Annotated in this window: 47 protein-coding genes and 14 tRNA genes (1 of these 61 running past the window's edge); 21 read left to right on the forward strand and 40 right to left on the reverse strand. The window is 38.2% G+C overall.

What is annotated here, in order from left to right; translation table 11 throughout:
• Positions 1-384, forward strand: a 384-nt coding sequence (locus EWM59_RS04195; protein ID WP_130019702.1) for a transposase, incomplete at its 5' end; no start/stop codon positions are given.
• A 159-nt stretch (positions 385-543) separates the two neighbouring features.
• On the opposite strand, the gene EWM59_RS04200 is transcribed toward EWM59_RS04195, so the two are convergent.
• A complete protein-coding gene (locus EWM59_RS04200) occupies positions 544-1509 on the reverse strand; it encodes a DUF8428 domain-containing protein (RefSeq protein WP_130019703.1) in 966 nt (321 codons plus the stop codon).
• Positions 1510-1804: 295 nt separating this feature from the next.
• On the opposite strand from EWM59_RS04200, the gene EWM59_RS04205 reads away from it, so the two are divergent.
• The gene (locus tag EWM59_RS04205; protein WP_130019704.1) at positions 1805-3238 is read left to right on the forward strand and encodes a sensor histidine kinase; all 1434 of its coding nucleotides are present in this window, start codon (positions 1805-1807) and stop codon (positions 3236-3238) included.
• 52 nt (positions 3239-3290) lie between these two features.
• Here EWM59_RS04205 and EWM59_RS04210 read toward each other — a convergent pair whose 3' ends face one another.
• Complete coding sequence (locus tag EWM59_RS04210; RefSeq protein ID WP_130019705.1) at positions 3291-4550, reverse strand: IS1096 element passenger TnpR family protein; 1260 nt, start codon at positions 4548-4550, stop codon at positions 3291-3293.
• 282 nt (positions 4551-4832) lie between these two features.
• Positions 4833-5810, reverse strand: a complete 978-nt coding sequence (locus EWM59_RS04215) for a DUF4382 domain-containing protein (protein WP_130019706.1) — start codon at positions 5808-5810, stop codon at positions 4833-4835.
• 302 nt (positions 5811-6112) lie between these two features.
• Here EWM59_RS04215 and EWM59_RS04220 point away from each other — a divergent pair, with 302 nt between their 5' ends.
• The gene (locus EWM59_RS04220) at positions 6113-6598 is read left to right on the forward strand and encodes a hypothetical protein (RefSeq protein ID WP_130019707.1); all 486 of its coding nucleotides are present in this window, start codon (positions 6113-6115) and stop codon (positions 6596-6598) included.
• A gap of 37 nt (positions 6599-6635) precedes the next feature.
• On the opposite strand, the gene chrA is transcribed toward EWM59_RS04220, so the two are convergent.
• Both chrA and EWM59_RS04230 read right to left on the reverse strand, forming a co-directional pair.
• Positions 6636-7817 carry a chromate efflux transporter gene (gene chrA, locus EWM59_RS04225; protein WP_130019708.1) on the reverse strand — a complete coding sequence of 394 codons (1182 nt, stop codon included), beginning with the start codon at positions 7815-7817 and terminating at the stop codon, positions 6636-6638.
• Between the two features lie 98 nt (positions 7818-7915).
• Positions 7916-8872, reverse strand: coding sequence for an isopenicillin N synthase family dioxygenase (locus EWM59_RS04230; RefSeq protein ID WP_130019709.1), 957 nt, complete (start codon positions 8870-8872; stop codon positions 7916-7918).
• A 170-nt stretch (positions 8873-9042) separates the two neighbouring features.
• On the opposite strand from EWM59_RS04230, the gene rpe reads away from it, so the two are divergent.
• Both rpe and EWM59_RS04240 read left to right on the forward strand, forming a co-directional pair.
• A complete protein-coding gene (gene rpe / locus EWM59_RS04235; RefSeq protein ID WP_130019710.1) occupies positions 9043-9711 on the forward strand; it encodes a ribulose-phosphate 3-epimerase in 669 nt (222 codons plus the stop codon).
• 15 nt (positions 9712-9726) lie between these two features.
• The gene (locus tag EWM59_RS04240) at positions 9727-11469 is read left to right on the forward strand and encodes a glycosyltransferase family 39 protein (RefSeq protein WP_130019711.1); all 1743 of its coding nucleotides are present in this window, start codon (positions 9727-9729) and stop codon (positions 11467-11469) included.
• 214 nt (positions 11470-11683) lie between these two features.
• On the opposite strand, the gene EWM59_RS04245 is transcribed toward EWM59_RS04240, so the two are convergent.
• Positions 11684-13870, reverse strand: a complete 2187-nt coding sequence (locus tag EWM59_RS04245) for a S9 family peptidase (protein ID WP_130019712.1) — start codon at positions 13868-13870, stop codon at positions 11684-11686.
• Between the two features lie 230 nt (positions 13871-14100).
• Complete coding sequence (locus tag EWM59_RS04250; RefSeq protein ID WP_130019713.1) at positions 14101-14976, reverse strand: DMT family transporter; 876 nt, start codon at positions 14974-14976, stop codon at positions 14101-14103.
• Between the two features lie 209 nt (positions 14977-15185).
• Here EWM59_RS04250 and EWM59_RS04255 point away from each other — a divergent pair, with 209 nt between their 5' ends.
• Positions 15186-15560, forward strand: coding sequence for a hypothetical protein (locus EWM59_RS04255; protein ID WP_130019714.1), 375 nt, complete (start codon positions 15186-15188; stop codon positions 15558-15560).
• A gap of 33 nt (positions 15561-15593) precedes the next feature.
• Here the strand turns inward: EWM59_RS04255 and EWM59_RS04260 are convergent, their stop codons facing one another.
• From EWM59_RS04260 to EWM59_RS04270, 3 genes are all read right to left on the reverse strand, one after another.
• Positions 15594-16724, reverse strand: coding sequence for an FG-GAP repeat domain-containing protein (locus tag EWM59_RS04260; protein ID WP_130019715.1), 1131 nt, complete (start codon positions 16722-16724; stop codon positions 15594-15596).
• A 106-nt stretch (positions 16725-16830) separates the two neighbouring features.
• Positions 16831-17277, reverse strand: a complete 447-nt coding sequence (locus tag EWM59_RS04265) for an SRPBCC family protein (RefSeq protein ID WP_130019716.1) — start codon at positions 17275-17277, stop codon at positions 16831-16833.
• 224 nt (positions 17278-17501) lie between these two features.
• Positions 17502-19259, reverse strand: a complete 1758-nt coding sequence (locus tag EWM59_RS04270) for a putative phage tail protein (RefSeq protein ID WP_130019717.1) — start codon at positions 19257-19259, stop codon at positions 17502-17504.
• 588 nt (positions 19260-19847) lie between these two features.
• Here EWM59_RS04270 and EWM59_RS04275 point away from each other — a divergent pair.
• The 3 genes from EWM59_RS04275 (at position 19848) to EWM59_RS04285 (ending at position 25379) form a co-directional block, all read left to right on the forward strand.
• Positions 19848-21932: an immunoglobulin domain-containing protein gene (locus tag EWM59_RS04275; RefSeq protein WP_130019718.1), complete on the forward strand. Its 2085-nt coding sequence runs from the start codon at positions 19848-19850 to the stop codon at positions 21930-21932.
• A 78-nt stretch (positions 21933-22010) separates the two neighbouring features.
• Positions 22011-22577 (forward strand): hypothetical protein, encoded by a 567-nt coding sequence (locus EWM59_RS04280; protein ID WP_165372094.1) that lies wholly within the window; start codon positions 22011-22013, stop codon positions 22575-22577.
• 339 nt (positions 22578-22916) lie between these two features.
• Positions 22917-25379 carry an ABC transporter permease gene (locus EWM59_RS04285; RefSeq protein ID WP_130019720.1) on the forward strand — a complete coding sequence of 821 codons (2463 nt, stop codon included), beginning with the start codon at positions 22917-22919 and terminating at the stop codon, positions 25377-25379.
• Between the two features lie 132 nt (positions 25380-25511).
• Here EWM59_RS04285 and EWM59_RS04290 read toward each other — a convergent pair.
• The 4 genes from EWM59_RS04290 to EWM59_RS04305 all read right to left on the reverse strand — a co-directional run bounded on the left by EWM59_RS04290 (position 25512) and on the right by EWM59_RS04305 (position 27856).
• Positions 25512-25585, reverse strand: a tRNA-Arg gene (locus EWM59_RS04290).
• 59 nt (positions 25586-25644) lie between these two features.
• Positions 25645-25950: an NADH-quinone oxidoreductase subunit NuoK gene (nuoK, locus tag EWM59_RS04295; RefSeq protein WP_130019721.1), complete on the reverse strand. Its 306-nt coding sequence runs from the start codon at positions 25948-25950 to the stop codon at positions 25645-25647.
• A gap of 104 nt (positions 25951-26054) precedes the next feature.
• Entirely contained in the window at positions 26055-26612 is a 558-nt protein-coding gene (locus EWM59_RS04300; RefSeq protein WP_229239274.1) for an NADH-quinone oxidoreductase subunit J family protein, read from the reverse strand.
• The gene (locus EWM59_RS04305) at positions 26612-27856 is read right to left on the reverse strand and encodes a 4Fe-4S dicluster domain-containing protein (RefSeq protein WP_229239275.1); all 1245 of its coding nucleotides are present in this window, start codon (positions 27854-27856) and stop codon (positions 26612-26614) included. The genes EWM59_RS04300 and EWM59_RS04305 overlap by 1 nt, the downstream gene beginning before the upstream one ends.
• 204 nt (positions 27857-28060) lie before the next feature.
• Here EWM59_RS04305 and EWM59_RS04310 point away from each other — a divergent pair, with 204 nt between their 5' ends.
• Together EWM59_RS04310 and EWM59_RS04315 are read left to right on the forward strand one after the other, a co-directional pair.
• Positions 28061-29692, forward strand: a complete 1632-nt coding sequence (locus EWM59_RS04310; protein ID WP_130019724.1) for an NAD(P)/FAD-dependent oxidoreductase — start codon at positions 28061-28063, stop codon at positions 29690-29692.
• Between the two features lie 59 nt (positions 29693-29751).
• On the forward strand, positions 29752-30381 hold the full coding sequence (locus tag EWM59_RS04315) for an NUDIX hydrolase (protein ID WP_130019725.1): 630 nt from the start codon (positions 29752-29754) through the stop codon (positions 30379-30381).
• A gap of 15 nt (positions 30382-30396) precedes the next feature.
• On the opposite strand, the gene EWM59_RS04320 is transcribed toward EWM59_RS04315, so the two are convergent.
• From EWM59_RS04320 to EWM59_RS04415, 23 genes are all read right to left on the reverse strand, one after another.
• Positions 30397-31923, reverse strand: coding sequence for an RtcB family protein (locus tag EWM59_RS04320; RefSeq protein ID WP_130019726.1), 1527 nt, complete (start codon positions 31921-31923; stop codon positions 30397-30399).
• Between the two features lie 50 nt (positions 31924-31973).
• Positions 31974-33068, reverse strand: coding sequence for a slipin family protein (locus EWM59_RS04325; protein WP_130019727.1), 1095 nt, complete (start codon positions 33066-33068; stop codon positions 31974-31976).
• 687 nt (positions 33069-33755) lie between these two features.
• Positions 33756-33827, reverse strand: a tRNA-Asp gene (locus EWM59_RS04330).
• A gap of 151 nt (positions 33828-33978) precedes the next feature.
• Positions 33979-35499 carry a TROVE domain-containing protein gene (locus tag EWM59_RS04335; RefSeq protein WP_130019728.1) on the reverse strand — a complete coding sequence of 507 codons (1521 nt, stop codon included), beginning with the start codon at positions 35497-35499 and terminating at the stop codon, positions 33979-33981.
• A 156-nt stretch (positions 35500-35655) separates the two neighbouring features.
• Positions 35656-35727, reverse strand: a tRNA-Met gene (locus EWM59_RS04345).
• A gap of 87 nt (positions 35728-35814) precedes the next feature.
• Positions 35815-35888: transfer RNA gene (locus tag EWM59_RS04350), tRNA-Lys, on the reverse strand.
• A 20-nt stretch (positions 35889-35908) separates the two neighbouring features.
• Positions 35909-35996: transfer RNA gene (locus EWM59_RS04355), tRNA-Ile, on the reverse strand.
• 135 nt (positions 35997-36131) lie between these two features.
• Positions 36132-36221, reverse strand: a tRNA-Lys gene (locus EWM59_RS27545).
• 118 nt (positions 36222-36339) lie between these two features.
• Positions 36340-36412: transfer RNA gene (locus tag EWM59_RS04360), tRNA-Asn, on the reverse strand.
• Positions 36413-36617: 205 nt separating this feature from the next.
• Positions 36618-36690 (reverse strand) — tRNA-His (locus tag EWM59_RS27550).
• Positions 36691-36877: 187 nt separating this feature from the next.
• Positions 36878-37192 (reverse strand): hypothetical protein, encoded by a 315-nt coding sequence (locus tag EWM59_RS04365; RefSeq protein ID WP_130019729.1) that lies wholly within the window; start codon positions 37190-37192, stop codon positions 36878-36880.
• A 403-nt stretch (positions 37193-37595) separates the two neighbouring features.
• A tRNA-Thr gene (locus EWM59_RS04370) sits at positions 37596-37654 on the reverse strand.
• A 439-nt stretch (positions 37655-38093) separates the two neighbouring features.
• Positions 38094-38612 carry an endonuclease V gene (locus tag EWM59_RS04375; RefSeq protein WP_130019730.1) on the reverse strand — a complete coding sequence of 173 codons (519 nt, stop codon included), beginning with the start codon at positions 38610-38612 and terminating at the stop codon, positions 38094-38096.
• A 44-nt stretch (positions 38613-38656) separates the two neighbouring features.
• Positions 38657-38728: transfer RNA gene (locus EWM59_RS04380), tRNA-Arg, on the reverse strand.
• A 95-nt stretch (positions 38729-38823) separates the two neighbouring features.
• Positions 38824-39612 carry an ATP-grasp domain-containing protein gene (locus tag EWM59_RS04385; RefSeq protein ID WP_130019731.1) on the reverse strand — a complete coding sequence of 263 codons (789 nt, stop codon included), beginning with the start codon at positions 39610-39612 and terminating at the stop codon, positions 38824-38826.
• Between the two features lie 56 nt (positions 39613-39668).
• Positions 39669-39741 (reverse strand) — tRNA-Phe (locus EWM59_RS04390).
• 112 nt (positions 39742-39853) lie between these two features.
• Positions 39854-39935, reverse strand: a tRNA-Tyr gene (locus tag EWM59_RS27555).
• A gap of 8 nt (positions 39936-39943) precedes the next feature.
• Positions 39944-40020 (reverse strand) — tRNA-Leu (locus tag EWM59_RS04395).
• A gap of 12 nt (positions 40021-40032) precedes the next feature.
• Positions 40033-40130: transfer RNA gene (locus tag EWM59_RS27560), tRNA-Ser, on the reverse strand.
• An 80-nt stretch (positions 40131-40210) separates the two neighbouring features.
• The gene (locus EWM59_RS04400; RefSeq protein WP_130019732.1) at positions 40211-40879 is read right to left on the reverse strand and encodes a hypothetical protein; all 669 of its coding nucleotides are present in this window, start codon (positions 40877-40879) and stop codon (positions 40211-40213) included.
• Between the two features lie 34 nt (positions 40880-40913).
• Positions 40914-41915 carry an RNA ligase (ATP) gene (locus EWM59_RS04405; RefSeq protein ID WP_130019733.1) on the reverse strand — a complete coding sequence of 334 codons (1002 nt, stop codon included), beginning with the start codon at positions 41913-41915 and terminating at the stop codon, positions 40914-40916.
• A 20-nt stretch (positions 41916-41935) separates the two neighbouring features.
• Entirely contained in the window at positions 41936-43228 is a 1293-nt protein-coding gene (locus EWM59_RS04410) for a PcfJ domain-containing protein (RefSeq protein ID WP_130019734.1), read from the reverse strand.
• 915 nt (positions 43229-44143) lie between these two features.
• Positions 44144-44818, reverse strand: coding sequence for a ClpP family protease (locus EWM59_RS04415; protein ID WP_130019735.1), 675 nt, complete (start codon positions 44816-44818; stop codon positions 44144-44146).
• Positions 44819-45161: 343 nt separating this feature from the next.
• On the opposite strand from EWM59_RS04415, the gene EWM59_RS04420 reads away from it, so the two are divergent.
• From EWM59_RS04420 to EWM59_RS04440, 5 genes are all read left to right on the forward strand, one after another.
• On the forward strand, positions 45162-45551 hold the full coding sequence (locus EWM59_RS04420; RefSeq protein WP_229239276.1) for a helix-turn-helix domain-containing protein: 390 nt from the start codon (positions 45162-45164) through the stop codon (positions 45549-45551).
• A 91-nt stretch (positions 45552-45642) separates the two neighbouring features.
• Positions 45643-47247, forward strand: coding sequence for a sensor histidine kinase (locus tag EWM59_RS04425; RefSeq protein ID WP_130019737.1), 1605 nt, complete (start codon positions 45643-45645; stop codon positions 47245-47247).
• A gap of 21 nt (positions 47248-47268) precedes the next feature.
• Complete coding sequence (locus EWM59_RS04430; protein WP_130019738.1) at positions 47269-48813, forward strand: serine hydrolase domain-containing protein; 1545 nt, start codon at positions 47269-47271, stop codon at positions 48811-48813.
• 51 nt (positions 48814-48864) lie between these two features.
• Positions 48865-49554, forward strand: a complete 690-nt coding sequence (locus EWM59_RS04435) for a LytR/AlgR family response regulator transcription factor (RefSeq protein ID WP_130019739.1) — start codon at positions 48865-48867, stop codon at positions 49552-49554.
• An 87-nt stretch (positions 49555-49641) separates the two neighbouring features.
• On the forward strand, positions 49642-50025 hold the full coding sequence (locus EWM59_RS04440) for a DoxX family protein (protein ID WP_130019740.1): 384 nt from the start codon (positions 49642-49644) through the stop codon (positions 50023-50025).
• A 6-nt stretch (positions 50026-50031) separates the two neighbouring features.
• Here EWM59_RS04440 and EWM59_RS04445 read toward each other — a convergent pair whose 3' ends face one another.
• Positions 50032-50379, reverse strand: a complete 348-nt coding sequence (locus tag EWM59_RS04445) for a ribonuclease P protein component (protein ID WP_130019741.1) — start codon at positions 50377-50379, stop codon at positions 50032-50034.
• A gap of 167 nt (positions 50380-50546) precedes the next feature.
• The gene (gene rpmH / locus EWM59_RS04450; RefSeq protein WP_116985206.1) at positions 50547-50702 is read right to left on the reverse strand and encodes a 50S ribosomal protein L34; all 156 of its coding nucleotides are present in this window, start codon (positions 50700-50702) and stop codon (positions 50547-50549) included.
• A 113-nt stretch (positions 50703-50815) separates the two neighbouring features.
• Between rpmH and EWM59_RS04455 the strand changes: the two genes are divergently transcribed.
• From EWM59_RS04455 to gpmI, 5 genes are all read left to right on the forward strand, one after another.
• Positions 50816-52237 (forward strand): M61 family metallopeptidase, encoded by a 1422-nt coding sequence (locus EWM59_RS04455; protein ID WP_130019742.1) that lies wholly within the window; start codon positions 50816-50818, stop codon positions 52235-52237.
• A gap of 61 nt (positions 52238-52298) precedes the next feature.
• Positions 52299-53945 carry an amidohydrolase gene (locus EWM59_RS04460; protein WP_130019743.1) on the forward strand — a complete coding sequence of 549 codons (1647 nt, stop codon included), beginning with the start codon at positions 52299-52301 and terminating at the stop codon, positions 53943-53945.
• Between the two features lie 89 nt (positions 53946-54034).
• Positions 54035-54544 (forward strand): low molecular weight protein-tyrosine-phosphatase, encoded by a 510-nt coding sequence (locus tag EWM59_RS04465; RefSeq protein ID WP_130019744.1) that lies wholly within the window; start codon positions 54035-54037, stop codon positions 54542-54544.
• A 143-nt stretch (positions 54545-54687) separates the two neighbouring features.
• Positions 54688-55230, forward strand: a complete 543-nt coding sequence (locus EWM59_RS04470) for a HEAT-like fold family protein (protein ID WP_130019745.1) — start codon at positions 54688-54690, stop codon at positions 55228-55230.
• A gap of 119 nt (positions 55231-55349) precedes the next feature.
• Positions 55350-56888 (forward strand): 2,3-bisphosphoglycerate-independent phosphoglycerate mutase, encoded by a 1539-nt coding sequence (gpmI, locus tag EWM59_RS04475; RefSeq protein ID WP_130019746.1) that lies wholly within the window; start codon positions 55350-55352, stop codon positions 56886-56888.
• A 40-nt stretch (positions 56889-56928) separates the two neighbouring features.
• On the opposite strand, the gene EWM59_RS04480 is transcribed toward gpmI, so the two are convergent.
• Positions 56929-57671: the final stretch of a T9SS type A sorting domain-containing protein gene (locus tag EWM59_RS04480; RefSeq protein ID WP_130019747.1), read on the reverse strand. Its footprint extends 2068 nt past the window's final position; the window shows 743 of its 2811 coding nt (coding positions 2069-2811); its start codon lies beyond the right edge, outside the window; it ends in the stop codon at positions 56929-56931.

Genomic DNA, 57671 nt, shown 5'->3' on the forward strand with positions numbered 1-57671 from the left:
TCAGTCTATCAAGCTCCCAATAGTATTATTGGTGAAGAGAACTTGCTTGTTCTTGAAGAGAAATGGCGTAAATTGTACCCTAAGGCGGTTGAGCCCTGGATTAATAATTGGGAAAGGTTATCTGTCTTTTTTCAATATTCCCCAGCCATTAGAAAAATTGTATATACAACCAATACCATTGAGGCATATCATAGGCAGATTCGTAAACTGACCAAGACTAAGGGTGCATTTACCTCTGATAATGCTTTGCTAAAATTGGCTTTTCTATCCATTATGAACATGGATAAACTCTGGAATAAGAAGGTTTTTAGCTGGAAAGAGATTTTATCAGAAATCAGTATTATTTTCGCTGATAGAATCGCTGATGAAGATTTCGAGTTATAAACTCTGGTTGAAAAAACCAGAATTTATAACTCGCTCTAATTACTCCTACATGACACAGTTTAGAAAATACTCCCAATACACACAACTTCTTCAATAAACTAAACAAAACAAAAGGGGATATTTCTTGCCAACTACCCCCTTTATATAAATGCGATAATCTTAGAAGAATAAGAAACTATTTCTTACCTTAAACTCTACAGTTCCTAAATAATCATTATTTGAGTAAACTGAGGCTTTATAAGTACCAGGTGTCAATTTCTCTTTCACATCAAACATAAAAGTTGTGTTTTGTGGATTTTTTGCAAAATCTACTGTTTGTGTGGCATGAACGGCAATCGGCATTAATTTCTCTCCTTTCATAATACTAACTTCTTTATCAGCACCTTTAACAGGGACATTTTTATTGTCCAGAATAGTCAGATACAATGTCTGCATATTTTCGGTACTTGTCTTTACCATTTCAGGTACAACAAAAGAAACTTTTAGTGAATGAGCTTTTTTCGCCTTAGCTGTTACTTTCGAATTTGGCTTAAGTACTTCTACCTTAAAATTATCTGCCGGTGAATCGTATATAATATCATCTACTTTCTTGTTTAATGAAGCAATCCGTGTATTCAACTCATCGCTTTGTGTTCTTAATTCATCATACTTGGCTTTCCATTCTGTATTTTCAGAAACCAAAGTAGCATTATTTGCCTGCAAATCTGTCAGGTTTCGCTCCATCAATGCTTTTACATCGTTCAAAGCAATAATCTGATTATTAAGAATTGTCAATTGTTCATCTTTTGATTTACCCTGTTTTCTTAAGTTGGCTGTTTCTCTATTCAATCTCGCCACTACTTTTTCTTTTTCCGAGAGCAATCCATTGATATATTCAGTTTTATTTACTAATTCTGCATTCTCATCACGCTCGTCGTTCAGATCTTTTGTCAATCCATTAATCTCCTCCTCCAGATTTTTCTTTACTGTCATTAAAGAATCTGACTGTACTGTAAATCTGTCGCGTTCGTCGGATATTTCGCTTGAACGATAGGCCTGATATACGCCAAAAGCAGTGGCTACTGCCAACGCTCCTACCAGTACTCCGGTAAAAGCTCTTTTTCGTGAATCTGTTAATTCTGCCATAATAGTATGTGCGTTTGTGTATAAATCTTTCTTAAAATTTCAGTATAATCCCGAAAACAATTATACCATGCACTATTTCCCTGATTTTTAACTATATTCACTAAGTATTATGGGGAAAACATTCCTCATAAGCCTTATTTTTCATGAGACAAAGGACACTATCGGATTAAATTTTGTAAAGATTCCGCTAAAAATCAGGAAGAGTTTTTTTAACTTTGGCTTACTAAAACTGCTTGTTTTTCGTTTCTAAGACTAAGAACCAACGTTACATTGCTACATAAACCTATTATAATCTATGCGTAAACCGTTCAGATATGTAACGCTTTCGTTTATTTCCTGTATTATCCTCCTGCTGATACTTACTATTATCTCTTATGTAAAAGTGCATCAGACCCTGGCATATATGGAAGATATTGAGCGTAACTATCAGGTAATGATGAAGGGAGAAGAGTTAATCTCTAAAATGAAAGATATGGAAGCCGGGCAGAGAGGTTATCTACTCACACAACGCAATGTATTTCTGAATCCTTATTATGATGCCTATCGGGTAGTAGGCAAAATTATTAATGACCTTGAAGATTTGGTAGAGCATAATCAGACACAAACGTCAAGGCTGACGCATCTCAAAAAACTGATTGCCGATAAAATTAAAATTACAGATGCCAATGTAAAATTAGCAAGAGCTAAAGAACCTATCAGTCCTGAAAACCTGAAAGAGGATAAAAATAAAATGGACGAGATACGAAACACGATGAACCTGTTTCAATTAACCGAGAAGCAGTTTCTGAATAATAAGTATAATTTAAAGATAAGTAACGACAAGCACCTGCCTGCTTATATTATTGCTCTTTCTGCCTCGTCAGCTTTGCTCCTGCTGGCTTCATTTGGCTTTCTTCTATACGAACTCCGTAAACGCATTAATTTTCAGAAAGCACTAGAAAACAACCTTGATAAACTACAACGTTCTAATTCAGAGTTAGAGCAATTTGCCTATGTAGCTTCTCATGATTTAAAAGAGCCGCTCAGAAAAATCAGGGCTTTCAGCGGCATATTATTAAAAAAACACTATCAGGCACTTAATCAGGACGGACAGGAATCCCTGGATAAAATAGAGAAATCTGCAGAGCGTATGCAACTATTGATTGATGATTTGTTGACTTTTTCTCGTACGGTTAACCATCGGGATCAGGATTTTGAGACGGTTGATTTAAATGCTATTCTGGAAGAAGTAGAAAGCGATATTTCGTTATCAATTGATGAAAAACAAGCCCGTATTCTTACAGAAAATCTACCCGTTATTTTAGGGTTTTCATTTCAGCTTAAACAACTTTTTTATAATCTACTGAGTAACTCCATCAAATTCTCGAAAAACGGCGTTGCTCCGGTAATTGAAATAACCTCTGAAGAAATGTCAGGAAAAGATATTTTCTTTATTGAGGGTATCAGAGAAGAAAGCACCTTTTATCATATCTGTTTTCAGGATAATGGCATTGGGTTTGAACGTAATTATGCCGAAAAGATTTTTGTTATTTTTCAACGTTTACATGGCCGACAAGATTACGAAGGCACCGGCATTGGTTTAGCCATCTGTAAGCGGGTAATGGGCAACCATAATGGTTTTATATTTGCTGAAGGCGAACTGGGTAAAGGAGCTAAATTCCATCTTTTCTTCCCTAAAACACCTAATCTGGTAAATAATAATCAGATACAGAAATTGCTTTCTGTGTAACCGCAGATAGTTATTCTTGCTTTTGAAGCTGACACATACATTAGAAAATCTACTACTTCTTTCTAAAACCCGTTAAAAGCCTATTTATGCTTTCTAAATCTGCATCTGATGGAATATCATTTGGCTTATTAATAAAGTCAATATAATCTCCTATTTCTTCAAAAGTAGAGGGTTTTGATGTTAAATTTCCTTTAGCGGCAACACAAACAGGATAATTTGCATTTTTATCTTTCTTCTTGATTGATTCACATTTAATCCTGAATTTCCAGGCATGTAAAGGCATTTTACTATTAATAGCTACACCCTTTTCGGTAAAAACCTGGTTCAGTTTTATTGTTGAATCGTCAAAAAGCTGTGAGGGAATCTTTTTTTGCAAGGTAGGCATATACCAGCCATTGAAAAGAGAAGTTTTTCCGATTTTTTGTCCTCCAATTATGAAATAATAACCCATGTCGGTATTTGCGTCTATCCAACCGAAAGAGGCACGAATCAATTTCATTAAATCTCTGAATTTTAAACTTGATGCGACCTCAATTGTTCTCGAAATTTCTGGTTTTACTCCCTGAACTGTAATTTTCAAAACCAGAACTTTACCAGAAACGCTTGAATAATTGATTGGTTCGTTAAAAATTTCATCGCCGTGCAACAATAAATTTAAAAAATCGGCCACATTAATATTTAGGTTATCATCAACATCAAAAACTGTTTTATCGAACATATTCGTTTCAGATGAATTAATATACAACTGAATGCGGTAATTTGCTTGTTGAATACTGAATTCTTCCGGGTTATAAGTTTCTCCAAGCCACTCTTTGAATTCTTTTGCTTGTTTACTATTTGGTTTTTTTAGAGCCTCAACTAATTCCAAATAGCCCGGCAGGCTTCCGCAATCTTCAGGTGGACAGTTTCGCTGACCATCAATACAGAAAGGACTGACTTTATGAAGTGTGTATGAAATTTCTTCAAGACAAACCGTATGAATCCAACTATCTCCAAAATCATATTCATAAAGCATCGAATCTCCTATAGTCTGAAAAATATCCCTGATTTTATAGGAGCTACCATCTTCAAAGTCTGATTCATCGCCTACCAGTGCTAAATCAGCATACCCGGCTCTTTTTCTATCAGGCTTTTTTGATGAATTAACATGATAGTAGGCATATAGGTGTGCACATTCCCAACCCATTGCTCCTTGAATAACATAATGGAGGTCAAACAAGGTTTGTTCACTATTAATAGTTATCGTACGCCAGATTGGAGGCTGAATATGCTTTTCAAAAAGTGTTATTTTAAGCTGATAAATTTGAGGCATTTTCTATGTATAATTACATGAATAATAACATGATTCTTTTTCCTGCATCATACTTATTTTTTAAATAAGTACACAATTATAGCGTAAATCTACTGATTTATTCAGTAAATCTATTTGAACATATTATTGATGCCTGACTCTAATCCTATACAATCACGAAAGGCCGCTAAAAGCGGCCTGATGTGTGATTTAAAACAATTCTACTTCGTAATTAAATGTGTTTCTATTCCGAACAGATGCAACACATTTTCTTTTTCATGGCTATCAATTAATTTCTTGTACTTACAAACCTATGGATAGACTTGCTGAAATAGACAAGCTTACATCAGCATTTGATTTTACTGCAATACTGCTTAAATCAATACTATTTTTACTTGTAAGATTTAATAAAGCAATTAATCCAAATATACCTCCAGTTGGTTTGTTAAAAGAGGCACAATGCACCTCATAATCACCCTGTTCCAGAAATGCCGCTTTGAAATTTCCGTTGGCGTCAACTTTGGCACTTGTAATTGCATTTTTAAACTGAATCTTATTTTCGCCTTGTCCTTGTGTTTCGGTGGCCTGATTAAAAGTACCTTTTTTATATACATATACTACTACATTTCCCATAGTAGTGGCATTATAATTATCTATTTTACCTGTAATACTACCTGCTGAAGTGCGCTCTACTAACCGGATAGATGACTGTAATTCGTTATAACTCACAAAAGAATAAGTGGTCTGACTACCCGATGTTTCACTTTTAACAGCTTTTCTCAAATCAAAGTCGAGTATTACATCTGTAGCCGTCCCTTCTTTTACGATAAATTCTTTAGTAGTCAGTTCTATTGCATTTTGTGTACTACCTGTTAACTGTAATTTCTGTTTGGTGTTATCGGTCTTTTGTATATAACACCCTGGTGCTGTACCAGACTGGTCTTTTTCATAATCTAATACCAGCGTCAGCTTATTAAAAGTACCAGTATTAAAATTGCCCTCACCTAAACTCAATGAGTTACCATTCTGTAGTTCCAAAAGATTTACCGTCTTAGGACCTTTAAACCCTTCAAATGTTTTGCCATCTACTTTTATTTCTGTTACCGTTACAAAAGCACCTTTTACTTCAGGCGAGTCAATGGGAGAATCAGTAATACTAACCTTCAAGGTACCATTAGATGTGTTAGGATCCGGGTCATTGGTTGAGTCTTCGCAAGACATTTGAAAAAAACCTAATGCTCCAATAAGCATTGCACTAAAAAACATTCTTGAAACTTTCATAAAAATTAGGAATTTGTGAAAAAATAAACTGAAAGGTACAAGGTTGTTTCATACGTATAGGTATTATATTTTAGGTTCCTGACAAGGTTAACTAAGACCTCAAACAAAAACTTTATACCATTATCAATGGCACAGTCTGTTTAACGAAAATGTAGATTTTATTCCTCATCATTCAACAAAATTTCTACAAAACAGAACGTTCGGGTAGAAGATATTTAGAGAAAAAATATTGGAACAGGATTTTAACGTTTATATACGACAACGTTCTTTAAATAATGTTTTCTAAACAACTACTAAGTATAATGCGTAAAGTTTTTTTATTGACGGTTTTTATGAGTTTCTGGTGTTTAGCTGTATCTGCTCAACATGCCTATAAAGCGGGTGTGGGTGTCAGATTGAATTATGGATATGGGTTGAGTATAAAATACAATATGACTCAGAAAAAATCGGTAGAGGGGATTGTTTACACTCGTTGGCGAGGTATAAATATTACAGGTTTATATGAGATTCATGCCCCTGCGTTTAAAACAGCCGGGTGGCGCTGGTATTATGGTATAGGTGGGCATATAGGCGTATGGAGAGACGGGCCAAGATATGGAAACCCTTGGTTTGATGGCCCTGGCCCTTATACAGTACTTGGTGCAGACGGGATATTAGGCTTAGAATATACATTTAAAGAAATACCTCTTAATCTGAGTGTAGACTGGAAGCCCGCTATAAATCTGATTGGTTATCAAGGCCTTTGGCTTGATGATGTAGCAGTAACAGCACGATTTGCTATTAAATAAATCCACACAAAAAATATATGGGCTTTCACAACCACTATCAGGCACTTGCCCAGCCCATTAATAAACCACCAACAATAATTAAATAGACAGGCACCAGACGTGTTTGTAAAAGAATGAAGGTCAGGACAATAGTCATAACCGATACTAAATCCACATACATAGGTTGAAAAAGAGAGAATGCCGCCGCCGCTGTAAGACCAGTACTGGCGGCATTTATACCTTCAAGAGAGGCTCTGATGCCCCGGTATTTTTTCAGTTGGTCCCAGAAACGGATAACAAAGAATATCAGAAAAGTACCGGGCAGAAAAATACCTACTGTAGCTACCAGACTCCCTAATAACTCACCACTGATGCCCCAGTCTCGCATAGATAAAGTACCTACAAACGAGGAAATAGAGAAAACAGGCCCGGGTGCTACTTCTACAATAGCCAGACCCGACAAAAATTCATCTGCCGACAAATAATGTTTAAATTTCACAAACTCATTATAGAGCAATGGTTTCAGAATATGCCCTCCACCAAAGGTCAGACTTCCGTTCCGATAAAAGTTTTCAAATAAACGGATAGGCAAAGAGTGCGTAATTGCCCCCAATCCTGCCGAAAATAACAATACGCCTAACCATAAAAAGAAATTCCCCCACTCTATTCTGATTGGTTCTTTCTGCATTTTTTCCTGCTCACCAAACTTTAAAGCCGTAGCTAAACCGCCTAATAAAATCCAGATGGGTGTAATGTAGGGAGAAGGAAAAAAAAATCCGGCAATGGCAGCCAATATCATCAATAAAACGCTTACCTGCGTTTTAATCACTTTCATACCAATTGAAAACGCAGCAAACATGATAAATGCTACTCCCATAGGCTTGATAAACCGGGTAAGATTTGCCAACTGACCCTTCTCAATATAGGTAATACCCAAAGCTGCCAGCGTCATGAGTATAGCACCCGGCAAAATCCAGATAAGAAGCGTCAGATAAGCCAGATTGGCTCCGCCTAAGCGAAATCCTAAAGCAGTAATAGTTTGGGTAGAAGTGGGGCCGGGTAAAATCTGGCAGAGTGATTGCAGTTCTAATAATTCGGCCTCTGTCAGATAATTTCTTTTCTTTACAAACCTCTCCAGAAACATCGTCAAGTGTACTTGCGGGCCACCAAAGCAGGTCAGCGCAAGAATCATGACATCTTTCAAAAAAATGAAGTATCTAATCTGGCGGGTTTTTCGCATCAAATCTACACGATTTTTTTTCGTTCAGTAAAGAAACTCAATATAGCACAGAAAAACTATAATTTCTGTGCTATACGCAATTTTTCGACTACGAACAGCTATTTTTTCAAGCCCAACTCTCTCAATCTTTCATCAAGAAACTCTCCGGCTGTCATATTTTCATAACGTCTCGGGTTATTTTCGTCTATACAACTATCCAGACAAGTTAAATCAGTTTCCGGACGAGCGTGCATGAAAAATGGAATAGAAAAACGAGAAGATTTCATTTTTTCACGAGGAGGATTCACAACCTGATGAATTGTTGACTTTAATTTATGGTTGGTCAGGCGGTCGAGCATATCTCCTACATTAATGATAATCTGGTCAGGCAATGCCGTTACCGGAATCCACTTACCGTCTAAACGTAATACCTCCAGACCTTCGGCTGATGCACCCATTAACAAGGTAATGAGGTTAATGTCTCCATGAGCGGCTGCACGCACAGCACCTTCCGGCAAAGCATCAGGGTTTTCAATCGGGAAATAATGCAAAGCTCTTAAAATACTGTCTCCACCTTTTACTTTGTCTTCAAAATAATCTTCAGGCAAACCCAGATAGAGCGCAATAGCTCTTAGAAGAGTTTTCCCGGTATTCTCAAAAGTTCTGTAAACCTCAGTTGTATATTTCTCAAACTCTGGCACTTCTGCCGGAAATACATTTTTATACATTCCTTCTTCTGCTTCTGGTTGCCCTACATGATAAAATTCTTTTAAATCGGGTCGGCTGTGCCCTTTAGCAGTTTCTTTGCCTTTTCCTACATATCCTCTTTGTCCGGCCAGTTCAGGAAACTCATATTTCTTTTTCATTTCATCAGGCTGATAGAAAAACTTCTGTACGGCTTCGTAGAGTTTTCCCCTCAGCTCTTCTGAAAGTCCATGATTCTTAATGGCCACAAAACCGATATTATTAAAGGCTTTACCTATTTCCTGTACAAATTTAGCCTTACGTTCGGGGTTGCCCGATGTAAAGTCTGCTAAATCTAATGACGGTATTTCGTCAAGCAATGCTTGTTCCATGAGATGAAGTATTTTTTGGCAAAATTAAGGATTTTTCGGCGTCTAAATTAAAAAAAAATGATACGTATTCTCATAAAAAACAGTAAAGTCAGATGAAATGTTGTACAGGTCTGTCAAATAGTCTTTTCAGACAAAGGCATTTTTTGACGAAAATACCCTACCTTTGCGACATGAAAAATACGATTATAGCGCCATCAGTGCTGGCGGCCGATTTTGCTAATTTACAGAGAGACGCTGAAATGCTCAATAATTCAGCAGCAGACTGGTTTCATATTGATATTATGGATGGTGTTTTTGTACCAAATATTTCTTTTGGTATGCCTGTACTGCAAGCTATTCAACGACATACCCAAAAGCCATTAGATGTGCATCTGATGATTGTTCAACCTGAAAGATATATAGAAACATTCAGGAGATTAGGTGCCGAAATCATTACCATACATTACGAAGCCTGTCCACACTTACACCGTACTATACAACAAATAAAAGATTCAGGTTGTAAAGCAGGCGTAGCGCTTAACCCACATACACCTGTAAATGTTTTAGAAGATATTTTACATGACATTGACTTAGTGTTAATCATGTCTGTAAATCCGGGATTCGGAGGACAGAAGTTTATTGAATATACCTTTGAGAAAGTAAAAAAACTACGGAAAATGATACAGGACAAAGGGCTGACTATCCTGATTGAGATAGATGGCGGTGTAACTACCGACAATGCCCGTGCGCTTGTAGAAGCAGGCGCCGATGCTCTGGTAGCAGGTAGTTTTGTATTTAATTCAGAGAATCCAACACAAACCATTCAGGACTTAAAAAATAGTTGTGAGGCCAGTCTGTGATTCGGCTAAAATTTTATGGCAAGTCTTCCTAAACTTTCTACTTATGGTTTATTAGCAGGTATTTTGGTGCTTGCTTTTTTTTTACGTGTTCATAATATAGGTGAACACGGCCTTGCCGGAGATGAAAAATACTCACTCTTTGTAAGCCAGTTTGTGAGTTATGAAGGGAATAATCAGAGAAATTCTGTCAGAAAACCCGATAGTCCTTATTTTACACCACAGGAATTCTGGTCAGAAAAAACGATTCATGATTTTTTCGATTCTATTGCCCGTGTAGATACCGGAAACGGCTCTTTATACACGTACACGCTCCACTACTGGTCAAAGCTTTTTGGCCTTGGCGATGCCAATCTCAGAATCCCCTCTCTTTTATTTAATCTACTAACTATTTTTCTGATTTTTGTCTTTGTCAAAACTCATTTTAAATCCGAAAAATTAGCGCTTCTGGCAGCATTTCTATCTGCTATTTCTCCTTTTTATATCAATTATTCGCAGATAGCACGCAATTATGCCATGCTGTTTTTCTTTTCACTATTAGCTACTCACTTGTTTCTGCTTATTATTGAAAAAGAGAAAAGCAAGCAAAAAACCACCATTTATTACCTTCTTTATGGACTTATAGCATTGGCCTGTGAACTATGCCATATTTCTGCATTCCCGCTTTTTCTGATTCATGGCTTATATGTATTACTCTATGTAAGACAATTGAAGGTATGGATTGGTCTTGGACTGGCCATGTTGATTCCGGTAGCCGGGGTGATTGCCTGGTTAAAATCAGAGGGAGGACAATGGTTATTCGATTACGTGCAGAATAGTGTAAAAGTCTATAACTCACTGGCGCAAACCTCTCCTGATGAATATTTATCAGTAGCTACTTTACCCCATATTTTTAAACAGCTACGTCATGTAGTTTCATCGGCTTTTATCAGTACCGAAGGGCTTTACTTGCATTTATCAGGCTTAAAAAATACATTATTAGCCATTGTTTGTCCGATTATAGGATTTCTCTGTTTCAAATGGCTTCCATCAGATAAACTGAAAGTAATTACGGCAATCGCTCTGGTAGTTATTTCTTTCCTATTGTATTCTACAGCAAAACTCCCGTTTCTGGTTCTTTCATTAAATATAGTCCTGATTGGAATCCTGCTGAATTATATGGTAAAGAACTTTAAAAGACCTGATAGCTCACTTATTGTTTTTCTTGTCTTATTAGTCGTTCTGCCTTTTGTTTTTTTAATTCTTTTCTCACTACAAGATGGCAACACGTTCAGAATTATTCCCCGGTATGTAGGTTATTCTTATGCTTTTGGCATTATTCTTATAACTCTCTTAATCAGGGAAATATGGCAGATGCAATCCAATGTCAGGTATCTTCTTTTCTTACTTTTAGGGGTGCAGTTTTATTTAATCGGTGGTATTATCCAAAATATCTGGCACGATAATCCTCCGCGCTATTTTATGAGTTTCGCAGAGCCTCGCCAGAAGAATCCTTATACATTAGCTGCCAAAAAAATTCAAAGCCTGTATGCCAAAGGAGATACCGTTATTTATTGTTCATACAAAGACCCTATGCCAGGCGGACAATATGCTCCACAATATTCGGTAGTTGATGCACAATTAACAAACTTCTATCTACCCAAAGACTCACAGATTATCCAGCGGGTAAATCCGTCAGAGCGTGATAAAATCATACTCAAAAAACCTAATGGAAAAGAACTATTGATAGTTGATTTACAGGGAACTAAATATAGGTATTAACAATAATCCCCTTGAGGCTCTCAAAGGGATTTGTTTAGAAGAGAAGTTGTTTAGGATTATTCCTTTCGTCTAAAAATATGTTGTTTTAGCTACGCCTTCATCAAATAATTTCGACCATAGCGATGCTATGTCCTCATTATTTGATTTGGCTCGCACAAAACACCATATTTTTAAACTGAAATTAAAATCCTAAATAACTTCATAACCTTATTTTTTACTTTGCTCCCGGAGGACAATGTTTTTTCAGGTAATTGGTAAACAAAGTATTCAGGTGAGCTCTTGTTCCTTCTCCCTCATAAATGCCATGCGAACGGTTCGGGTAAGGCATATATTGGAACTGACGATTGTGTTTAATCAATTCATTCAATAATAGTTCTGCATTCTGGTAATGCACATTATCATCGCCTGTACCATGAATGTATAATAGATTGCCTTTAAGATTCTTGGCATAAGTAATTGGTGAGCCTTTCAGAAAATCTTCTTTATTCTCTTGTGGCAAGCCCATATAACGTTCCTGATAAATATTGTCGTATTCTAATTGATTAGCTACTGCCGCCACCGAGATACCTGTTTTGTATATCTCAGGAAACTGGAACATCAGATTGAGTGTACAAGAACCTCCACCACTCCAACCGTGTACTGCTACGCGTTCATTATCTACGTAAGGCCATTGTAATATTTTTTTAGCGGCCATTGCTTGGTCATGGGTATTAATCAGTCCAATTTTACGATAAATAGATTTTCTCCAGGCTCTTCCTTTCGGTGCGGGTGTTCCACGGTTATCCAACGACACATAGATATAGCCATCTTCTGCCATATTACCTATATAAAGGCCGTTTCTGCCTACCCCATAACGGTCTATAACTGTTTGAGAGGCTGGCTCGCTATAGACATAAAATACAATCGGGTATTTTTTAGAAGGGTCAAAGCTTTTAGGTCTGGCTATCCAGCCATCCATTTCAACCCCATCTTCGGTAGTTACTTTAAAAAATTCTACATTCGAATTTTTCTTTTTCGCAGGATCTATTTTCTTACTTATATCATCTTTTTCATTCAATGGCTGATGATTAGGCAATGAAACCCATTCAGTAGCCGGAATGGTATAGTAATTAGAAAAACTATGATAGGCAAACTTGCCATTTGGTGAAATCTGGTAATCGTGAGTTCCTTCTTCAATGGCAGGAGAAACCCTTTCAGCTTCACCTGTCCCGTCTAATTTAGTCCGGTACAAGTACTTTTGTGTAGCATTGGTAGGCGATGCCGTAAAATACACATAGCCTGTTGATTCATCTATCTGCTCAGGAGTTATTACGTCATAATTCCCTTTAGTTATTAATGTTTCGCTTTTTCCGTCTCTTGATACCCGGAACAGGTGTCGCCAACCATCTTTTTCGCTTACCCATACAAATTCTTTACCTCCACTCAACCACTCCCATCCGGCCGGGTTATCGTCTGTCCAGCGTGAACGGATGTCTATCCATGCTTCATCTGTTTCTTCATATATGGTATTTACGGCTCCGGTTTTAGCATTTGCATACATCAACTTACTCTGGTTCTGCTTACGGTTCAGTTGTTGCAGAATCAGTTCATTTGAATTTCCTGCCCACTCCATCCGAGGAATATAATTCTGACGGCTATCGCCAGGCACTTTCATCCAGATAGTTTTAGCTGTAGCTACATCTACTACCCCTACCTTACAGGCTGATGGTGCTTCTCCAACCTTCGGATACTCTACAGGCACTACAAATGAGTAAGTAGAATCGGTATTATTAATCATATAAAAATCACGGATAGTATTGGCATCTATCTGCCAATAGGCTATCGTTTTGCTATCAGGACTCCAACGGAAACCGTCTCTACAACCAAACTCTTCTTCATAAACCCAGTCAAAAGTACCATTGATGAGTTTTTTTGTTCCATTAGTCGAAGTCAGCACTTTCGGTTTCCCTGTAGTCAGGTCTTCTACATATACATTGTTTTTACTTACATAAGCCGCTTTTTTGCCATCAGGTGAAATCTTGGCAAACATCAGCGAAGATTCAGGCAACGAAGCACCTAACTTCTTCAGTTCTTTAGTGGTTAAATCCAATATCCAGTAATCGCCTTTGGTTTCGTAGCGCCATACTCGTTTGGTATTGGTAAAAATTAATAGTTTTTTTTGGTCATCGGTAAAACTGAAATCTTTCACTTCCAATGGTTTTGTGCTTCCTTTAGGAGTTAATACATCTTTACTTACCATTACATGGGCTTGTTGCGTAATAAGGTCGAATTTTACAATCTGTTGTTGCTCGGCAGAATAGTACCCATTGCCATCTTTTGCCCATTTAGAAGAGCGACCGGGTTGAGCATTAGCACCTATAGCCAATAGAATAGCATAAAGGCATAAGAGTTTTCTGAACATAGTCTGATAAATGAAGGTTGTTTGCGTATTTGTTGCTAAAATAAGAAAAAAAGTCTGTTCTGGCAGGGTTGTCAGAGAGATGAGCCTATTAAAAATTTTACAGCGACAAAAACTGAGAGGTTTCAAAAATTTAGTTTAGAGAAATTAAAACGCTAATTTATTGCTTAAGTTTTTACTGCTATCTCACCCAGTATGGGGGATATTAATAAATCCGACAAAATATCACATACTTATTTTCGACTTGTAAGCAATATACCCAAAAGTACCAGTATTCCACCAATAATAGTAGGTACTGTGAGTTTTTCTCCTAAAAAACTTACGGCAATCAGTACCGCAAATACAGGTGTAAGATTCCCGATAATAGCCGATTTGGTAACACCTATCAGCCGGACGGCATCATAATACCAGATAAAGCCTAAAGCAGTAGCCGCTGCACCCATATATATTACTGACACATACGCCTGCCAGGGAGCAGTAGCCATACGTTCAAATAGCTGATGCTGCCAGGCAGGAATAAATAATAGTAAGCACCCAATAAACGCCGAAAAAGCACTTAGTGTAAGGGCGGGCATGGCTTTCAAAGCCAGTTTAGCCGTTAGGGTATAAGCCGTCCATGAGATAACCGCTCCCAAAATAAACCCCTCACCTATACCCCAGGTACTTTGTGCTAATAGATTACTGAAATCTCCCCGTACAATTACCAGCATGGCTCCTGCAATAGAGATAAGAATACCTAACCACTTGAGCAGGGTAACTTTCTCGCCAAAGAAAATGGCACTTCCTAAAGTAATAGTAATCGGTGAAAAAGCTACTATCAGAGAAGCCCTGACTGTAGGCATATACTGAATGCCAATGAAAAAACTGAGATTATATAAAACAACCCCTAAAATGCCTGATATAGCTGCCCATTTCAATTGTTCGACGCTAATTATGGGTAGCTTTCTTTCCTGCTTATAGAGCATAAGCATCAATAAAGTAGCCCCTATACTGAATCGGAGAAATGCGGTAACGTATGGCCCGAACGACTGTACAGCTATTTTTCCGGCTGCAAAATTAGAACCCCAGAAAAATACGGTAACAATCAGTTTCAGATAGGTAAGACGCATGAGTTTGTGCAATCAAAATGTAGATAGGCAGATACCTGCTTGAATAAAATACACTTCTGAAAACCAATTGGTTCGCTTTGGCAAAATTTTCTACACTTCCATAGCCAATGTGTATTTTATAGCCCAATTTCAGGACTCTAAACAGTATTTTTTCATCGTCCGTATAGGGAATAATAATTGTATAATATTAAGTATTAAATTTTATAGCTATGGAAACACCGAAAAAAGAATACTCCGACAAAAGTACTGATATGACTACTATGGTAACCATATTAGAAAAACTAAGAAAAAAAGGAATCGATAAAGAATTCCGTTGGACAGACAGGGGATTTCATATTGCTGACACAGAAGAGTTTTATGAACCAGAAGACCTGAAAATCATCAAAACTTATCGTTTTGAGGGAGAATCAAGTCCTTCTGAATCATCTATTCTTTATATCATCGAATCCAACGATGGTCATATCGGCTATACCATAGATGCCTATGGCGCATACAGCACCCATGAAAATGAAGCTGGATACGATGATTTTGTAAAAGAGATTCCGGTGATAGAAAAAGACGAAAGACTAATCTTTGAGCCATGATTCAGTATTACATTCAGTAAGGAGGGTTAAGTACTAATGCTTAACCCTTCCTTCGTTAAAAAATACCGCCAGTCCGTCTTTACCTCCTACAATTATATCAGGTGTACCTGATTTATCTACATCTGCTATTGAGAAATAATTACCCGTTCCTTTACCAATACCCAATAAACCATAGGCAATTACCTGTTTGGTAAATGATTCTCCGTTCCATTGGTAATAATATAGCCCGATGGCATCATGTGCGCCGGGGTCTTTACTATCATGCGCACGGTACCTTTTTCCGGTTATCAGTTCCGGTTGTTGGTCTCCGTCTAAATCTACCCATTTTAACTCATGAAACTGAGAATTGTAAGGGTCAATCGGGTGCTTTTTCCATACACCATTAGCTTGTTGTTCGTACCAGTCAAGTCCATAGCCATGTCCTTGACCTACAATTAAATCACTTTTGCCGTCTTTGTTTACATCGGCTACAATTACAGGCAATCCAGTATCACCTAATTTAAACTCTTCGTGCAAAATCCATTTACCGTTTCGTCTGTCAGTAGGTGCCTCTAACCAACCGTTTGAAATCACAAAATCGCCTCGTCCGTCACCATTCACATCTCCGAACCCCAATCCATGCCCATGCTTCTCAAATACCTGAATTTTATCAAATTCACCCGTTTTTTTACCCGAATCGTCCTTTTTAGCCTTATAATAAATCAATGGATGCCCTAAATTATTAGGTATTATTTCATCTTCTCCATCGCCGTCTACATCAAATAGCCTTATGCCCTCTACATTTTTTATCCCTTCACCTACGATATGCTCTTTCCAGGTATTATTATTTCCAGGGTTTTCATACCACCGCACATTGTTCCCCCACCATCCTCCGGTAATGAAGTCTATTTTTCCATCATCGTTTACATCCATAGGCAGGGTCGAAAAATCGTCCCAGTATTCGCCATGTCGCTTTACTTCGCCAATATATACACGGTCAACAAAGCCGGGGCCTTTGTACCAATAAGCACCTGAAACAATATCCGGATTTCCGTCTTTGTCCACATCAAATACGCCTGCTGTCTCAAAAGACTCGGCGGCTATTTGCTGACGACGGAATTTTAAAGGTCCCTGTTGTGCACAGGCCCACTGTACTATACAAAAAATAAAAACAAGGTATTTCATAGGGAATAGAATAGGTTTGTGTTGAGGATTAAATGAAAGGTTGAACTAAGGCGAATTCTCCGGCTAATATAACGAAAATATGGATGAAACTGAAAGCCGCTTTTCTCTACTCTTTTTCTTGTTTTTTATGAATCAAAGCCCTCAACCCTTTTACTATCTTGGTCCAGCCTTTTTGTGATTTCTTATATCTTTCTTCTGCACCTTGCCCCTCTCCTACATCATCGGTAATCACAAGGGTGGTTTTACCATCTTCATAACTTAGTGTATCGGTTACTACCGAAAAACTTGAGATACCTTCTTTCGAACTGGCATTATTCAGGCTATATTTCAGCAATTTTTCTGGAATTATTTCTAATATAGTTCCCTTCATTTCAATCTTCTTTATCAGAAATATCCTACCTACAAAAGTAATAGTACTACCTACTTCCCAATCAGAAAAAACCTTGCAGTGAAAAAAGTATTTTTTAGTTTTTTCGGGGTTAGTCAAGGCGTCCCAAACTTCGGCAGGTGTTGCCTTTAATACGGTTTTTCTTTTTACAATAAATTCTTTCATAGTTTTCTATCCTTTAGTTGTGAAGTTGTGAACCGGATTATACGGACTCTCTCAAAAATAACATGCCTGCCTATAGTAATCATTTACACCAAACACTCATCATGTTTTACAAGCCTATCTAAGATTGTCCTTTACAATTAGCTATTGAATTAAAAACAAAGAATCCCTCAGATATGGCTATCTAAAGGGATTCTGCACTATTAGATTTCAATCAGTATGTTATTTTAATCAATTTTACCAAAACCTTTCCAGGTACCCGGTGTACCTGCAACTGTACAAACCCAGCCTACATAAGAGCCGCTATTTGGGTTTTTATTATAAACTATATCGCCTACATTCCATGTACCCCTCGTAGGTATACCTTCTGCTTTTATCTCTGACTGTTTCTGATATATCACTTTACCAAGGGCATCTTCTGCCACTATATTTCTACTCAAATCATTGGTAAAATCAAAATATTTCAACCCCTTAAAGGTAAGCCCGTTATATGCCGCAGAACCTGGTTGGTCATAGATATTAAAAACATTGGTAAATTTAATATTATAGGCTCTTCCATTTTTACCACCATCTGAGAAAATAGAAGCAGCTAAATCATTCTGTGGGGTACGGATAATAATATTGCGGAAAGTAGTAGAAAAACAAGGAGCGTTAGGCAAGCCCATCTGAACAAAAACAGGTGTATTAAGCGTTCTTGCATTGGCAGGAGTACTAAAAGCCCCCTGTAATATTCTGATATGGTCAAAATTATGCAGGTACCCGGTTACAATAATACCTTTGCCATAATTTGAATCTATTTCAAGATTTGAAAAAACACAATTAAATGTCTGGGCATAAGAGGTCTTTAAAACTCCGTTTCTGGTACTTTTAAAATCATCCCCAATCTGTAAACCACAGGCATTGGGATCTGTAAGCGTACCATTATAGCTGAAACTACAATTCGAGATATTAGATGCTGTTCCGAGTAAATACATTCCTCCTTTTGCACAGTTATGTGCATAAGAATTAGACATAATCACGGCTGAATTAGATGTATCAAAATAGAAGCCCCATAAATCACAATTCTCTGCCGTAACCTGGTCAAAAGTAGCTTTCCCATTCGAAAACTTATCCGAATCCTTAAGTGTGGTTGGCCCCATTACACTTTCCGGAGTCCTTATATCGAAAGGGAATGTAAACCCATGACCTTTCAGCGAACGAAGTCTGAGGTTTTTGAATATCGGGTTCCAGGCACCAGAAATACTGATACCTGCTGTACACACCGCTCTGGCTTTATCGTTACCTACAATACCGAAATCGGATAAAGACAAGCCAAAACCAAATTTAGAATTTTTGAGTTGTGTTTCTGTTTGTCTGTAATCCAGCACCGGACCCTGAATATTTACAGGGAAGATAATACTTGAAGCCGAATTCTCGCCTCTTATTTTAGGTGCTGCTCTTGAAGCATCAATGGTAGTACTATCAAAATTAAGATTGATTGTACGGGTAACTTTGTAAGTTCCTTCGGGTATATACACATTTTTTCGGGAATTAATAGACTTCTGAATAGCATCTGTGTCGTCGGCACGTCCATCACCTTTCGCACCAAACCATTTAATATTTACCTCGGTTGCTGTAAAATTTCTTTTCCAACGACCTTTATTTATACCAGATACCGCAAAAACAGTTCCACCATTATCCGGTTCAGTACTCGCAGCATCCCAGAAAAATGAGCCACCGCCTCCATCGCCATTGGTATAATATCCCAATAATTCAGCTTTATTTCCAGACGCCACCCCATCTGTTGCCCGCATATCATTTACCGTTTGAAGAACCATGTTTTTGTTTAGTTCTAAACGCATAGCTTTTGAAACAGGTTTTTCTAAATCAGGCGTATTATCTACTTTATCTAAACCTACTGATTTTCGGCTTAAATTTGATGGTTTCTGGGCAAGAACCAATAAATTGCCTACCGCAAAGAAACATAACAGGATGTACTTTTTCATTTTTTTACAAGTTTGGATTAATAAGTGAATTTAGTTTGCCAAATATCGGGTATAGAAAATTGTTTGATTATTGTTAGATAACGACATAAAAGACTAAATACGTATATAGATACGATATACTAACAAACTTCTATCAGCTTTGTTTGAAACGGTGTCTTAAATTGGCATTAAAAAACTATCTATTCCACATTTTCTGACTTCTTTTATTATATCTGATAAGGCATCTCATCTGTTCTAATATGTCAAAAGAAGCGTGCCAAGGGGTTCAGCGAATACTTTTTCATCAAAGAGATGGCCGATTCCTGTCTAAGGCTCAAATAATTACTCTACTATCCATACAAGTGTTAATAAAAATTCATCTGCGCTACAAATTCCTCAAACAATAGACCTCATTTGCTTGCTTGATTCATGGAGCAAAATCCGGATAGTTTTCTAAGCTGATATAGAGGAATTTATGAAATTCTACTGCCTTTTGATAAAGGAATTTCCTTTATTAAACCACTCAGTAAGAAATCCCAAAAAAAAAGGTTTGTCAGAGGAAATCAATTAAATTTAAAACCTATTGAGTTTTAACTATATCAGCATGAAATGAAAACTACATATCTACTTATTTACATATTTTTATTAGCTATCTCTTTTAATAGCTACTCACAAACATCTATGTGTGGCGATAATGTTCCGGAAGGATGGGTTACTACCGAAATCACCGGAATGTGTCCTAATGGTGCCGGTGTCCAGAGGTATATCACCGACATCCGTTTTGTGGCACCGGGGTACGAAATAACTATTTGTGGTGACCTGCCACCTGCCGGATGGGTAACCAAGAGCGTTAATGGCAATTGCGGTTACAATAGTGCCTATATCTCAAGAACCATAAAAAAAGTAGAGGGTTATACGGCAGAAAATACCATGACTATCTGCGATAGCCCTGCGCCTTCCGGGTGGGTAACTACAAGTATCAATGGCAATTGTGGTTTTGATGGTAGCTATCTCTCAAGAACAATTAAAAGAATTGCTGATTTACCAACCGGAACTGTATTTTCTGATTTCGTTTGTGGAGACCCTGCGCCTGAAGGATGGATTACTACTAATGTTAATGGCAATTGCGGCTATAATGGCAGTTATATAGCAAGAACCATAAAGAAAATTGCAGGTATGGCTCCGGGAGCCGAGGAAGATGTATGCGGAGACCTCCCTCCTGCCGGATGGACTACATTAACTGTCAACAGCAATTGCGGTTACAATAGTAGTTATTTATACAGAAGGATTAAAAAACTTGAGGGCTTACCTTCAGGAACTGAAGTAAATATTTGTGGAGACCTTCCTCCTGCCAACTGGGTTACTTTAAGTGTCAATGGCAATTGTGGATTAAATAGTGCTTATGTTGCGAGAAAAATACAGAATGTCATCTGTATGCCTGTTGGTACATCATTAACTATTTGTGGAGATAATACCTATCCTAACGGATGGATTCTTAAAAGCGAAAATGGCTATTGTTCTTATCCTTATTTATCAAGAACTATTGAAAAAATTAGCGGTTATCCTACAAATCCTCCTATATCTATTTCAGGCCCATCAAATACTACCATTTGTTCAGGCGAGAGTGTAACGCTTAGTGCAAGCAACTGCCCAAGTGGAACTATTACCTGGTCTACCGGAGCAGGAGGACCATCTATCACAGTCTATCCTACAACAACTACCAATTATACCGCTACCTGTACGCAGGGTGAATGCACAAGTACCAGTAATACGATTACTATTACGGTAACCACTGTTGATGTTCAGGTATCCCCTAATGCTTCTGCTTGCGCAGGCAAAAGTGCTACATTAACTGCAAGCGGCTGTAGTTTAAATTATCAATGGTTTACTTCTCAAACTTCTACTACACCCATTGCCTATTCTTCTTCTTATACCACTCCGCCTCTGAATAACCAGACTATCTACTATGTCAACTGCAAAAATGGTAACTGCGAAAGTGCTAAAAAATCAATTACAGTTAACATTACTGCCGCACCAAATCAGCCGACTGCAAACGGACAAACCATTTGCGCTGGTAAGAGCGCTACTTTAACAGCCACAGGTTGTAGCGGAGGCACCTATAAATGGTATAGTTCAGCATCATCTACCGCAGTTCTGGCCAGTACTGCCAGCTATACTACGCCTACTTTAAATAGTAATACTACTTACTATGTAAGCTGTACCATAAACTGCGAAAGTACCCGAAGATCTGTAAGTGTTACCATTGGCCCTTCACCGTCTGCACCCACGGCCTCTGCTTCAGGTACTGCCATCTGTAACGGGCAAAGTGTTACACTAACGGCTACAGGGTGTGCCGGAACAGTTACCTGGTCGAACGGAGCAAGTGGCAGTAGTATTTCAGTAGGTACCACCGGAACTTATGCCGCCAAATGTACAATTAATGGCTGTGTAAGCGCTAACAGTAATGTTTTAACCATTACAAGTGGCAACTCAAATGCGCCTGATAATTTAATCCTGTCTGGTAATGCAACAGCAGGAGTAAGGACCGCTAACAAAACTATTACTTCAACACAGACCATTCCAAATGGCGTTAATACAACATACAATGCCGGAAATAATATAACATTGAACCCTCCATTCAAAACAAATACAGGAAGTATTTTTAAGGTAGAAATTAAGGGTTGTGGTAGTTGATAGAAATAAATACTGATTCAGAAAACTTTACTCTTTAAAATCCGCAACACTTGTGGGTTTTAAAGAGTTACTTCTACAATGTTTGCTTCTATGATGGAAAATTCTTCTTTAGATATTCAATATATTAAAGCCCGCTATGCTAAAGCAAGAAATCGGTATAAGCCCAGACAAATACGCATGGTATTTATTGGTGAAGGGCCACCCGATAACCTTGACCGATATTTTTATTTTGCTGACGTCAAAAAACATGATTCGCTTTTTTTAGAAATTATGGGGGTGCTTTATCCTGAGCAGAAAAAGCAGTACTTAGCTTCCCGTCGGGATACAGTTCTGAAAGAAGAAATTTTAGAGAGATTTCAGGAAGACGGCTATTGGATAATAAGCCTGTCTGAAGTTCCTTGTAGTCTTTTAGAGGAACCTCTCGAAAGCTATTTGCCCGACCTTCTCGAACGTCTGGAAAAGCAAATTGATAAAAATACACCTATTATTTTAATCAAGTCTAATATTTATGATATTTGTTACGCCCCACTTGTAGCAAATGGCTACCAGGTGTATAACGAAAGAATACCTTACCCGGGAAGCGGACAACAGGGGGTGTTTAGGGAGAAGTTTAGCAGGGCTGTAGCTTTGTTGAGAGAGGAGTGAAATATTGTTGAAAATTTTAAGCAATAAAGCAAAACTCCTCAAATAGCATTATCTGAGAGAGTGTAAACTGAACTGCAAATTTTTCATTATTTAATAATACCTTTCTTCTTAACCCACTTAAATACAGTGACTTAAATATTTCCAGAAACCTTTCATCTGTCTCTTTGCCTTTGGGATAAATCAAAAACATGTGTATATTAAGAGAATTGTCATTAGCTTAGTTACTGTCATTTCCGACTTATCAAAAACTTTGGCATACACAAAAAGCTATAGCAGTAAAAGAATTTGTTGACCGCAACTTTTCGGGATAGTTTAAACTCTTATTAAAAAAATAAAATTATGAAAAAAAAATTACCTCCTTCTGTAAATTCGACTGGGCAGATTCAAGATTTCTTTAGAAAAATCCTCGAACCCGCCATGTTTAAAAATTATTTCAAGACCGCTACCCGTAACCTGGCGAAAAACAGATTCTTCACCATTTTAAATGTCTTTGGCCTGGCAGTGGGCATGTCGCTTAACTTGCTATTCGTTGCCATGATTGTGTTCATTTATCAATTCGATAACTTCCATCCGAATAAAGAGCATCTATACCGGATAATTACTCACGTTCAGGATCGACAGGATAACCCGTCATTCGCATCAGTGCCTATCGGTGCTGCTCAATTGCTGAAAAGCAATTTCGCTGGTGTGGAAAAGGTTGTCCGTATTCATCAGTCGCTTCCCCGTAATGTTCGTTATGCAGAAATGAACATTTCTTTAAACGGATACTTTGTGGATGCAGCGTATCTTTCGATGTTTAACTTTCCACTGCTGCAGGGCAACGCCGCCACTTCGCTTGCAAATCCTAATACGATGGTCATTACCGATGCCGCAGCTGCCAGAATTTTTGGAGACAAGAACCCAATAGGCGAACTTGTATCCATAGAGCCCTATGGTGAAGTGATGGTAACAGGTGTAGCGAAAAACATGCCGAAGAACTCGCACCTGAGGGTCGAGGCTTTGGTCTCATTCGCCACGCTCACATCTTATCATGGTGGATCTTTTACAAACGACGAAAAAAATTGGAATAACTTCCGCAATTCATACGCCTATCTGCAACTCTCTGACAATACGAGTCCCTCTGCCCTTGAAGCATTCCTGAATGGTATTGCCAAAGAAAAATATACAAAACCTGAGTTCCAGGCTTCGTTCGAACTTCAGCGGTTCGATAAGATTGTTCCCGGGCCTGAGCTCGACAATGACATGGGCAATGAATGGAGTTATCAGGAAATGCTGCTCATAGGAGTTATACCCATGATTATATTCTTTGCGGCATGCAGCAACTACGTTAGCCTTGCTATCTCCCAGTCGCTCAAACGGATGAAAGAGATGGGTGTGCGTAAGGTGATGGGTGCACGGAAGAGACATATCTTTATGCAGTTTATGATGGAAAGCACGATCATTATGCTGCTGGCTGTGATACTGTCGTATTTTTTCTTTGAGATTATTCGCGGTGAAACGCTGTCGCTTTTCAACGGCCTTGATTGGGTTGATCTGAATCCTACCTTTGGAACGTTTGCCGGTTTCATAACTTTCGCCATCCTTGTTGGCTTTGTTTCGGGTATTGTTCCGGCGCTTCATTTTTCAAAGACAGGTGCCGTTCAGGCACTGAAAGGGAAGGAACTGCAAACAAAAACGAGCCGCTTGTTTTCATTACGTAAGCTTGTGATTACATTTCAATTCATCTTGTCTCTTGGTTTTACTTTTGCCGTGTTTATTATGGCACAACAGCATCGGTACTCTATAAATTATGATTTCGGATTCGACCGGGAGAAAATACTCAACGTTGATCTCCAACAGGCAGATCCGCAATTGGTCAGAAATGAATTCGGAAAGCTTTCCTCCATTTCTATGATCTCTCTATCGTCGCACCCGCTTGGCGTCGGAAGCGTTCCTGGATTGTACGTGAAGCGGGTGGCCAATGCAGATTCTATAGACGCGAGCAAGATGTCTGTTGATGAAAACTTTATAACAAACATGGGTCTGCTTCTGGTGTTGGGAAGGAACTTCACCAACGACGCCGGCGAAAACTCGCATTCAATCATCATTAATGAAGTATTTGCAAAAAAATTGAGTCCGAATGACGCTTCTGGAGCTATTGATCAGGTGGTCATACTTCCCGATAAGAGAAAAGTGAGAGTGGTGGGTATTTTGAAAGATTTCCACTATGCAAGCCTGCAATCACCTATTGGAAATTTCTTCTTCGAATATGCACCCGAGCATTTCAACTATGCGAATTTTCAGCTTCAATCAACCAACCAAAGCCATGCTTTTCCGGAAATGGAAGCAGCCTGGAAAGCTGTCGGGAAGGGCTCCAGGTTCAAAGCCGAATTCCTCACCGACCAGATCCGCGATGCCTATTCGTCTTACAATAAAATGATGGAACTGTGGGGATTCATGGGAGTGTTAGCCATCACCATAGCATGCCTGGGGCTATTGGGCACAGTTGTGTTCACGATTAAAAACCGGGTCAAAGAAGTGAGTATCCGGAAGGTGATGGGTGCCTCTTCCGGAAGTCTGGTGTACCTTTTATCCAAAGACTTTATTATGTTGCTGGGCATTGCGGGTGTAGTTACCATTCCAGGCGTCTACCTTTTAATGGAGTTGATGCTGCAAGAGGCACAATATTATCATGCAACTATTGGTGCCTTTGAAGCCATCATTAGCCTGGCGGTTGTGTTAAGCCTTGGACTGATAACCATCTTTTCACAAACGTTGAAGGCGGCCAATACAAATCCTGTGGATAATCTCAGAGTGGATTGATACAAATGAGGAAAGGCGATATTTAAGCACTACGAAATATTAAATAAATTAGAAAGAAAGTAGAAAAATGATGGCACGCTGAAACAAAAAACCCTTCAAATAGCGTTATTTGAAGGGTTTCTATACTTTTAGTGACCGCGAAGGGATTCAAACCCCTAACCTTCTCATCCGTAGTGAGACGCTCTATTCAGTTGAGCTACGCAGCCATATTCCCGATTTGGGACTGCAAAGGTAGCAAGTCTCCTTTTATTTGTCAAATACTTTTTTACTTTTTTAATTCACTCGTCGATTCCAGGTCAATATTCTTGAAATAATCATATATTTTCAGAATTATTGCCAATGCTACTGTTATTTCTGCCGCCGCAATTACCATGACAAACAAAGCAAACATCTGCCCCTGCAAACGATTAGGGTCATATTGGCTGAATGCTATCAGATTTATGTTAACGGCATTGAGCATTAATTCAATTCCCATCAATACTAAAATAGCGTTTCGTTTGGTAACTGCTACCGCCAGACCAATCGAAAACAATAAAGCCCCAATAATGAGATAATTCTGAATGTAAATCATGTTTTTTTATTGAGTGAATGAGTAATTGTGTGATTTAGTGATTATAAATTGCGAATATTATAGCTACTAAAAACTATTCACTCAATCACTAATTCACTCAATCACTAAATTTTTTCTTTCTTCGCTACATAAGCTGCGCCTATTAAAGCAGCTAATAGTAATAACCCAATGAGTTCAAAGGCAAAAACATAGTTAGTCATTAACTCTACTCCTATTTTCTGCACGGTTGTACCCTGATGAACATCTTTACTAACTAATTGGAAATTGGCACTAAAAATCACTTTCAAAAACCCTAAAAATAATAATATAGCTACAATAGTTACCCAAAAACGATTATGATGACTAACCAGAATTTTATTTAATTGGTCAGCTTTCTGCTGGTCTTTTTTCTTATTGGTTAGCATAATTCCGAAAATCATCAGAATTAGTATTCCACCCACATAAATCATAATCTGGCTTACTGCTAAAAAATCTGCTCCGGCAAAAACATATAAACCTGCCACACCTAAAAGCGTAACTAATAAGCTAAATGCGGCATACAACACGTTTCTCGTAAATAGCAGATAGACTGCTCCGCCAATAGTAATTGAGGCAAATGTAAAAAAGGCAATTTGCAATACTAATTGTTGGTCGATATGCTTCAATAAATCTTCGATATGCACTATTCAGGTTTTTTAGGTTGAATTTTCAAAGTTGGTTTAAATACAGGTTTGGGTTTAGGAGTTTCTTCCTTTGTGTCTTCCTGCAACTTTTCTTCCTCTTTCACCTCTTCCTGTGTAATATTATCAACTGGTTTAGCAGGAGTTTTAAAGACTGGCTTAAAGGATGCTCTCGGTTTTGGTGCTTCTTCCTCAATCTTTTCTTTTTTCACCTCTTCCGGTGCCACATTATCAACTGGTTTTGAAGCAGTTTTAAAGACGGGCTTGAATGATGCTTTCGGCTTTTGTGTTTCTTCTTCTGTTTTTTCCTCTTTTACTTCCTCTGACGTAGTATTTTCAACAGGTTTTACCACTGTTTTAAAGACTGGCTTAAATGATGCTTTTGGTTTTGGTACTTCCTCTTCAACCTTTTCCTCTTTTATTTCTTCCGGTGCAATATTCTCAACAGGCTTAGGGGTTGTTTTCATCACTGGTTTGAAAACTGGCTTTGCCTTTGGTATCTCTTCTTTAGCTTTCTCCTCTATTTCAGGGGTTTCGTTCTCTTCTTTTTTTACTGTTTTCATCACTGGTTTGAAAACAGGTTTAGATTTCGGTGCTTCTTCTGCTGCTTTTTCTTCTTTTAATTCCTCTGTCTCTACAACTGTTGGTTTTATCACAGGTTTAAAGTTAGGCTTGAATGCAGGTTTTGGTTGGGCTGGTTCAGTAGTCTGCTCTGTTGCTGTTTTCTCTTTTGGTGCAGCTTTTAAAGCTTCTTTTTCTGCAACAAATTGTTCATATAATTTCCGCTTTTCCTCAGCCTGCTGAGGTGATAAGTTCGAAAATTCAAAGTTCATCTGAGTAATATCTACTACACTGAAATCATATTCATTTGTCATGGTCAGACATTCTGTCGGACAAACAGTAGTACACAAACCACAGAAACAGCACTTAGCCATGTCAATGTCAAACCTGGCAGCATATAAACGAATCGGAGAACCATCAGAGGCATAGCTAATGATTTCAGAAGACTTAATCGGCTCAATATCAATACAATCAACAGGGCATATCTTGGCACATTTATCACACACAATACAATCATCAATCTCACAATCTAACTGATAGCGACCATTGTCAGGCACCAGCATCGATTCATGCGGAAACTGAAGTGTCACAATCCCTGTATCCTGAACAAAATAATCCGGGTTCTGTATCGAAATGGGGCCTCTGCTTTGGCGTGCATTCCAGAAATGTCGCAACGTAAGGCTCATGCCTTTTACTGTTGTTTTTATCCCGTGTCTTATATCTCTAAAATATCCCATTAAATATCCAGTAATCAGAGCTTATTTCTATAGGCTCTGTAGGTTAATCCATGTGCAAATATAAACCCAAATTTGCCATTTCATCTTTAAAACCCTAATTTTGAAAAAAAGATTTGCCTAATATACATTTTAAAGGATAAACACCTTTCAACAATGCGACAATTATTCACGCTTACATTAGAGCCCGAAGTGGCTCTTAACGATGAGGCATTACGCCAATTTCTTCTCCAACAAGCACATTTACCTGACACTACCGAAGAGGTTTCTATTCAAAAACTCCGCCAATCTATCGATGCCCGTAACCGACAGGTAAAGGTTAATTTGGAAGTAGAACTATATATAGGAGAAAAACCTGCTCCGGTAATGGAGTTTCATAAAAACTATCAGGATGTAAGCAAAAATAAACAGGCGATTGTGGTTGGTGCAGGTCCTGCCGGATTATTCGCTGCTTTACGCCTGATAGAATTGGGTGTTAAACCCATTGTGCTGGAACGTGGCAAAGATGTACAGGCTCGCAGAAGAGATTTATCGGCTATCAATAAAGACCATATTGTTAATCCCGACTCTAATTATTGTTTTGGTGAAGGGGGTGCAGGTACTTATTCTGACGGAAAGCTTTATACCCGTTCAAAAAAAAGAGGTGATATCAGACGGATTTTAGAAATATTAGTAGCACATGGTGCCACCTCGCAGATTTTAGTTGATGCTCACCCACATATTGGTACCAATAAATTACCTAATGTAGTAGCAGACTTACGGGAAAGTATTTTGAAAGCCGGTGGAGAAATTCATTTCAATACCAAGGTTACTGATTTAACAATTGCTAATAACAAGATAACAGGTGTAAGCACTGCCAACGGAAAACATATTGATGGAATAGCCGTTATTTTAGCAACAGGACATTCGGCAAGAGATATTTTTGAACTATTATTCAGAAAAAACATTCTGATTGAAGCTAAGCCTTTTGCCATGGGTGTGCGCATTGAACACCCCCAATCTTTAATAGACCAACATCAATATCATAGACTTGAGAGAGGAATACTACCTGCAGCTGCTTATAGTTTAGTGGCTCAGACTTATTATAAAAATATACAGCGGGGGGTATTTAGTTTTTGTATGTGTCCGGGAGGATTCATTGTTCCAGCCGCAACTGATGAGGGCGAATTAGTAGTAAATGGCATGTCTCCTAATCGCCGGGACTCTAAATATGCTAACTCGGGTATTGTAGTAGCTATCAATGAAGCAGATTGGCAGAAGAATAAAAAATCAGGTGCTTTAGCCGGATTAGAGCTACAAAAAGAAGTAGAACAAAGAGCTTTTCAATATGCCGTAAAAAGCCGTCAGTTTGCACAAATCAATCAAGAGAAAAATCTTAAAGGAGATACTATTACTCATTGCCAGTTAGCTCCTGCCCAAAGACTGGTTGATTTTTTGAATGAGAAAATATCGGCTTCTTTAAATGACACCTCCTATCAGCCCGGTTTAGCTTCTTCAGATATGGCAGAAATCTTACCCGATATCATTGCCCGCCCTCTACAAGACGGGTTTAAGCAATTTGGGAAAATGATTAAAGGGTATGTGACTAACGAAGCGCAATTAATTGGCATTGAGAGCAGAACTTCTTCTCCCGTAAGGATTCCACGAGATAAAGAGACCCTTGAACATTTGCAGATAAAGGGGCTTTTTCCTTGTGGTGAAGGCGCAGGTTTTGCCGGAGGAATTGTATCGGCAGCGATGGACGGTGAAAGATGTGCCGAGCAATTGGCTAAACTTTACGGTGCTTAAATAAAGTTTTTTGCTTAAATTGCAAAAACTATATATTAACCTAACTTCGTTGTAGCACCGTGAATTTCGCTGACTTCATCAGTAAACTTTCTTATCGATTAGCTAATTATCCATTACCAGGACATGAAGAAATCGTAAAAAAAATGTCGCCTAACCGCATGCGTTTGAAAGGCGAGCCTAATGAAACTACCCGTAGAAGTGGCGTATTGCTCTTGTTTTATCCGAAAGGTGAAGATATTTTTTTACCCCTGATTCTACGTCCTCAATATGATGGCGTACATGGTGGGCAAATGGCTTTCCCGGGTGGTCGGGCTGAGTTAAAAGACAAAAACATTCAGGCTACAGCATTAAGAGAAGCCCAGGAAGAAATAGGTATAAAAGCATCTGATGTAAAAATTATAGGGAATCTTACCGAATTATACATTAACCCCTCAAATCTCCTTTGTCAGCCAGTGATGGGGTATATCAATTATAGACCCGATTTTTATCCTGATGAACGTGAAGTAGCGGACATTTTAGAAGTCCCTTTATCTGATTTTGTAAATCCTGATACTGTACAAACCCGATTGGTAGAGGCCAGAGGTTTCAGGTTTGAAACACCTGGTTTTATTATTCAGGAACAAATCGTGTGGGGCGCTACTGCCATGATGATTGCCGAATTGATAGAGATAATGAAAGAAATAGAATAAAAAACGAGAGGCTAATCAATCCTCTCGTCTCTCTTTTCTGTTGGCATCGGCCATTCGTACAATTTTTGGCGTAAACTTCGCCAATATATCTACTAAATCAGTTTGAGAAGCAATAACGGTTTCTATATTTTTATATACCATAGGAGCTTCATCTAAATCTCCGCCTATCAGTTGTACCTCTTTTTCTTCTAATACTTTCTTTAAAGCATTATGCGTAATAGAACTCAATGCTTTGGTTCTTGACATCAGACGCCCTGCTCCGTGTGAAGCCGAATTAAGTGAATCTGCCACTCCTTTGCCACGTACAATGAAACCGGGGTCAGTCATCGAGCCCGGAATAATCCCTAAATCGTTGCGACTTGCCGGAGTTGCCCCTTTTCTGTGAACTATTACTTCTGTACCATCAATCAATGTATCTTTCCAGGCAAAATTGTGGTGATTTTCAACCATTTTAATTGGTTGTTCGCCTAACATTTTGGCTATCTTTTTATGGATTTCGTGGTGATTGGCTGAAGCATAATCTCCTGCCAAGTTCATGGCAATCCAGTACTCCTGCCCTTCTGCGGTATTCATATCCAACCAGGCCAGATGCGCCGCCTCTTTAGGCAACTTTGTTCGCTTCATAGCCAGTTTAGAATAATAATTAGCTACTGCTCCACCAAACCCTCTTGACCCTGAGTGAGATAAAAGTGCCAGGTATTCGCCTTTAGGCACAGCCAACAAATCATCGTATTCAAATACTTCTACAATGCCCCACTCTACAAAGTGATTACCTGTACCTGATGTTCCTAACTGACGGTAGGCTTTATCTTTCAAATCACGAATAACCTTTGTAGCTGTCCATTCTATCTTATCCATCACGCTTTCGTCAAACTTATGAGCCGTTTCTCCTCCTACGCCAAACTTGGTATTGTCAACCAAAGCACGTTTCAGTAAATGCGGTTGACGCTTGAAAAAATCACTGCGAATATCAAAAATTGACAAACACATACGGCAGGCAATATCTACCCCGACCGCATACGGAATAACCGTGTTATTGGTAGTAGCCAATACACCGCCAATAGGCAAGCCATAACCCTGATGAGCATCGGGCATTAAAGCACCAGCCACCGAAATAGGCAGGCTCAAGGCCGTTTCCATTTGTTTCAAGGCTCCTGCTTCTATGTGTTCAGCCCCATAAACCTGATAGGGCAAAGCATCCGTTCGTAAATCAAAAGCAACTGTTTTTTGCTTTTCTTTTTCCTCCATCTCAAAAACAGGAGATTCGGCAGGCAAATAACTTTTCCCGTCTTCCGAAAGTGCTACTTTTTTTCCTTGTTTTTCCAGGTCAAAAATCTCTTTTGCCAGATTAGTTACTTTATTTTTTGAATAGGCAAATTTCTTGGGGCTCTCTAACATTTCTGCAAAAAGCCTTAATACCTTTTCCTTGGGATATTCAGCCTTTTGGTGTAAGCCGTTGGCTATTCTCAGAAAACTACCTTGCAGGTTTTCAGGGATATTTCCGAGTGTTAATATGTCTTCTAATGAAATCGTTGTTTCCATTTAATGATATTTTATGTAGGCGTTGAAAGTTTTCAACCCCTACCCTATTTTTAATTTTTCACAAAAATCTGCTTCAATTGGTCAAGAATCTGACCATTGCCTGAAACTGAAATAGTATTGATTTTATCTGCGATTTTCTCTACATATTCCATCTCTTTCAGTTTCCACAAGGTTTCATTTTCTTCCATCAATTTGGCAGTATTCAACAAGCTACGCATTGAAGCGGTTTCTTCTCTACGCATAATAATATTGGCCTGTGCTTTTTTCTCAGCCATCAATACCTGGTTCATAATCTCTTTCATGTCGCCGGGCAAGATAATATCACGGATACCACAGCCTTTGATTTCGATACCCAAACCTACCAATTTGTCGGCAGTATTTTTCAATACAAAATCAACAATGCTATCTTTTTTATCCAGCAACTCATCCAGAGTCAATCCACCAATATATTCTCGTAAAACCAACTGCAATAAAACATATACCTGTTTTTCGTAATCTTTGTTTTCATACATGGCTTTCACAATATCGGTAATACGATACTGAACAAAAGCATTCAGACGTAAATTAGCTTTGTCTTTAGTCAGAATCTCTTGTCCTGAAATCTCCAGTTGCAATTGACGCATATCAGCTTTGGCTACCTGAATGCTGATAGTATTTTTCCACCAGTAATAAGTACCTCCGTCTAACACACGTACAAATTTACCATCAACAATCAAGACTCCTTTTTCATAAGCCTCAACAGTATAGCTTCTTACATACGGCAATAATTTAGTAGTGATTAGCTGTGGGCTAAAATCTTCAGTAATCTCGATTTTATTTAAATCGATAGCCGTATAAGTATAGTTTTTAATACTGCGCCAAAAAGCATATTTACCCGGCCCAAAGACAGTTTTGAAACGATTATCTTCAAACTGAACCATCATTTCATTATCCTTTACCTCTACTACATCCAAAGCTTCAATTATTTCAGCGTGCTGTAATAGCATGTTTAGTTCAATAGGCGCAGCAAAGGCATTTCCTTTCTCATATATAAAAACTTCTTCATTTCCCCACAACCAATAAGAACCTTCGCCAAGCAATCGCTTGAAAGCCTTATTTTTCAAAACCAATGCTATTTGATTAGCGTTTACTTGTATATTTTTCATGATATTAATAATTACATTGTTAAAAAATCAGTCTTAGAGCAGGTTTAAATTTTGTTGTTCTGACTTAAAGAGTAAGATTTTTTAGTTAGACAAGGCGTATTTTGCAGATGTAGCCAGCAGCTACATCGAAAAAATACAACGCAGTATAATTAAAAAAGATACTCTTGCAGGTCGAATAATAAAGTTTAAACCTGCTCGCCCCTATCCGATTCATTGAAACGGAAATCAGATTAAGATAGACTTTGATAACTGGTTCAATAATATTGGGCTATGCTATAATTCTAAAGTGTCTGTCTCTCGTAACCACGAGACAGCTACCTTATTATATATATAGCTGTATGGCATTGAAGCAAATATCTCTGTCTATCGGTATCCTCTTCTTTGCAAGTCTGGACTGAACTGTGCTTTTGCGAAGGTAAAAACACCCGAATAGTTTCAGACTGATTCAATTGTTGATCTAAAAAATGGAGTGAAGTCCATTGTGTTTGCCATTACACCACAAGCCCTTACGAACTTGGCAGGATTCGAACCTGCATGCTGTCCAACGCATTCATTCACAGTTAAACGAACCAAATGAAACGTCGACAGAACGTATAGAAAATTTATAGACAGCATATTAGCAGCTATTGCTCCAATACTATGGGGCTATACAGAAACCCTCACCAGGTTCAATAAATATTTCTATAGCGGAACATACGAGAATCGAACTCGTGACTCTACCGTGACAGGGTAGCGTGATAACCATTTCACCAATGCTCCATTAAATTTCTATTGAGGAACATACGAGAGTGGTACGCCACCCCGGTCGAACTCGTGACTCTACCGTGACAGGGTAGCGTGATAACCATTTCACCAATGTTCCGTTGAAATTTCCGGGTCCGGAAACCAGACCCGGAAAGTGACTCTAACCCTAAATCTCAATTTTATTAATCTCAGCAATAGCATTACTTCCTTCTTCGATAGCTGCCAGAATATCGAAGATTTTATCTGACCAACCAGCCATCAGAAATACTGAACTCTCGTCAACGGTGTTAACAGGAGTATTTCCGTAACCAGCCAGGTCAAACAGGTACAGACGAGCATTAGGTGCCATTCTTTTGTATTCAGCCCATGCTTTGTCAATCGGGCTTCCGCCGTTACTATTCCACAGCTGACAGTCAGTGAAAATCATGATTTTATCGACTACTTTTTTACGGTTAATCAAATCCTGAATTACCAGATGTCCGTTGGTTGAGTAACCTACTTCTCCCTCACGACGGTGGAATTCCATCACGTTTGCAAGAATATTGTTTTTAGGCATATTGATAATTTTCCAGATATCTCCAAACATACCGCTTACGACATCCTGACAACGGTTTTGCAGCAACATGGCCAACATCAAACCGATATCGAAGTTCTGAACGGTACTTTTTGCAGAAATTACCCGCTGCATTGAACCTGATACGTCGGCAGCAATTACCACACGGGTACGTGCATCGAAACCACGGATATTGTTAGCTGAATGTTGAACGGCAATTTCCAGTGCACTCAGAATATTGCTTACTCGTCCGCTGTTCATTTTCATTACTTCACGGTAAGCTGACAGAAAACGGAAAGGAAACTGTTTTGCATTAGCTACTGCACGAGCATTGCTCAAAGTAGCGCATACTTTTTCGATAGCTTCCTGGTTCACATTGGCTTCTATAATGTTGCGCAGGTTACGCAGCATAGCCATGTATCCCAGTTTTCCATTCAGAATCAAATTTTCCCATGCCTGTGCTTTTGCATCCAGTTTATCAGTTTCTGAGTCAAAATCGTTTTGACCAACTGCTGACAAAGTAGTTTCCCAGGTTTGCGCTACAGCCAGTTCATCTTTAGCAATTTTATTGAAAATCACTTGCTGTGCTTCATTTTTTGCTTTTGGGTGAACCAGAAACAGAGCATCACGCAGTTTTACATCAGTACCTGTACGATTATATTTGCTGAACTGGTATTCATCAAATTTATTGAAAGCATCTGCCAGACCTTTCTGAATCTGTTTTGACAAACGGTTCAGTTTTTTGGTTTCTTTACGCTGGTTAGCCATCTGGTAACAGGCCAGCAATTCGGTAATTTCATCAGCACGCTGAATTACACGACCAACTGTACGGCTTACGAGATTATCACCTTTATGCATTTGAGCCAGTTCAGTCAGCAATACCAGAGGCATTGAACGCAGGTACATTTTTTCACGGGCATATACAGCCAACTTTGCCACAAATTGCGCATCATTTTTACGGATGAGTGTCTGAATACGAGTAAGACGGTCATCAGCTTTTTCGTAAAAAGTATCTGACAAAATACTGGTTACTACACTGGTGTATAGTTCCATAGCGGGAGTAAGTGTATAAGCTTTTGCTCCTGCATGGTTGATAGTTGTATTTTTTTCACGATTCAAAATATTGAATTTCATGATTGAAAAAATTTTGTTTGAATAACGCCATCTCAGAACCGTTCTGAGAGGAAGTAATTGATGCACCAAACTTGTAGTCTGAGAAGGATTCGAACCCTCGACCCGTTTCATGTAAAAAAACTGCTCTACCTCTGAGCTATCAGACTAAATAAATTGTAGTCTGAGATAGAATCGAACTATCAACCTGTTCCTTATGAGAGAACCGCTCTACCATTGAGCTATCAAACTATTTCAGGGCTATAAACGAAAAGAGTCAACAAAGTTTAAAAGTCGAAGTAACTCTTATCTACGGGGACGCCCAGTCGGCACCTGATGTTACTCTGGTCGGACTCGAACCGACGGCCCCTAGCTTAAAAGGCCAGTGCTCTAACCAACTGAGCTACAGAGTAATAAAAACAAATGACAATTGTAGTCTGAGAAGGACTCGAACGGCGGCGGCCGACCGTCTTCGACCTGTTCCGTATCAGAGAACAACTCTACCACTGAGCTATCAGACTAATTCAAGGCAAAATCGAAAAGAGTGACGGGGCATGTCAAAGTCAGAATCGAACTGGATAGCCTTGCTGATTTTACAACTTCGCTATTCCTCCCCTATTTGCGGACGAAGTAACTCTTCTCTACGGCACTTGATGTTACTCTAGTCAGGCTCGAACGGCAGCGGCCGACCGTTGACGACTCCCATCTTAAAAGGATGGTACTCTAACCAACTGAGTTACAGAGTAATAATAAACTATTTAGTAATCGGATAAGGACTTGAACCTCAATCTTCGGGGCCAAATCCCGAAATCTTAACCAATTAGACCATCCGACTGTATAATCACAGCATTGACGAAAATCTTGCTACCTCAGTTGGCTTTGAACCAACGACCGTCACCTTAACAGGGTGCTGCTCTACCGACTGAGCTATGAGGTAATTCTAAAATGAGGGCAACAGGCAAAAAGTGTATTTAAGGATTCGAACCTTTCAGAATTTCTTCTGGTCACCAAGCGAAGTAACACTTATTTACGGGAACGCCAAGTTGGCACCCCATTTTACTTGATATAGACTTTGGTTACAAGCTTAGTCACAGCGTTTTGCCTAATCAAGTCATTAATCAAAGCTTTGCATAGCCTTTGATTGGTTGCGATATGAGATTCGAACTCATCTTAACGGCTCCACAAACCATCGTGTAAACCACTACACTAATCGCAACATTTTAAAAATAAGCAAGGTAAATAGCGACGAGAGAACATTTAGTGCTCTAACCACCTGAGCTAATAGACCTAAATCTATGCAGGACTCGAACGGCAGCGGCCGACCGTCTGCGGCCTCTGCGTTATTAGTGCGAAGTAACTCTTATCTACGGGGACGCCTAGTCGACACTCACTTATTTTTAATTTATATACTCGGATATTGTTTATCCATCTCATCAATGACTGAATAAGGACTTCCGCTTTCAATCAAATGAATATTTACAAATCCGTTTTCGGGCTTAATGATAGAATTATCCTCGGTAACAGAACCTGTATGTTTTCCTGCTCCTTTCTTATTCTCTATATTACCTGTACTCGGATTATAGCTTCCCCAATCTGCCATTCTTCCGTTGCCAATAGGTTCAATATAATATTTTCTACCTGTTCGGAACGAAGTGACAATATGTCTTCCGGTTTCTTCAGAATTCACTAAGAAATATCTGATAACATCATTTTTCATTGTCTTAATTGTTAAAAATCTAAAATACTAAGTACTCGGTACGGGGGTGGTCCGCCACCGCGGTTGAACCCGTAATCTCCACTGTGAAAGAGTGGTGGCTTAACCAATTTGCCCAACCGAGCGGATTAATCAAGGTAACAAGCGAAAAGTCTGCTATGGGCTCATCTTTCATGAGCACGGTTGCGTCTTGAATTTCGACCACTGTAAGTTTTTTACAGATAGGATTTGTGCCTTTCGGCAACTACCTATATCTCAACCCCGGAACGAAGTATGACTTCTCTACGACACTTGATTTTACCCGATACAGGCATTAGTCACAGCATGCTGCCCAACCGGATAAATTTTCAAACATTCATAAACATTCAAAATAAGCAAGGTAAATAGCGAAAAGAGCACATAAATTGGTAGGATTTGAACCTACTGCCTTTAGATTACAAGTCTAACGTTCTAGCCATATGAACTACGAAGTAACCCTTATCTACGACACTTGCTTGTCTGGGTAGCAAGATTCGAACGGCAGCGGCCGACCGCTTGCGAACCGGTGTATCCAAAACACCGTTGTATAACCATCTGCATAACACCCAGATTTTAAAAGAAGGCAAATGCCGAAAAGAGACTATTACGTTGCTCTACCTGACTGAGCTACTGCCTGAATGAAACTTTAGTCAGGCAGGTCAGATTCGAACTGACGACACACGGCTCCTGAAGCGAAGTAACTCTGTTCTACGGCACTTCTTTTTACTTTTATTATTATCAAAGAACTTAATTATCAAATTGATACTACAAAGTTTCGAACACACTACGCAGCCTTTTTGCGTAGTAAAAAATATTTTTTCACAATTATTACAAATTGCTGATAGTCAACAACTTGTAAGTTAAAATATTTTTCAGGAAACTATTTTTATTCTGCTATAACCATATCACTTTTCGTGAAGTTGTCCAGTTCTTTCAGCATAGTCGGGAAACGATAATCACCAGACATACTTTTTACCATAGCTGCAGCCTTTATCAAATCTTCTCCCATAGCTGTAATGAACAAGGGTTTCTGGCTTGTGCCCCTGAATACCTCGGCCACGTATTTTTTATTATTAGCAAAAGAAGTTTTAGCAACACCAATTACAGGAACCTTGATAGGTAGTGCTTCGTATAGATGAGCTCCCAAGCCAGATTTACCTTCATCGTCCAGAAACACATATCCATCTACTATAATGTATTTCAGTTGTGTCAGATCCAAATCTGCCAGAATATCCATAATACATGGCAACTCTCTTTTATAGAATGCCCCGGGCTCATATTCGGCTATATCATGTCTGTATTTTTCAATTTTCCGGGCATATGTAGCATCAGTCCATTGATTGAAAACCAAGCCTACTATTTTGGCTCGATTCTGTTCATAAAAAACATCTACTGCGAGTATCATTTTTTGTTTGTTTAAGATGTAAAGTAATAAATTTTCATAATTTGATGCCGGACAAGGAGTCGAACCTTGGTCTTAACGTTCGTATCGTTATGTCCTTCCAATTGAACGACCCGACATTTTTTAGTCAGCAAAACTACAATTAATTATGCCCTATTTTTGTGTGCTTTGCGTTTCAAGCCAGAGCATTTACTTATAAATCAGCTAAAAAAGTCTATTGATTTATCCAATTCACAGCATACTTTATAAATGAATTATTGATAAAAGGGAAAACTGTTATATTCGGAATATGATTAACTTCTAATAAATACTTATTTTTATCTGAAGAAATCATATAATCAATACCTACAATCTCTAAATCAAAATACTTAGCAATGTTTCTTGAATCATCTAATAACTCACCATCAATAGGCATTTGTCCGGATTGCTGATGATGGAGTGATTTTTTCCAGTCATCACCTTCTAATTTAATCTGCCAGGCTTCATTGCCAATGAGCATGATTCTCACTGCTTCTCCTTCAATAAAGGGTTCAAATAAAGTAGGCTCTGAAGTAAGAAAATCTGACTCAACTAATTCTTTATTTTCTCCACAATGCCAATTTCCCCACTTTGCTACAGTTGTTTCTTGTACTTTCCAGTTTTCTGCTTTGATAGACATTCCTCGTTTCAGGTTCTTAAACCGGGTCGCCTTTAATGACCTTACCAGACCTGAGTGTCGGAGGCGTAAATCCATCATTGCAGAAGGATTGGGTAAACACTTACCGCCCCATAAAGCCAAAAGTGTAATAAAATCATAGTCATTTTCAAAGATTCCATGATAAATTACTTTATCTACCTTTAAATACTTGTCAGGATTAAACGCACTTTCAACATATAAATCGCTTTCTATCAATTTTATATTTGGCAGAAAATCGTAAGAAACCAATAAACATTCAGCATGATTACGAATGTAGTTTACTTCATTCTCTTCCAAACCAATAGTCAGTAAGCGTTCTTTTTCCATCGTTGTTAGTCGTTTAGCGATTTCCTAAATCTTATTAAGTAATTTTCACTTTTCAGTGGAAAAAGTAAGAATCGAACTTACATCTTTAGTGTTTCAGACTAACGCCTTGACCAACTCGGCTATTTTTCCATAATAGAATCACCATTTTGCACAGAGCAGAAGAATCGAACTTCATTCACGAATGAACCACTTGTTTAGCAAACAGTCCCCAGCCCAGCAGGAATTACTCTCTATTATATTGTGGGAAAAGTGCGAATCGAACACACAAGGCAATTGCAACGGTTTTACAGACCGCCCCGCTTCCACTTACGGACTATTTTCCCTTATTATTTGGTAAGCATGATTGGATTCGAACCAACACTTAGCTGCTTCTGAGACAGCTCTCTCTTCCGATTGGAGTACATGCTCATTTAATTTTTGCGGAGGCAATAGGAATCGAACCGCGCGGCGACCGCCCATAGTATCTTTCGATATTACTCGCTTTCTAGGCGAGTTCCTCGTCCATTCGGGCTACCTCCATTTTGTTATTTGCATGGAGCAGGAGCATCAAGCAACTCCTGTCACCCTCCACGCATATTGTGTTGATTTAATAGAATTACTACATAAAATAAGGCGTAAAATCCCCTTGGGTACAGCCCGGCACGGGTATCAGATTATCTCCTTTTATATCGCAACCTTCTATTTTAGTCAGCGATTGGTGCCAGGTTCTGGTATATTGCTTATCTATTTTAGCTACCTCAACCAATAAATGAAATCCGCCTCGTGTTCTCAATACTGTCAGGCAATCTTCATTAATGTATTGTTTAACCTCTGTCAAAGTTTCCGTAATAGCTACTTTGTCAAAATCAAGGTCAAAATATACTTTTCTGCTACACGATTTTTGTATCTCCGATAATACCTCCTGATGCGGATTGTATCCGTTATACTCTTTGGTAATCAGTTCTGCAAATCGTATCAACGAGTTCTTACACGCCTTCTCCATATCACGTGGATTAACACTGATATACAATGCCAAAGCCTCTTGCGGAATACCTACACCCTTGTATTTATACGTACCCAATTCACATTCCAGTTGTTTCACTTTGTCATAGATAAAATCTTTGGTAGCGGTAAATCGCTTCACCTGTGCTTTATCGCTTCCTACTGCCTGGTGATACTTGTTGCGGGCTAATAATGACACATAATAAGTTTCATTTCTTTTAAGCTCCGGCAACCAGTCAATAAAGTTGAGAAAAAGCTCTTCGTTTCTGATAATCTGGTAGTTCATACGGGTATCATGATAAATTGTTAATCACCATATTTCAATAAAACTCAGGATTAATGGCTTTGAAAGAAATACGTCCGTGTCCGCCCAAGTCTTTGAGTAACCATTTATCAAACTTCTCATTCAATAACCTGATTACAATCCCCTCTGCCCAAACCTCTGCCTGAACTTTTGACTTAATCTTGGCCATTTCAACCAGTTCAGTGATACTATCTGATAAATGATAATTATCATTTAATACTGGTACTGGTTGTAAATCCAGTTGTTTCATTAGCTTCATAAAATCGGCATAAGAAACATACTCAAAGGTATCAATATTAAAAAGGTTGAAAAAGAAGACAGTTTGTCCTTTTATTTTCAATCTATTGTACTGAATCCCCTCTCCTACCAATTCCCCTTGCAAAGCATAGTTTCCACCTAATGACCTTATTTTTTCTTCGATATTCAGCGCTTTTGCTACTTTCCAGAAAGTATTTTCGATGTTTTCTTCTATTTCAAGATTTCTTGAACAAACACCAAACTGACCATCTTTTAAGTAATAAGTTGCTGAACTACCATCTAATTTCTCAGTAATAAAGCAGCTTTCGCCTTTGTATTTGGTTAGTACATTTTGTAAAATCTGTACCCGGATTTCGTCAGTTTTCGGGATAAATGAAGGGAATCCTCCTTTCATGATACCCGCCAAACTGGCCGGGATTGGTGGTTCGTACTTGATAATCCCTAATGCCTCAGTACAGTCTGCCCCTTCCTCAATCTCAAAACCTTCCGGTAAAATACTCAACGGGAAACAGATACCCTGAGAAACTTGCCCCCTTAACCTGATAGTTTTAATACGAAAACTTTTTGCTTTTAAAAACTCAAACTCCGGTTTATCAGGGAGCAAACTGTCAATTTCACAATAGATACAAAAATCTCCTACGGCAAATTCACTTTTTTTAATCACAAGCTCCCAACCCAGAACTTTAGCTTTCAAGATATTATCGGCACCCTCAATTGGTTCTAATGCCATAATTCTTTGAATACTCGCTAACCTTCTCATTGTTTTATTTTACTTAATTGTTACAGATATTCATCTACTTTAAATCCATGTTTTTCGGCCCATTGGTTTAGTAAAACTGTTGCTTTTGCACCGATTGGTCTGTTGAAACGAGACTTAGCTTGTACTACTCGTTTATTCTTTACCTCAACATCTATGGTTGCGAGTCGTTCTACTTCAAATCCGCACTGATATTTTCTTAGTGAAACAATACTTGAGTTACCCTCAATACAATGTTGGGTATATGAGGCTACACAATTTCTCATTCTCATTCCTTCTGCTACCAGTTCTTCGTCTGAAGATAATTCAACTATTTTGTATTGAATTTCATTGTATCCTTTACCTTCACTAATCTCAAAAGGTTGGAAAAAGGCTGGTTTCCACTGCGATTGTGCCTTTGTACTTTGTGATTTTTTTAAACCCTCATTCCATCTTTCTGTCTGACGAATTAACGAACTTAAAGTTCTACCTTTTAGTGAATAGGTCTTATTCTGGTTGATTTCAAAGCGAACATAGTCTATCAGGTCTCCAATTTTCTTCTGGTCGAAATCGTCCCCTGCAATCAGAATTCTGATAAACGTTTCCCACAAGGCTTCGTCCCTTATTTCGTTTTGACCTAACCAGGAGTAGGCTAAGTTATAAGCCAGCATTTCATCTCCCCCTAAACCTATTACTTGTGCATATCTGAAAGCTTCAAAAACTCTGAATCCCACCAGGCTTTTGGTAAACTCAACTTTCATTTTCTGGCTGAGTGGTATGGCCGAACTAATGGCTTTGATACTACCGCCTTGTGCTAAGAAGATAAAATCTCTGATAAAGAAATAATCCTCCGGGTTGAAAAAAATATAATTCAAAAAGGTTGGGAAACGGTACTCTGCAAACAAATAAGCAATCAATTCTTTGAATTTCTGATGCTCACTCTTCATTTTAGGCTTCCATTGCTCCAGCGGACGAATCCATAAATTTCGATGTCTGGCAACTACAGTTAATGCTTCAATGAAATACATATCCCTGAACCATTTCGGGCACTTTTTTTCAAGCTGTTTTGTCAGGAAAACCAGATTATCAATCCAGGGTTCCATCACTATTCTTTTGTTTACGGCCTCATGCTGTGCCAGAAAGTTTGCAAAAAACTGAAATCTGTCGTTGTTTTGGTTTTCAGTTCTCAGATTTTTATTAAGTGCCTGATTAATAACCTCTAAGAAACTTTTGTTCAGTTTATCGGCCTGAAAAACCTTCTTTTTCAGAAGTGTTTCTCGCTCTTGTTTGTGTTGTAAAATTCTTTGGCGATCTTGTTTTGATATATGCTTGCCCATAATCGTTTCAATTTGATTTTTCTGAAATCAATCGGGCTCAAACAAAAAGCCCGACCTCGTTTGTGGCTGAGGTCGGGCTTCATGCAGTTATTCTGAACAGAACAAATTTATGTGCATAAATACTGATACCTCAGCCGTTTCCCCATATTCGGTTCTATCGTCCAATCCACAAATGACGCTCCGCCTAAATTTTCAATCCGGCATAGGAAGGTCGCCTTAAATCGTTTCGGACTTAGGGAAATACTTTGATGTTGATATGTATTTCTGATGAACATTAAAAAATTATTTTTTTAAAATTTTGATTCTATTAATTTACCTAAACGAATGGCTATTGCATTAAAAAAGCCCGACTTTCCTTGAAGGCCGGGCTTTGTATATTTTGGTGTAAAACTTCTACCTCAATTTACGTAAAGCCCAACAATTCCCTCTCACAAATGATAGCATATCTGCGCTATTAATCGGTGCTATGTGTTTTTCTGATTGGTACATTGTCTTCTTGTTTTTTGTGTTGCAAAGATAGCAGATTTTATTTTGTAACTTCCAAATATTTTTTGATATTTTTTTGAAATATTTTTTAACATATTGATAATCAAATATTTAAATCATTAAAATTCTTAAAAATAACTTAAACAAACCTTAAAATTCATTTTTCCCCATCAAACATCAATTATTCAGGGTCGAAATTGGGATGAGTATCGGCTTATTTAAATCACAGGATATAAGCTCTCTACCTAAGTACTTTCTCTTGAATATTATGATTAATTCTGATAAATAAAAGCAAAGCCCCAAAAAGAAAAAATTGAACTTTTCCAAGATTAAAACTCTCCAAAAATTCAGATTTAAGGCATAAAAAAAAGGGTCTTCCTATACCTTTTACAGTATAGAAAAACCCCTGATTTTAATCAGCTTTAATGCTTATTTTTCGCGTGTTAAAACCTCATCAATCAAGCCATAAGCTTTGGCTTCTTCAGCCTTCATCCAGTAGTCACGGTCCGAATCTGCCTCTACTTGTTCAACGGTTTTTCCGGTATGACTTGCCAGAATTTCATACAACTCTTTACGAAGTTTGATAATTTCTTTTACTGTGATTTCCATATCGCGTGATTGTCCTTGAGCTCCACCACTTGGCTGGTGAATCATGACACGGGCATGAGGTAAAGCCGAACGTTTACCTGCGGCACCACCTGCCAACAACACCGCTCCCATAGAAGCCGCCAGAGAAGTACAGATAGTGGCTACATCCGGGCGTACATACTGCATAGTATCATACATACCTAAGCCGGCATATACAGAGCCACCGGGGCTATTAATATACATTAATACATCTTTTTTCGCATCAACCGATTCAAGGAATAACAACTGCGCTACTACTACATTGGCTACATAATCATCTACAGCCGTACCCAGAAAAATAATTCTGTCCATAATCAGACGTGAGAATACATCAATGGCAGCGAAACGCATCGGGCGTTCTTCAATGATGTTGGGCGTCATGTTGGTAACATTGTGTTTCATGTAATCATCAAGTGCCAAACCACTCATACCGAGATGATTTACAGCATACTTACGGAATTCTTCTCCAAAATGCATTTTACAATCTTCTATTTAATTTATGTGTTTATTTATTATTCAACACGAAAGATAAGCGTGTAGTTCTCTATAAGAACTTTCTATATTTTCGTTTTGTTCGATACAAAGATGTCATTTCTTTCAGTAAATTGTAGTCAGAAATTCAGATATTTTATCAGAAAAACTGATTTTGCAATGCGAGTAGTTTAATAAGTCGTTTTAAGATAATATATTTATAGTTGTATAAACCCTTATCGTTGAACAGATTAGAGGTCAAAAATCGTTTATATACTTTAAAAGGCTTTTTATACTTTTTCAAGAAACACCTATTAAATTTTGGCAATTGTTTATGGAAATTAAAGCTATGAATATTGGAGAAAAAATTCGTCAGGCACGCTTGCAGAAGGGCTTTTCGCAAGAAAATATGGCCGATATGCTGGGTATTTCAACCACTGCCTATGGCGATATTGAACGCAATAAAACCGAACTGACTATTACCCGGGCTACAGAAGTAGCCCACATACTCAAGGCAAATGTATTAGAATGGTTGGGTGTTGAACTACAACCCGTAGATTTTGCTTTAGAAAAATTGCAGTTAGAAAATGAAAAATTAAAGGCCGATGTAGAAAAATGGCAATTAGCCGCTCACTACTGGCGCGAAAAATTTGAACAACAACGCCTGTTAGGCGATTTACTTCGCCTCGGTACGCAACAACCAGCGTCTCAGGAAGAACGCAAAAAGATAGGTTTCTAATAAATTCATCACATTTTCAGAGGGTTTCATAACATTATACCCTCAACCAATTGATTGAGCCATAGCTTTGTTGAAAAATTAAGAAAAAGCTATGCAATCATTTCAAAAGTTCAGGCGCTACGAGTTTTGGTTTATTCTTCTGGCATTTACCATATATATCACTCGTCGTTTGTTTCAATTGGCCGCCCGGTTCGACAGAGATGTCGAACTGGCAGAGCAATCTACTAAAAACGCCTCTGCCGATTTTCTGCCAAGAACCATACATAGTGTCTGGGAAAGTCTGGCTTCTTATAACCATGCGCTCAACACTATTTTCCCGACCATTGCCGGTGGGGTCTTGCTCTTTTTGGCCTGGGCTACTTTTCATTACATGGCTTTTCCAAGATGGAAATCAAAAGGACAAGAGCAGAGTTTGTTTTTTACTTACTTGTTTCTGACAGCTGTTTTTAGTCTGGCAAGTGTCTTCTTTTATGACTTCTTTAAACTCTACTGGCGTTTCAGGTTAGATAATTCAGGGCAAATCATTGACTTTAAAGTATACTCATTATTCCGCAAAGTCCATTTATTGAGTAATACTATTGCTTTACTGGCAATAATAGGCATCTATGAAATTACCTCACAGTTTTATTACTTTATCAAAACAAAGCTCTATGAAGAGCCTGAAAAAAATTATCAGTACCTCGACATTCTTTTGATAGTCTTCATTTTGTTATCTTTTCTCTTTTTTGCAGTATTCGGTCAATTACCTGTTAGTTTCTGGAATGGTGGCTTACGAGATGTGGTTCTTGTGCCTCTATTTTTAGGTATAGCTTATGGAGCGCATAAAATCTTTACAGAAAAAGTAATGCCTCACATATCGGCTCCTCACTCAAAAGAATTTTCAACAGGCATTACTCTATTCTTTTTAGTTTGTGGCATTGGTAGCTTCATTTTTCAGGTAGTTGAAATAGTATTTTGGTTATCAAAGGGCTTCTCAAGAATTGAATTCAGTATAAAGGACCTAGTAATCGTTTTTGTTTGGCTGGTGCTTTTATCTGTTATCGCAGCTTTCTTAAGGAGTGTCTTTTTCAAAGAGAAATTACAGTTAACTCAACTCTTTACTCAAAAAACGGCCGAACTTTCGTCGCTCAGGTCGCAGATAAACCCTCATTTTCTGTTCAATGCCCTCAATACTCTCTATTCAGTATCCTTGAAAGAAAATGCAGATAAAACGGCTGATGGGATTCAGAAATTAGGCGATATGATGCGCTTTATGCTCAATGAGAACAATCAGGACAGAATTCCGCTCAATAAGGAGATTGAATACCTGCAAAACTATATTGAGATTCAGCGAATGCGCATTGCTGAATCTGACAATATCGAAATCAAGATTAATATTCAGCCATCAGACAGAGATATTTTTATTGCGCCCATGCTCCTGAATCCATTCATCGAAAATGCCTTTAAACATGGTATCAGTTTCCGTAATCCTTCATGGATTTATATTACGCTGACATTTGATGATACCAGACTTTACTTTAAAGTTCATAACTCGCTTCATGCCAAATCTGAATCAGACCCAGAAAAAGATAATAACGGTATAGGTTTGGAAAACGTAAAAAAACGCCTCGACCTGATTTATAAAAACCGCTATGCGTTAGACATTCAGAAAAGCGAACAGGATTTCTTTGTTTCTCTTACTATTACTTATTGGTGATATTCTTAAAAAAATAGAATTATGAAAAAGCTATTTATTATTACTGTTATCTATTTTACTGCCTTTGCCAATACGCAGGCACAAAGTACTACCAACCAAAAGTTAGACTCCTTATTTACACAAATAACTAAAAATGGAGATTTTAACGGAGGTATTCTCGTAGCCGACAAAGGCAAAATTATTTATCAAAAAGGCTTGGGTTATGCTGATTTTGCGAATAAGATTCCTAATGAAGCAGATTCTCGTTTCAATCTGGCTTCTATTTCCAAAACTTTTACTTCTGTTGCTATTCTGCAATTGAAAGAGAAAAAGAAATTGAAGTTAGAAGATGCTTTTGTCAAGTACTTCCCTGATTTTCCTTTTCCGACCATTACCATCAAACATCTACTTTCGCATACGTCCGGTTTACCTGATTTAGAATTATATGAATCAGTAGTAAATGCCAAACCTGACAGCATTATCAGAAATCAGGCAATTATTCCTATTCTGAAAAACTGGAATCAAAAACTTTACTTTCAGCCGGGAGATAAATGGAAGTATTGCAATACTAATTACGCTTTACTGGCATTGTTGGTCGAAAAGGTAAGTAAGATGTCTTTTAAGAATTATCTCAGTAAGAATATTTTTGAACCTGCCAATATGCCTAATACATATCTGCGAATAGGTGCTATTGAGAGCCCTAAAAAGCAGGTAGTGAATCATCGACTGATTACCTGGTATGATGATACCTATAAAAACGTTGACTCAATCAGATTCGGAGGCATTAAATACTGTACTTATAACTGTGGCGGCACTTATGGTGATAGTAATATTATGACCACTACTGCTGATATGCTCAATTATGACCAGGCATTGTATAATGGGAAACTACTCTCACAAAATAGCCTGGATGAAGCCTTTACTCCTACCCGATTGAACGATGGAACTATTTATTATGACCCATTCGGTGATGAAATGTCTCAATTAGGAAAAAGTTCCTACGGTTTAGGCTGGGAGATTTATGAAAATGCCGAATTAGGCAAAGCTGTTAGTCATGGCGGGCATCTCTTTGGTCTGGCAACCCTTTTTTATAGAAATCTGAGTAAAAACCAAACGGTAGTTCTATACCAGAATGTAGAACGGGAAGGGCTTGCATTTTATGGCAAAGTACTTGCCTCTTTAGAGATTCTGAACGGTAAAACACCTCAGAAAATATTCTATAAAAAATCACTGGCACGCAAATATGGTTCTACGATGATGCATGAAGGCATTGACCGTGCTGTAACAGTATTCAATGATTTGAAAACTGATAGTACCAACTACTATTTATCAGAAAACGAAATGAACTGGCTGGGTTACGACTTTCTTTTCAATGCCAGACAAAAACAATATTCGCTCGAAACTTTCAAAGTCAATACCCTTCTTTTCCCAAATAGTTTTAATGTCTATGATAGCTATGCCGAAGCCCTCAATGCCAATGGCAAACGAGAAGAAGCTATTCTGATGTATCAGAAATCAATAGCCATGAATCCTGACAATAAAGGTGGCAAAGAAATGTTAAAACGCATTTTAGAAAATAAGCAGTGAAAACTTTATAAATTCATCATAAACCATATTTTTGTTTCTAAAAACCTGCTAATGCTAACCGCCATTGCCATAGATGATGAGCCTCGGGCTTTAGAAGTTATAGAGATTCATGCTGCCAGAGTGCCTTTTCTTGACCTAAAAGCTACTTTTACTGATGCTTTTGAGGCTATTCCCTATTTGCAGCAAAATAAAATTGACTTACTGTTTCTCGACATAAAAATGCCCGATATATCGGGCATTGAGTTTATCAATATTCTTCAGAAAGTACCAATGGTCGTGTTTACCACTGCTTATTCTGAGTATGCCGTCAAAGGTTTTGAGTTAGATGCCATCGATTATCTGTTAAAACCTTTTTCGTTGGCACGTTTTACCAAAGCCTGTAACAAAGCTTTAGAAATCAGTCAATTCACCAAAGAAGCCGCACCTGACTTCATATTTCTGAAAACCGGCTACGAAGAAGAAAAAGTTTTCTTTGATGATATTCTTTATATAGAAGCCGAAGGCAATTATATGTCTTTTATATTAAAGAATAAGAAACTTCTAAGCCGACAGAATATAAGCGAAACACTCAGTTTTTTACCTCCAAACCAGTTTGTCAGAATCCACCGTTCTTATATTGTAGCAATCAATAAAATACAGAAAATTACCCGTCAGGCAGTATGGATAGCAGGTAAGGAAATTTCGGTAGGCGCATCTTATGAAGACAGACTGCCCGAAATAAGAGAAAAACTTAAAAGCTGAATTTCAAAACTGGAAAGAGCGGTTTGATAAGACGAAAATTATCATAATTTTGTAAGATACGACAAAAAACCTTAAACCCTCTCCCAAATGAAAGAAGCCAATACTACCGGATTTGCCATTATCCGAATCATTACAGGTTTATTAATGGTCTATCATGGTTTTGAAATATTTGACAGTACCCAAATGCAGCAATATGCTTCATGGGATTCTATCAAAAACTTGCCGTTTCCTGCTTTCTGGGCTTATTTAGGCAAAGGAGCCGAATTAGTGGGTGGAATTTTATTAACTATTGGCTTCATGACACGCCCTGCGGCTATTATTATTGCGCTTACCATGCTTTTTATCTGCTTCAAAATAGGCAATGGGAAATTCTGGTACGACGCCCAACATCCTTTCTTGTTTGTGCTATTAGCTATGATTTATTTCTTTATGGGGCCGGGGAAATGGAGTATAGACAATAACAGGAAATAATTTTCCTTATAGCTTTTTAAGGCTGTTTTTCATTCCTTTTTCAATAGCAGCATAGCTTTCTATCACTTTACTTACATAAATAAAAGAAATGTAGTAAGGCTTAGCGAGCAATTCTTTATTCAGTCGGTAAGCTTCTTTCATGCGTCGGCGAATCAGGTTTCTGTCAACTGCATGTTTAAACTGACGTTTAGGTACTGAAAAAAGCACTTGTGTATTGGTTTCTTCCGATGGCTTACAGACAACCCTGATAGGATAGGCAAAAACTCCCTCGTTGGCAGAATTCTTTCTGTCAAAAAGACTGTTTATCACTTTCGTGCTACAAAGTCGTTCGTTTTTACTGAAAGTTTTCTTCACAAATGAATAAAACTATTTGAATACGCTCAGAGTTAATCTTATATAGTACTGATAGGTCTTTAATAAGAAAGCTAAACAAAAAAGCCACCGGATGGTGGCTAAAATATCTTGATTATGTCGCATTTACAGATTGTAAACTTTGAACTATCAAACTGCTAAAAACGAGATTATTTGTGTTTTTTCTCGTCAGAAACAGTCAATTTCCATCTGCCACGTGCACGACGTGCAGCCAATACGCGTCTGCCATTAGCAGTTTCCATACGCTCACGGAATCCGTGTTTGTTACGACGCTTTCTGTTTGATGGTTGGAATGTACGTTTCATTATATTTATTTATTTTTGTTCCTTTAATGCTCAATTATCCGTGCTTTTCATAACGGACTGCAAAAATACGTATTAATTTTTATAAAGCCAACACAGCGGCAAAAAATTGTTTCATGCACTATAAAATTTATTCCAAAGACCGAGCCTCACATTTTATTGACATAGAATGTTTTATTCATGACCTCACCACCGCTACGGTCGAATTACAACTACCTGCCTGGCGTCCGGGACGCTACGAATTACAACATTTTGCCAAGAACATTCAGCAATTTGAAGTTTTTGATGAGAACGGGCATAAACTATCAGCCAGAAAAATTACCAAAGACAGATGGGAGGTACAAACCAATGGAGCAACCAGCATTGTAGCCCGCTATAATTACTATGCCCAGATTATTAATGCCGGAAGCAGCTATGTGGATGAACATACCTTCTATGTAAACCCTGTGAATTTATGCCTTTATGCCGAGGGGAAGATAAATGAAGAATGCACAATAGAACTATATTTAAGAAATAATGAAAAAATTGCAGGAATTACCAATAGTAGCCCTGCAACGGAAAAAGGTGTCCATCAGCTTTATTTTAATGATTTTTATCATATGGCAGATAGCCCTTTTATTGTAAGTGCCACCCTAAAACATGATTTTTATAAGATAGGAAAAATAAAATTTCATTTATGGTTTGAAGGAAATTTTCAGCCTGATTTTAAGCGTATTAAATCAGACTTCAAGAAATTCACTCAGGAGCAAATCAATATATTTGGTGAATTTCCTGAAAAAGAATACCATTTCCTCACCTGGATACTTCCTATTCCCTATTATCATGGGGTAGAACACCGCAGCTCAACCATGCAGGTTTTAGGGCCTGATAGTCAGAATTTCGAAGAGTTATACATTGATTTATTAGGACTTGCCTCACACGAACTCTTTCATACCTGGAATATCTGCAAGATTCGGCCAGTCGAGCTACTGCCTTACGATTATACCAAAGAAAACTATTTTCCGACCTGTTTTGTAGCAGAAGGAGTAACCACCTACTACGGCGATTTAGTTTTGAGTCGTTCAGAAGTATTTGATGAAGCTCAGTATCTGAAAGAACTCGAAGTATGTTTCAAACGCCATTTCGACCATGCAGATAAAGCCTCTCAATCGCTCGTTGAGTCTTCTTGGGATTTATGGTTAGATGGTTACACGGCAAGCATTCCCGACCGTAAAGTTTCGGTCTATCATAAAGGAGCCATTGCGGCGCAGATATTAGACCTGCATATCAGAAAAGTATCTATCCATACACGCTCTTTAGATGATGTAATGAAACTGATGTGGGAACAATACGGAAAACCTTTTAAAGGATATTCCATAGAAGATTACCAGGCAATATGTGAAGAAGTTGCCAACGAAAAACTGGACTGGTACTTTGATGTGTGCATTAAAGGAAACGAATCTCTGTTCGATTTACTCAACCGTTACCTGCAATTGCTTGAGTTAGAATTGATTCGCAATGAAGAAGGTATTATAAGCCTCATAAGGAGAACAAATTAGGCTGATTGTTTGATAAATCGAAAGGCATTTTTATACTTTGCATAACAAACGAAACCATTGTATGATTTTCACTTCAAAAACATTTTTACTGAGTGTATTTATTGGGTTAAGCCTTCATTCTTCCCTATTAGCGCAAAAACAACAAGCTGATTTAATAGTACATAATGCGGTTGTTTATACGGTCAATAATCAGTTCAGTACTGCCCAGGCTTTTGCCATAAAAGGTGGCAAATTTATAGATGTTGGCAGTTCTAAAGATATACTGGATAAATACAATGCCACACAAAAAATTGATGCCAATAAAAAACCTGTATATCCGGGCTTTTATGACCCACACAGCCATTTTTTAGGCTTAGGACAAATGCTTAATCAATGCGACTTGGTAGATACCAAATCTTATGAAGAAATTATAGAGCGTCTGAAAAAATTTGCGGCAGAACACCCCGACCACCAATGGATTATCGGTCGTGGCTGGGACCAGAATGACTGGCCTGTAAAAGTTTTTCCAACCAAAGAATTATTAGACAAGGCATTCCCGAATAAACCTGTACTGCTCACCCGTATCGACGGACATGCGGCCATTATCAATTCAAAAGCCATACAATTAGCCAGAATATCTCCGGCCAGTAAAGTAGATGGCGGAGAGGTTGAGGTAATGGATGGACAATTAACGGGTATTTTAGTAGATAATGCTATGGGATTGGTGAGAAGAGTCATACCCGGCTCAACCCAGAAAGAAAAGCAGAATATGCTCTTGGCTGCACAGAAAGAATGTTTTAAATATGGCTTAACTACTGTTTCTGATGCAGGCATGAACCAGGATGATATTGAGTTGATAGATAAAATGAATAAAGCAGGAACCCTGAAAATCCGTGACTATGTCATGGTATCTTTAGGTATCCGTAATTTAGAGTATTTTATCAAAAAAGGCATTTATAAAACTGACCGCCTGAATGTACGTTCGTTTAAACTCTATGCCGATGGTGCCTTAGGTTCTCGTGGGGCTTGTCTCTTAAAACCTTATAGCGATGAGCCAGCCAAAACCGGATTTTTATTATTGAGCCCTGCCGAATTAGAAAGAAGCCTGACAGCTATCTATAATTCAGATTTTCAGGCCAATACCCATTGTATCGGAGATTCAGCAAACCGTTTGATTCTGAATATCTATGGTAAATTGCTGAAAGGAAAAAATGCACGTCGCTGGCGGATTGAACATAGTCAGGTAGTATCAAAAGAAGATATACCTAAGTTTGGCCGTTACTCGGTTATTCCTTCTATCCAGGCTACTCATGCCACCTCTGATATGTACTGGGCTGATGCACGTTTGGGTAAAGAACGTGTAAAAACAGCATACGCTTTTCAGGATTTATTAAAACAAAATGGAGTAATTGCTAACGGAAGTGACTTTCCTGTCGAACATGTAAATCCATTGTTTGGTTTTCATTCTGCAGTAGCCCGACAAGATGCAGAGAATTATCCCGAAGGTGGTTTTCAGATGGAGAATGCCTTAACACGTGAACAGGCATTAAAAGCCATGACTATTTGGAGTGCTTATGCCAATTTTGAAGAAAAAGAACGTGGAAGCATCGAAAACGGCAAAATGGCAGATTTTGTCATATTAGAGGCAGATATTATGAAAGAGCCTAAAGAAAAACTAAGAAATATAAAGGTCATCAATACCTTTGTCGGAGGAGAAAAAGTCTATTAAATATCTATTAAAACAGCCCTATAATTGGTTCAAAAGTACAACAAATAGCTAATTTTACACAAATTTAAATTTACACACACGTTAACGTTATGGTAAAAGTACTTTTTGTTTGTCTGGGCAATATTTGCCGTTCTCCGGTTGCTGAGGGAGTCTTTAACAACCTGATACAAAAACATAATTTAGCAGATAAAATCTCCTGCGATTCAGCCGGCACCAAAGGTTGGCATACCGGACAATTACCCGACCATAGAGCCATCAAAAATGCCTTGGATAATGGGATTGTTCTGACTCATAAAGGCAGAGAAATTCAAGTAGCTGACTTAGATAATTTCGACCATATTGTAGTAATGGACGAAAGCAATTTTAAAGATGTGTATGAATTATACTACCGTACAAAGCATACTACCCCATCAACAGAGAAACTCTTTTTACTGCGTGATTATGACCCCAAAGTAAGTGGCATCAAAGAAGTTCCTGACCCATATTATGGATCAGAATTAGACTTTGAAGAGGTTTTTCATATCATTCAAAGAAGCGGTAGTGCTCTTTTAAATAGCCTGATTGAAAAACATGGATTAGTGGAGGAAAGTATTGAGTGATTTAGTAAATAATCTCGAACTGTGATTTACCTGATTACTGGATTTCACTGATAAAAAAACTGATTTCAATTTATAATCAATGAAATCAGATTAATCAGTTAAATCATAGTTCAGACAATTAATCACTAATATTTTTATATACTATGCCCGATTTTCAGGAATTAGATATTGAAAATGAAATAAACAGAGAGTTCTCGAAAGAACGAGTAACTAAAATCGCCAGTTATATTGGTGCTGATACAGAACGCTTTGCTATTTTAATGAATATCTTTCTGAGAGGTCAGTATGTCAATACACAAAAAGCAGGGTGGATTTTAAGTGAATGTGCTGAAAACTATCCCCTGCTCATTATCCCTTACTTCAGGAATCTTATTCAGAAATTACAAGAACCCTTTGCCACCGACTCGGTTAAAAGAAATATTGTAAGGGTATGGCAGTTTGTAAATATACCCGACGAATACATAGACGACATCTATGATATTTGTTTTGGGTTTATCAATAGCCATGAGGCCATTGCTATCAGAGTTTTTTCAATGACAGTCTGTTATAATATTGCCAGGAAAATACCTGAACTCAGGCATGAATTAAGACTGACTATAGAAGACGTTCTGCTGAAAAATCAGGATGGCTCAGCAGCTATTATCAGCAGAGGCAATAAGATTTTGAAAGACTTGAAGAAAAAATAAGTACATTTGTGAGGTAAATAAACAAAGAAATTTATGAGACTTTCATGCGGTAATTATACCCCGACACATGAAAAGTTTCTAATAAAACTACCTTTATTTAGGTTCCGGGGTAAAACACTATGAACAAGAAAGTAATTTTAATAATCCTTGATGGCTGGGGAATTCCCAAACCTGGCGAAGAATGGCGCTCTGCCATCGATAGCGCTCATGTACCTTATTTCAGAAAATTATTAAAAGAATATCCACACAGCACTTTAGAGGCTTGTGGTCGTGCGGTTGGCTTACCCAACGGACAGATGGGAAACTCTGAAGTAGGACACATGAACTTAGGTGCCGGACGTGTAGTGTATCAGGAATTAGAAAAAATAAGTATAGCTGTAGAAGAAGGCAAATTAGCCAAAGAACCCGTATTAGTTGATGCCTTTGAATACGCAAAATCCAACAACAAAAAAGTACATTTTATCGGCTTGGCTTCTGATGGGGGTGTTCACTCGCATATTGAGCATTTAAAAGGTCTTTGCAGTGCCGCAGCAGATTATGGCTTATCAGAAGTATTTGTTCATGCGTTTACTGACGGGCGTGATTGCGACCCTAAAAGCAGCAAAGGGTTCTTAGCCGATTTGCAGGCGCATTTAAGCCAATCGACAGGTAAAATTGCTACTGTTATAGGTCGTTATTATGCGATGGACAGAGACAAACGCTGGGAACGTGTAAAAATGGCATACGACGTAATGGTAAAAGGAAGTGGTAACCTTAAAATCACTATCGACCAGTTATCAGATTCTATCCAGAATTCTTACGACCAGAATATTACTGACGAGTTTTTAAAACCGATGGTGATTACCGAAAATGGTGCGCCAATTGGTTTGATTGAAGAAGGCGATGTGGTAATGTGCTTCAATTTCCGTACTGACCGTGGCAGAGAAATCACAGAGGTATTGACTCAACAGGATTTCCCTGAATACGAGATGAAAGCCCTTAAACTCTATTACCTCACTATGACTAACTATGACGAGTCGTTCCATGATGTACACGTCATTTATGAGAAAGATAATCTGACGAATACTTTAGGAGAGGTTTTAGAAAGAGCAGGTAAAAAACAGATTCGTATTGCCGAAACTGAAAAATATCCGCACGTAACTTTCTTTTTCTCAGGTGGTCGTGAAGAGCCGTTTGCCGGAGAAAGCCGTTTGTTGTGTCCATCACCCAAAGATGTGCCAACCTACGATTTAAAACCTCAGATGGCAGCCTACGATATTGATAATACGATACTTCCTGAATTACAGAAGCATGAGGTTGATTTTGTCTGTCTGAACTTCGCCAATCCAGATATGGTTGGGCATACGGGCGTTTTCAGCGCAGTAGTTCAGGCAGTAGAAGCCGTAGATAAATGTCTGGAACAAGTAGTTGAAACGGCTTTGGCAAATGGTTATACTTCGATAGTTATAGCCGACCACGGCAATGCCGACTACATGATTAATGACGATAAAAGTCCTAATACGCAACACTCATTGAACCTCGTGCCGTGTATTGTAGTAGATAAAACAGACCGTTTTCAGGTAAAAGATGGCAAATTAGGTGATATAGCCCCTACTATCCTGACCTTAATGGGTGTAGAAATACCGCAAGAAATGACCGGAAATGTATTAATTTCCTAAAATTTTATTTGTGCGAAGCCTGAAAACGGCTTCGCACAAATCATTCTTTTATAACTCTGTAAACAAACTGTCGGTCTTTAGTTCTTACTATCAGGAGATACAGACCCTGTTCAACATTCTTCATCAATAATTCATATCTGTCTGCATACTCCATTAGGTTCGTTTCCCCCTCTTTTCCATTTATACTTACCAGTCGGATAGCATCAAATAGTAAATTATCTTTCTGAATAATCAGCTTCTCAGTTACTGGATTAGGATAATACCGTATCTTGGTTCTTGAGATTTCCGGTTCAGTTGCTAAAGGCATTAATTGCTCTAAGGTTATTACTGTTTCAAGTGCCTCATATTGCTCATTTCTTTCAGTTCTCAATTTAAGTTTTAGTGTCCTGTCTTTTGTAGGGTCAATCATGATACTTCCCGTAGCCTCGTTTCTTCCGTCTATACTAATCTTTACTGGCATTCCTGATGATGATTGCACCTTAAATTCAAATGGTTGAGTAGCTGTAGAAAACTGAGATTCGTCGTAAATAAACTGAGGATAGATTCTCATGAGTTCTATTTTTTGTCGGGCCAGTATTCTATTGGTATTATCCTTAATAGTTATGGTTGTAACACCAGCTTTAGGCTCAAAGACAATAAATTCGTTTTTAAAACTTCCATTGCCAGATACTTCTATTTGAATATTTCTAAGATTAGTATTGATAATTGGTTTTCTTGGTGTAGATATAGCTCTATCCCAGGCCATTTCGCTTGGTAAAGCCTTATAATGGAAATACTCATCGG

The organism is Emticicia agri (assembly GCF_004168285.1).
Lineage (GTDB): Bacteria > Bacteroidota > Bacteroidia > Cytophagales > Spirosomataceae > Emticicia > Emticicia agri.

Excerpts from the sequence above, each read along its gene's own strand:
- EWM59_RS04305 (WP_229239275.1), bottom strand. The coding sequence starts at position 27,856 with ATGAGCCTTACGTTGCGACATTTCTGGAATGCACGCCAAAGCAGAGGC.
- EWM59_RS04430 (WP_130019738.1), top strand. The coding sequence starts at position 47,269 with ATGAAAAAGCTATTTATTATTACTGTTATCTATTTTACTGCCTTTGCC.
- EWM59_RS04470 (WP_130019745.1), top strand. The coding sequence starts at position 54,688 with ATGCCCGATTTTCAGGAATTAGATATTGAAAATGAAATAAACAGAGAG.
- EWM59_RS04375 (WP_130019730.1), bottom strand. The coding sequence starts at position 38,612 with ATGATACTCGCAGTAGATGTTTTTTATGAACAGAATCGAGCCAAAATA.
- EWM59_RS04415 (WP_130019735.1), bottom strand. The coding sequence starts at position 44,818 with ATGCATTTTGGAGAAGAATTCCGTAAGTATGCTGTAAATCATCTCGGT.
- EWM59_RS04205 (WP_130019704.1), top strand. The coding sequence starts at position 1,805 with ATGCGTAAACCGTTCAGATATGTAACGCTTTCGTTTATTTCCTGTATT.
- EWM59_RS04455 (WP_130019742.1), top strand. The coding sequence starts at position 50,816 with ATGCACTATAAAATTTATTCCAAAGACCGAGCCTCACATTTTATTGAC.
- EWM59_RS04250 (WP_130019713.1), bottom strand. The coding sequence starts at position 14,976 with ATGCGTCTTACCTATCTGAAACTGATTGTTACCGTATTTTTCTGGGGT.
- EWM59_RS04240 (WP_130019711.1), top strand. The coding sequence starts at position 9,727 with ATGGCAAGTCTTCCTAAACTTTCTACTTATGGTTTATTAGCAGGTATT.
- EWM59_RS04275 (WP_130019718.1), top strand. The coding sequence starts at position 19,848 with ATGAAAACTACATATCTACTTATTTACATATTTTTATTAGCTATCTCT.
- EWM59_RS04365 (WP_130019729.1), bottom strand. The coding sequence starts at position 37,192 with ATGAAAAATGATGTTATCAGATATTTCTTAGTGAATTCTGAAGAAACC.
- EWM59_RS04335 (WP_130019728.1), bottom strand. The coding sequence starts at position 35,499 with ATGAAATTCAATATTTTGAATCGTGAAAAAAATACAACTATCAACCAT.
- EWM59_RS04245 (WP_130019712.1), bottom strand. The coding sequence starts at position 13,870 with ATGTTCAGAAAACTCTTATGCCTTTATGCTATTCTATTGGCTATAGGT.
- EWM59_RS04200 (WP_130019703.1), bottom strand. The coding sequence starts at position 1,509 with ATGGCAGAATTAACAGATTCACGAAAAAGAGCTTTTACCGGAGTACTG.
- EWM59_RS04460 (WP_130019743.1), top strand. The coding sequence starts at position 52,299 with ATGATTTTCACTTCAAAAACATTTTTACTGAGTGTATTTATTGGGTTA.
- EWM59_RS04285 (WP_130019720.1), top strand. The coding sequence starts at position 22,917 with ATGAAAAAAAAATTACCTCCTTCTGTAAATTCGACTGGGCAGATTCAA.
- EWM59_RS04320 (WP_130019726.1), bottom strand. The coding sequence starts at position 31,923 with ATGGAAACAACGATTTCATTAGAAGACATATTAACACTCGGAAATATC.
- EWM59_RS04260 (WP_130019715.1), bottom strand. The coding sequence starts at position 16,724 with ATGAAATACCTTGTTTTTATTTTTTGTATAGTACAGTGGGCCTGTGCA.
- EWM59_RS04220 (WP_130019707.1), top strand. The coding sequence starts at position 6,113 with ATGCGTAAAGTTTTTTTATTGACGGTTTTTATGAGTTTCTGGTGTTTA.
- EWM59_RS04230 (WP_130019709.1), bottom strand. The coding sequence starts at position 8,872 with ATGGAACAAGCATTGCTTGACGAAATACCGTCATTAGATTTAGCAGAC.
- EWM59_RS04270 (WP_130019717.1), bottom strand. The coding sequence starts at position 19,259 with ATGAAAAAGTACATCCTGTTATGTTTCTTTGCGGTAGGCAATTTATTG.
- EWM59_RS04280 (WP_165372094.1), top strand. The coding sequence starts at position 22,011 with ATGTTTGCTTCTATGATGGAAAATTCTTCTTTAGATATTCAATATATT.
- EWM59_RS04255 (WP_130019714.1), top strand. The coding sequence starts at position 15,186 with ATGGAAACACCGAAAAAAGAATACTCCGACAAAAGTACTGATATGACT.
- chrA (WP_130019708.1), bottom strand. The coding sequence starts at position 7,817 with ATGCGAAAAACCCGCCAGATTAGATACTTCATTTTTTTGAAAGATGTC.
- EWM59_RS04400 (WP_130019732.1), bottom strand. The coding sequence starts at position 40,879 with ATGAACTACCAGATTATCAGAAACGAAGAGCTTTTTCTCAACTTTATT.
- EWM59_RS04435 (WP_130019739.1), top strand. The coding sequence starts at position 48,865 with ATGCTAACCGCCATTGCCATAGATGATGAGCCTCGGGCTTTAGAAGTT.
- EWM59_RS04405 (WP_130019733.1), bottom strand. The coding sequence starts at position 41,915 with ATGAGAAGGTTAGCGAGTATTCAAAGAATTATGGCATTAGAACCAATT.
- EWM59_RS04425 (WP_130019737.1), top strand. The coding sequence starts at position 45,643 with ATGCAATCATTTCAAAAGTTCAGGCGCTACGAGTTTTGGTTTATTCTT.
- EWM59_RS04310 (WP_130019724.1), top strand. The coding sequence starts at position 28,061 with ATGCGACAATTATTCACGCTTACATTAGAGCCCGAAGTGGCTCTTAAC.
- EWM59_RS04410 (WP_130019734.1), bottom strand. The coding sequence starts at position 43,228 with ATGGGCAAGCATATATCAAAACAAGATCGCCAAAGAATTTTACAACAC.
- rpe (WP_130019710.1), top strand. The coding sequence starts at position 9,043 with ATGAAAAATACGATTATAGCGCCATCAGTGCTGGCGGCCGATTTTGCT.
- rpmH (WP_116985206.1), bottom strand. The coding sequence starts at position 50,702 with ATGAAACGTACATTCCAACCATCAAACAGAAAGCGTCGTAACAAACAC.
- EWM59_RS04385 (WP_130019731.1), bottom strand. The coding sequence starts at position 39,612 with ATGGAAAAAGAACGCTTACTGACTATTGGTTTGGAAGAGAATGAAGTA.
- nuoK (WP_130019721.1), bottom strand. The coding sequence starts at position 25,950 with ATGATTTACATTCAGAATTATCTCATTATTGGGGCTTTATTGTTTTCG.
- EWM59_RS04420 (WP_229239276.1), top strand. The coding sequence starts at position 45,162 with ATGAATATTGGAGAAAAAATTCGTCAGGCACGCTTGCAGAAGGGCTTT.
- EWM59_RS04325 (WP_130019727.1), bottom strand. The coding sequence starts at position 33,068 with ATGAAAAATATACAAGTAAACGCTAATCAAATAGCATTGGTTTTGAAA.
- EWM59_RS04215 (WP_130019706.1), bottom strand. The coding sequence starts at position 5,810 with ATGAAAGTTTCAAGAATGTTTTTTAGTGCAATGCTTATTGGAGCATTA.
- EWM59_RS04265 (WP_130019716.1), bottom strand. The coding sequence starts at position 17,277 with ATGAAAGAATTTATTGTAAAAAGAAAAACCGTATTAAAGGCAACACCT.
- EWM59_RS04440 (WP_130019740.1), top strand. The coding sequence starts at position 49,642 with ATGAAAGAAGCCAATACTACCGGATTTGCCATTATCCGAATCATTACA.
- EWM59_RS04465 (WP_130019744.1), top strand. The coding sequence starts at position 54,035 with ATGGTAAAAGTACTTTTTGTTTGTCTGGGCAATATTTGCCGTTCTCCG.
- gpmI (WP_130019746.1), top strand. The coding sequence starts at position 55,350 with ATGAACAAGAAAGTAATTTTAATAATCCTTGATGGCTGGGGAATTCCC.
- EWM59_RS04210 (WP_130019705.1), bottom strand. The coding sequence starts at position 4,550 with ATGCCTCAAATTTATCAGCTTAAAATAACACTTTTTGAAAAGCATATT.